This is a genomic window from Iodobacter sp. BJB302 (assembly GCF_002735645.1).
Taxonomy (GTDB): Bacteria; Pseudomonadota; Gammaproteobacteria; order Burkholderiales; family Chitinibacteraceae; genus Iodobacter.
This window is the reverse complement of the sequence record NZ_PDZG01000014.1, coordinates 1-57,671: the sequence shown is the minus strand read 5'-3', so window position 1 is coordinate 57,671 and position 57,671 is coordinate 1. Positions and strand designations below refer to the sequence as shown.

The following is a 57,671-nucleotide window of genomic DNA, read 5'->3' as shown; positions in this document are numbered from 1 at the left end:
AATTCCTGATCAATCCCTGCCTTGATTTTCATTTCTACTTTGACTTTGTTGCCGGATACTTTTTGTACATCGCCGCTTTCCAGACGTTTACTGCTGTCAGCTTCTTTTTTTTCTAGGGCAGGAAATAAAATGTCTTTTATCTGATCGAGTTGAGCATTTGAATCGCCATGCAAAGTGATGGTTTCATCTTTTTCGTTTAAATCGACTTTGGCGCTGGTGCCTTTAAAATCAAAGCGATTATTGATGACGCGTTCAACGGCATCAATCGCGTTTTTAAGGGCAACCATATCGAGTTCGGAGCTGATATCGAAAGAAGGCATGGGCTTCTCCTTTATAGTAAGTAGTGAATTAAAGCTATTTGGGTCGTTTGCTGTTTAAGCAAAATGGCAAACATAGTGCAGTGTTTCTATGGTTTCAATGTCAAAACTGGAATTAGCCGGTACATTGAAGCTTTGGCCTGCAGTATAGGGGGTGGCTTCAGATTCACCGGCCAGTTTTACATGGCACAGGCCATCAATGATTTCCATGATCTCTGCAGCGCCTGTGTTGAAAGTTAAAGCAGATGGCAAAATAACGCCGACGGTTTTCTTTTCGCCGCTTGCTAAAATGAGGGTGTGCGATACACAGCGTCCGTCAAAATAGATATTGCCTTTTTTTAACACGGATACATTATCGAATTGCGACATGATTTACTCTTTATTTTTGAATGATTTCGGTCAGTACGGTTTTAACAATAAAGCCAAATACACCGAAGCCTAAGGTGAAAAATAGGACGAGTGAGCCATAGCGGCCGGCTTTAGAGTCAGCCGCTAAGCGATAAATAATAAAACCCATATAAATGATGAGGCCGGTGCAGAGAATCGATACCGATAAGGTGGTAAATGTTTCCTCTGAAATATTTTTAAACGCCTCAAACATGGTATTTCCTTTGATTCTGTTGACGAACAAAGCCGGCAGTAAGCCGGCTTTGTTTTAATCTGATCTAAACTTACTTGCGTAATTTAGCGGCAATTCTCATACGCAATGCATTCAGTTTGATAAAGCCTGCAGCATCAGCCTGATTATAAGCCCCGCCGTCGTCTTCAAAGGTAGCAATATTGGCATCAAACAAGGATTCTTTAGAATCACGCCCCACCACAATCACATTGCCTTTGTAGAGCTTCACACGTACCCAGCCATTTACATGGGCCTGGCTGGCGTCAATCATGCTTTGCAGCATCAGACGCTCTGGTGCCCACCAGTAGCCGTTATAAATCAGGCTGGCATATTTTGGCATCAGCTCGTCTTTCAGGTGAGCCACTTCACGGTCAAGACAGATGGATTCAATGGCGCGGTGCGCTTTAAGCATAATCGTGCCGCCTGGGGTTTCGTAGCAGCCGCGGCTCTTCATGCCCACAAAGCGGTTTTCAACCAGATCAAGGCGGCCAATGCCGTGCTTGCCACCCAGCTGATTGAGTGTAGCCAAGACGGTAGCCGGGCTCATTTTTACGCCGTTGATGCCGGTGATATCGCCTTGCTCGTACTCAAGCTCTACATATTCTGCAGCATCCGGTGCTTTTTCCGGGCTGACAGACCATAGCCACATATCTTCTTCCGGCTCATCGGCAGGGTTTTCTAATACCTGGCCTTCGTAAGAGATATGCAGCAGGTTGGCATCCATAGAATAAGGGCTGCCGCCATTCTTTTTCTTGGCGATATCTATGCCGTGCTTTTCGGCGTAATCCAGCAGTTTTTCACGGCTGTTTAAATCCCATTCACGCCATGGCGCAATCACTTTGATGTCCGGGCGCAGGGCGTAATAGCCCAGCTCGAAGCGAACCTGATCATTACCCTTGCCTGTAGCACCGTGGCTGACGGCATCTGCCCCGGTCAGGTTAGCGATTTCAATCTGACGCTTGGCGATCAGCGGGCGGGCAATGGATGTGCCCAGCAGGTATTCGCCTTCGTAAACGGTGTTGGCGCGAAACATGGGGAAGACAAAGTCACGAACAAATTCTTCGCGTAAATCATCAATAAAAATATTTTCTGGCTTAATGCCAAAATTCACTGCTTTTTGGCGGGCAGGCTCCAGCTCTTCACCCTGGCCCAGGTCTGCGGTAAAAGTCACCACTTCGCATTGATATGTATCTTGCAACCACTTCAGAATTACCGAGGTATCGAGGCCACCAGAGTAGGCAAGAACCGCTTTTTTTACGTCAGACATGAGAACTCCAAGAGGGGGAGAAAGGCAAGGATTAGTGAAAGAGAGCAAGCCGCGCACCAAAACTGATGAAAAGTACACCGGTCAGGCGAGCCAGCCAACGGCCCAACCACTGTTTGCCTGCTAGTCGCCTGGAAAGGCCAGCACCAGCAAAAATTAAAAAGGTCAGATAAGCCAGACTTACGGCTTGTACGATCATGCCAAGTACTACAAAAGTGAGCGGAATCCGGTCATAAGTCGGGTCCACAAACTGGGGGAAGAATGCCATAAAAAACAAAATTGCTTTCACATTTACAAGCGAAATAGACAGTGCCTGCTTGTAAATATGGCCAGACGGTATTTCAACAGCTGCATGATGGCCTGCCTGAGGTTTTGGCAGCAGCATTTTAATACCCATCCATGCTAAATAGGCGGCTCCGGCGTAGCGAACCATATCAAATGCTGCAGGATGAGTACGCATCAAAGATGCAACACCCACACTGGCGAGTAACATCAGGATTAAATCGCCGGTCACAATGCCAGCGGCGGCAGCATAACCTGCACGTACGCCTTGTTTGGCTGCAACAGACAAAGCGAAAATCGAGTTTGGCCCCGGCAATAAAATGATAAATATAGTGCCGAGCAAATAACTGCTTAAATCGGTAATGCCAAACATGAAGTGCGATCCTGTATTACTGGGCTATTAGGCGCTGAAAATGCGCCATTTTTTAAATCTTGGTGCTCTAAACGATGGTAAATGAGCAGTTTTGCTCATTTTTGAGCGTTTAGCCCTCTACTTTACCCAGTAATAGATATTCAATCACTGCTTTTTGCGTATGCATGCGATTTTCTGCTTCATCCCACACTACAGATTGCGGGCCATCGATCACTTCAGGATCAACTTCTTCACCGCGATGAGCTGGCAGGCAATGCATAAACATGGCGTTGGCCTTGGCTTGCAGCATCACTTTTTCGCTGACCTTGTAGTGCAAAAAGTCTTTTCTGCGCTGCAGTGTTTCGCGCTCAAAGCCCATTGAAGTGCAAACGTCGGTGGTGACGATGTCGGCATCTCTGGCGGCCTGATAAGGATCGTAAAAGGTTTCAAAATGCTCAGCGCCGTATTTTTGTCCATCCAGGATGGTCATTTCATAGCCACGCGGGCAGGCCTGATTGAGCTTAAAGTTAAAAATTTTGGCAGCTTGCAGCCAGGTGCGGGAGATATTATTGCTGTCGCCGATCCAGGCCACGGTTTTGCCTTCGATCGAGCCATTTTTTTCGATATAGGTAAAAATATCGGCCAGAATCTGGCATGGATGATATTCATTAGTCAGCCCGTTAATCACAGGGACTAAAGAATTATCGGCAAAGCGCTCAACAATGCTTTGCTCAAAAGTGCGGACCATCACGATATTGGTCATGCGGCTAATCACTTTTGCCACATCTTCGATCGGCTCGCCACGGCCCAGCTGGGTGTCTTTGGATTGCAAAAACATCGCATGACCACCGAATTGCGCCATGCCGGCTTCAAAAGAAACACGGGTGCGGGTCGATGATTTTTCAAAGATCATGGCTAAAACTTTGCCAATCAGCGGCTGGTAAAGCTCGCCTGCGGCTAGTTTTGCTTTAAGAATGGCGGCGCGTTTGAACAGGTAATCGTATTCTTCGCGGGTGAAATCAGTAAATTGCAGATAATGGCGCATAGGGAACAGTCCGAATGGGCTGCCGCTTCAAAAAAGGATTAACCGTGGTGTGCCCGAAGCTGTGATCTGCTGTGCTGTGCACAATTTCTTACAGGTTTTCAAGGCGATGCCAAGGTTATTCATGCAGACCATGCGGCCTTCATTTTTGAAACGGTGTGAGCCACTTTGAGAAAAAAACAACCATTATTCAACCGTTTGCAGGCGACTGGCAAGCTTTGTCAGCCGCTTTTTTTATTATTTGCAAGATATGCTCAGTAAGCGTTTGAGAATTTCTAAGGCAGCAGTTTGGCCTGCGATGGTATAATCTGGTAGATATTCCACCATTAAATACGCTGTTGTTAAAATGATCTGCAATCCATACGAAATCATTATTCAGGGCATTACCAGTAATGGGCGTGAATTTCGGCCCAGTGACTGGGCTGATCGCTTGTCTGGCATCCTCAGTACTTTTGGCGTTGATCAGAAACTTTCTTATGCTCCTTTTGTTCGCCCGATGGTGCACGACAATGTGCGTTGTGTGGCGGTTGATAAGCAGCTTGAGAAAATCGACCCCCGTGTCTTTGAGTTCCTTATGACCTTTGCCCGCGACAATGATTTACGCATTGTTGATTGCCGCTCCTTGCTGAGCGAGCATTACGCGGATAAGCCTGCAGAATAAACATTCTGCTTATCGCTGGCCGGACGATGTCTGGCGGCGAATCATCTTTTTTTCCCTCTCTTCATCCCGGTTTGCTGTGCATTCTGATGCAGGTACGGGCTTGTTTGATACATTCACAAGATGTGTGAATCTTTTGATTCTTGCGATTATTGGCTTGTTGCGTTGCACCAAGTACGTCTATGCTGGAATTAATTGCTTGATTGCTGTTGATATGCTGGCTTATGAGTCAGTGGGCTGGCGTAATCAGCACATTTCGGGCGTGGCCATTTTCAATTGATATGAAAGGTGTGTTATGAGACTTAAAGATAAAGTTGCGATTATCACAGGTTCCGCCAGCGGAATTGGTCAGGCCACAGCGGTTAAGTTTGCAGCAGAAGGTGCTAAAGTCGTGGTTTGCGATGTAAATCAGAGTGGGATTGATGTGGTTGTTTCCAGTCTGGTACAAAGCGGCGCGGTGGCAGTAGGCTATGTGGTGGATGTGACTAATAAAACCCAGATTGCCGAAATGGTGGCAGCGGTTAAGGCTCAGTTTGGCCGTATCGATGTGCTGGTAAATAATGCTGGTATTGTGCAGGATGCACAGCTGATCAAAATGACCGAAGATCAGTTTGATCGTGTGATCGATATCAATCTGAAAGGTGTTTACAACTGTGCCCGCGCGGTGGTCGATACTATGGTAGAGCAGGGCAGTGGCGTAATTTTGAATGCCTCATCAGTGGTAGGCGTGTACGGTAATTTTGGCCAGACCAATTATGCAGCGGCTAAATTTGGGGTGATTGGCTTTGTCAAAACATGGGCTAAAGAGCTGGGCAAAAAAGGCATTCGCGCCAACGCAGTTTGCCCCGGCTTTGTAGCCACACCCATTCTGAAAGCCATGCCAGAAAAAGTCATCCAGGCGATGGAGGATCGTGTGCCGATGAAACGCATGGCTCAACCCGAAGAAATCGCCAATGTGTATGCGTTTTTAGCCAGCGATGAAGCCAGCTATATCAACGGCGCAGCGATTGAAGTGACGGGTGGATTGACGTTGTAAGATTGGATGTAACGCAGGGTGGGTTAGGCCGCATTTGATCGCTGCACAGGTCGATGATGTTTTTCGGCCGTAACCCACCATGGCCCTAAGCTGCGGCGGGTTACGGCCAAAATGCGGTGGCGCTCATATTCAGTGCATCGTTTGGCCTAACCCGCCTACCAGTTTTACCCCAGCGTTTTCCCGCTGAGCTTTTTAACTACCATCATCAGCTCATCAATCGCGGCATCTCCCTCTCCATCTTGAATCGCCTTTGCTACACAGCCATGAGCATGGTTTTCTAAAAGCTGCATGGCGACTGAATCCATGGCTGATTTAATGGCCGAGATTTGCGTCAGCACATCCACGCAGTATCTATCCTCATCGACCATTTTAATCACACCACGAACTTGGCCTTCGATGCGATTGAGCCGGGAGAGCAGTTTTTGTTTGCCCGGTTGCACTACCTTTGGCCCTTCATCTGCGGGGCAGCAATCAGACAAGCTCAAAGCCCGCTCCTTCAATCGCTTCGCCCAAAGCATCAAGCGAAGTCATCGCCGCGTTGTGATCGACTTTAGCGATGCCGCTTTCCAGATCAATCGCCACATGGTTCACGCCGGGCAGGGCACTTAACACGCTGGTTAGAGTACGTACACAACCCATACAAGTCATGCCTTCGATTTTAAGTGTGCTGTGTTCCATTTTTTGCTCCTTTAAATGTTTCATGATCTGAATTTTTACTCTGAAATCCCCAAACTTCTCCACCGCCTCAGCAGCAGAGAATTACTCACTACCGAAACCGAACTCAGCGCCATGGCCGCTCCTGCCAGTACCGGATTAAGCAAGCCGATGGCCGCCAGCGGTATACCCAGCGTGTTATAGAAAAACGCGAAGAATAGATTCTGGCGGATTTTTTTAATGGTGGCGCGGGATAGGGCAATCGCATCGCTCACCGCCAGTAAATCGTTGTGCAGCAGGGTGATATCGGCCGCTTCAATCGCTACATCGCTGCCTGTGCCCATGGCAAAGCTGACCCCGGCTGCGGCGAGTGCGGGGGCGTCGTTTACGCCGTCACCGACCATGGCGACGACTTTAGTTTGCTGCTGGATAAACGCCGCTTTGTCTTGCGGGCGCATTAAGGCTTGGTGTTGGCGTATGCCACTGTCCTTGGTAATGGCGGCGGCTGTGGCAGGCTGATCGCCAGTCAGCATCACCACTTCAATGCCCATTTCGTGCAAACGATTAACTGCTTCTACCGAGCTGGCTCTGAGTGTATCGGCCAGCGCTAATTGTCCTAGCAAGATGCCATTTTTGGTGATGCTCACCAAGGTATACGGCTGAGTGTTTTTCTCAGGCATTTCGCCTGCCCAGCTTGGGATGCCGACTTTGATTTCACTGCCGTCGCTAAGTTTGCCCATTACGCCTTGCCCCGGTACAGCGACAAAGTCACTGATAGGCAAGAGTGGCAGGGTGTTGGCAGTCAAAATGGCGTGGGCTAGCGGGTGTTCTGAGCCTTGCTCTAGACTGGCAGCTAACTGAAGCAAGCCCTCTTTAGATAGCTCGCTCTGTAAGCTGATAATCTCTACCACCTTGGCCTGCCCTGTGGTCAGTGTGCCGGTTTTATCGACCACCAGCATTTCAATTTTGCCTGCATGCTCTAGCGCTGTGGCATTCCTGAATAAAATACCCTGCTGCGCCGCGCGTCCTATGCCGACTGATATTGCAGTTGGCGTGGCCAGCCCCAGTGCGCAAGGGCAGGCGATGACTAAGACGGCAACCGCGTGGATCAGCGCGGTAACGGCGCTATCCCAATACCAAAAACTCCCCCAAAAGGTCAGTACGGCAATCGCCGCTACGATAGGGACGAACACGCCGGAAATTTGGTCGGCAAGGCGCTGGATCGGTGCTTTCGAGCCTTGAGCATGGGCCACCAGCCGCACAATTTCTGCCAGCTGTGTTTTGCTGCCGACGCTGTTGGCCTTGATTTTGAGCATGCCGCTGCTGTTTTTAGTGGCGGCAAAAACCTTGCTGTCGATATTTTTTTCAACCGGCAAGCTCTCTCCTGTCAACATGCTTTCATCAACCGCAGCCTGACCTTCAATCACCACACCATCAACGGGAATCACTTCACCGTGACGCACAATCACGATATCGCCGGGCTTGAGCTGGCCGATGGCTACGTCAATGAGTCCATCTGCCGTTTCTACCCTGGCTGTTTTAGGTTGCAGCTTCAACAGCTCGCTAATCGCCCCCGATGTTTTCTTTTTGGCGCGGCTTTCTAGCCATTTGCCTGCTAATACCAGCGTAATAATCACCGCGCTGGCCTCGAAATATACGTGCTGCTCGTGCATGCCCATCAGGGTAACGGCGGCGGACAGGCCATAAGCCATGGTGGTGCCCAGCGCCACCAGCACATCCATATTCGCCCCACCACTTTTCAGCGCAAAAAACGCGCCGCGATAAAAGCGCCAGCCCAAAATAAACTGCACCGGTGTAGCCAGTAGCATTTGCAGCCAGCGCGGCAATAGCTCGGCGTGATCCGGGCTAAACATGCTGGCCATCAGTGGCAGGCTAAGCAGGGCGGCAATCAGCAGGGGCCAGCGCTCGTCCTTTTCGGCCGCAGCTGGCGTGCTGGCCAGCTCGGCGGTAAATCCTGCGCGGCTGATGGTGGCGATCAGTGCATCGGCGGTAATCGTTGGATCGCTACGGTTGATATGCGCGGTTTCGGTTGCAAAATTAACCTCTGCTGCCACGCCTGCCTGGCGATTAAGGATTTTCTCAATCCGCGCCGCACACGCTGCGCAGGTCATACCACCAAGACGAAGTTGGATTTCTGCAGTCATTTTGCCCTCCTGTTGGAGACTATAATATACCCGCTTAGGGTATATTGAAAGGGGTTTTTGGGGCGAGGACAAAATAGTGCGTTCTGTGAGTGCTTACTTAAAAGAAGCTTCGTGAATGATGGAGTGGCCAAGTATTTTTAGGTACCAAGATCTGTTTTTTTGCTGCCATTTATTGCTTGTAAATCATCGGTAGCAAATTACTCCAAGCTGAGTGCAATCTCATGCAGCCCCCTTACTTTCGACCTAATCAGTCATTTGTATCGGATTTGACCAGTATACTTTGTGGCCTGATCGGCAGAGACCGACCCGCCGTGGCCGGTCAGCAGCAGCAATGTCGTGGTCTGGTCTCGGAGTGATTTCAATTGCGAGCAGCCTGTCGGACTTAGTATCAGCAGCCCGCCCTAAGTCAATTTTCGATCCGCAAAGGGGGCCGTTTTCAATCAGCGCCAACAGTATTGCAGGAGTCAGAGACATGAAAGCTTACACACTCAATGCATTTGCAAAAACCAGCCAAGGTGGCAATCCAGCCGGAGTCGTCTTCGATGCGGACGCTTTGACCGAATCGCAAATGCTTGAAATTGCCAGAATCATTGGCTTCAGCGAAACAGCCTTCGTGATGAAATCCAGTGTCGCGGACTTCAAAGTGCGTTTTTTTACGCCAACAGATGAAGTGGATCTTTGTGGGCATGCCACGATAGCAACGTTCTATGCTCTGGCGAAGTTGGGATTCGTGCGGCCCGGCCAGTACATACAGGAAACCAAAGCCGGGTTGATGAAAGTCGTTGTAGCCGATGATTTGGCTATCCTGATGGATCAGCAAGCCCCAAGTTTTTTTGACGTTTTAGAACCTGCTGATATTGCAGCTTCTCTGAATCTGAATGTGAATGAACTTATGCCTAGTATGCCAGTACAAATAGTGAGCACCGGCATCCGGGATATCATGGTTCCGGTCAAGTCCTTGAAAATCCTTCACGAAATGAAGCCCGACTTTGACCGGGTTGCCGACATCAGCAGGCAGTGGAACGTCGTAGGCTTTCACATATTTACCCTGGAGACTATGAACGGAGGGATGGCCCACTGCAGAAACTTAGCTCCACTTTATGGCATCCCAGAGGAATCCGCGACGGGGACATCTAACGGTGCTCTTGCTTCGTATCTGTTTCAGCAGGGGCTGGTTAACGCTTTACAAGCAAAAAAAATCGTCATTGAGCAGGGCTATTCGATGGAAATGCCTTCAGAAATCGTGGTGTCTTTAACAGCTGAAGGAAATTCCATTTTGCAGGTTAAGGTTGGAGGCAAGGCTTTGAATTTGACTGAGCGGGAGATTGAATTGTCCTGCTCCAAACAAAAGATAAACTGAAAACGATAGCCGACGTTAGATGTACAGGCTGCTAGGGTCTGTTGACGTTTCATTCACTGCGTTATGCTCCTCGACAATAAGCAGTTATTGCCTTCGTCACATGCCTTGTGCCTGGCCGTTTTCCGGCTCAGCGCAATTGTGTATGAAACGTCAACAGACCCTAGGTCGACAGCAAAATAGCTGCGGGAATGCAAGTGCTTGAGTGACGTCCAGCACCGTATTCACTCAGCGGAGCGTTGAACAAGATTCGTAATAAGATAGATGGCCGTCGCCATCAGTAGACTTCCCATTGCTCTATTAAAGAGTCGTATTCGACTCCTGCTATTAAGAAAAATTGCAACACGATCACCGAGTAGCGCCCATAGGGAAAGAGAGGCGTAGCAGATTAAAAAATAAATCAGGATAAAAATAATAAGTGGCTTAGAGCTATGAGCATTGGAAAATAATGTGACCCCGGAGACACAGGCCATCCATGCTTTAGGATTAAACCATTGCAGCAAAAAACCTTGTAAAAATGTGGGTCTGTTTGCTTTATGAAGTGAAATTTCTGGCTTGGAAAAAGCAATTTTATAAGCCATATAGCTGATAAAAGCGGATCCAACCCAGCTAAGTGAAGTCAAAAAAATGGTATAAGCACTTATTAGTTGAAAAAATCCAAAGCCTACAAATATAAGCAATAAAGTAAAGCCAAAACTAGCGCCAGAAACAAAGGGAAGTGTCTGTTTAAATCCGTGGCTGGCTCCGGAGGAAACAATCACCATATTGGCGGGACCAGGGGAAATAGACACAGCGAGTGAAAACAAAATCATAGAAATGATTAAGTGCATTGATGGCTCTCTTTTATTCGAATGAATGTTTTGTTGATCGATTTAATGATTGAGCTGATTACATGGTTATGCTGTCTAGGTAGGAGGGGCAAATCAGGCTTTTAGCACCGCAGCTGCCTTTTTGGATATGGACGCTATTTTTCATGGCTGCGCGTTCACCATAAAAATGCAGCTGCCCATGGCCCTCAATGAGGATTTTTCCCTTTGGTAGAGCAAGCCGCGTGCCCTGCTTGAATTCAAAATCCTCGCTTAAGCGATCGTGGGTTAGCCACAGCTCGCCTGACTCACAGCTCATGTGGGCCGCATGGGCTAAATCGACCACAAATAATTCACCTGCTTGCAAATTAATTCTTAGATAGGTGAACATATCTTTCATATCCTTGGCATAATCAATTCACTATATCTAAGAATATCAAGTGTGTTGCTGATCAATTCTCAGTCTTTATGTGAGCAAAACTAACATGAACCCATTGCCACCCCTTGGGGCTTTACGTGCTTTTGAAGCGGTTGCGCGCTTGGGGAGTGTGGTTAAAGCCGCAGAGTCCTTGCATGTCACGCATAGCGCGATTAGCCATCAATTACGCACATTGGAAGGCTTCTTAGGTTTGTCGTTGTTTTTGCGCGAAGGAAAAAAGCTACTGCTGACAGAAGAAGGGCGGATTTACGCACTGCGGGTGCGGGGTGCTTTGGGCGATATGGCGGAGGCGACCCAAAGGCTGCAAAGTTGCCCCAAGCCGCATGACATCACTATTGGCGTGGTGCCTTCATTTGCCTTGCACTGGTTGCTGCCGCGCCTGCCTGATTTTAAGGCGAAATATCCGCAATACACCGTCAACTTGCGTGCGGGCTTAGGTTTTGAGGATATGAGTAATGGCTTGCTCGATTTGGCGATTCGTATGGGGACGGGCAATTGGGAGGGTTTACAACAGCAGCATTTAATGGACGAGACCGTGCTTTTGGTCGCAGCGGCCCATTTTATGCCGCGCCCACAAACGCTAGCGGAGGTGCAAACTGCGGTGGTTATTGCGAATCCAGCCATCCAATGGACCAGTTGGTGCCAAGCTGCGGGGCTTGCAGATTGGCGGCCTAAGCCTGCTTACACGTATAACGACAGCAATTTAGAAGTTGAAGCGGTTCGTTTAGGACATGGAATTGCACTGAGCCGCCTATCTCTGGTCAGTGCCGCCATAGAGGCGGGCAGTTTGGTGAAAATTACTGAGATAGAAGTCCCCTATCAATACCCATATTGGCTGATTTGGCCAGAAAAAAGCAGCGCCAGCCGCAAATTAGCTGATTTCTCTGCTTGGATTATTGGGCAGGCTAATGACTTTGTGAATGGGCGTAACTCGTGAGGAAAAGTCTAGTTTCTAAGCGGTCGTATCCGCCAGCGAGGCCTAAAGATGTTGTTCCGCATAGGCTCGCCAGGGCCGCCATGCTTCGGCTCTGGTGCTGAGTTTGCACAGGCCTTATACATTGGGTGATGGCTTTGATTAGGGCAACATGGCTGGCGGGGAAGGCGTCAGGTTCGCGCAATTGGCGCATTGTGATGTGTGGTCCAGTCGCCGATGCCCGTGATGGCAATTCCGGCTGAGTTTTATTTTCTAACAGCGCTTATTCGATGCATACCTAAAACTAAACAATAATAAAGGATTCAAATGAACGGAATAACGTGGGGATTGCTTGGCCCTGATATGGTTAGTTCTATGAGAAGAGCGAGAACATTAGGATTAGGATTTACCGTCCGGTTTTTTAATGAACAAGCCGTTCCTGGGATTGGTGGGGTCTGGTATGGCAAGCAACTTTGGTATGCCTTATTAGGCGTCGCATTAGCTAACAAATTAAAAATTAATGGTCAAAAAAATACAAATATTCAATGTGCAAATGCAATTGAAGCTTTATCTTGCTGGCTTGCGCTTGATCATAATGGCTGGAAATCCGACCCTCGCTTGCGCGGCGCAAACAAGCTTAAAAACAAGAAAGAATTAACATTTGAAAAAGCATCTAAATCTAGTTTTTACGTAACACAGCCGATGCGCATGGCAACGGTGAAGGCTTTACCTGCACTGGGTTTAGTGCAATCTGATGCCACACGTTTTAACCAGTACCAGCTTAGCGAACAGTGTTTACTTCGATTTGGCTTAGGCACCAATTCAAATGGCATCTATGGTCGCGAACTTTTCGAAAATATCTACCAATGGAGCCAAGGTAAGTGTGACGTTGACAAGGGACGCTATAAAAAATTGCTCTATGCATCCTTATCACCTCTTGAACCAATGGATGAAACATTTCGGAGACTATTGACCGATGTATTGCATTGCGGCAGCAAAACTGAGCCGCATGCCAGCAAGCAACGCCGGCGCAATGCCCTGCAATGGGTTGAAGGGCTGCGTCAGCAACCAGAGCAAGTGCCCAGTTGGGATAGCCGCCCAACGATGCTCGATGCTGAGCATTGGCACGATCTACAAACCGGCGCTGCTTTTTTTGCGCTGCGCGATCAGAGTTTAGAGGTGCTTGATGCACTGGAGTTGCATCTCGGAGCCTTGCAGGATGGCCGATCTTTTGACTTGAGCAAATCGACGTTTCCGAAGCCGGTGCTGTTGGCACTCGCTAAGCTGCGTCAACGGGCTTCTGAGTACTTGGTGTTGGGCCATAGCGAGCCTACTGCCTTCCAATTTAGTCGTGAGTGCCGCGCTGAATCGGATGCGGCAATTGTTCGGCATTTGGTCGAGCGTGACGGGCGTGTGTTGCGCCTGATGGGCTCCGTTGTATTGCCTGGCCCCGCATTTGAGGGTAGCCCTAGTTCTAATCATGCTGAGACTGAAGCTTTGGATGAAGAGGCTGATCAACGGCGCTTGAAATGGCCAACAGGCATGTCGAGTCGCATGAGTAATCTGTTCTATTTGAACGCTGACCTGCATGGCGATCTGGATACATGGCTCAGCGCAGCCCCATTCACGAATAGCGAAGAATCATAATGACCACGCCATCTCTGCTGCATCATTTTGAAGCGCCCGATCACTATTTAGGTAGCTTTGGTTGGTTGTGTGGTTATTCTGCCGATTGCAATTTCCTTGATCAGGCTGCTGAGCGTTTTACCCGGCAAACAACGGCGCAGCGCGCCTATCAGGGGCAGCTTGCGCTGGTAATGATGCTTGACCCCGCGCATGCGGCCATTGCCTTGACGGATGCCCCAGGGGTCGCACATCTGATCTTCAAGTCGGAACAAAAAAAGCCTTTTGCTTTGCTGCATGCCAAAGTGGCTGTGCTGGGCTTTCGCCATGAAAAAGAGCCGCATCGCTGGCTAGTGCGTTTGATCGTATCCACAGGTAATTGGACTGTACAAACAGTTACTGAATCACTCGATCTGGTTTCGTGTATCGAGTGCAGTAGTGAACATGTACAGCAACAGCCAGCTTGGCTTGGACAAAACTGCGCGGACATCAGTGCTGCCTGGCAGATGCTGGAGTGGCTTAGCGGTTATTTTGATACACGAATTCTGCATGCCAAATCCAGTCACCAGTCAGCCTCTTTAACCGCGCAGTCCATGCAGTGGCTAAGCGATTGGTTAAAAGTTGTGGCAGGACACAGCACGGCCAATGCATCTCCGCGTTATTTTGATAACCGCAAGCAGTCTTTGCTGAGGCAACTGGTGCCGTTGATCAAGCAGCATGCCTCCGACGTTAAGCGTAATTATCTCGGCATGGGCTCGGGGTTTTTCGAGGGCGTTAATGGAGAAGGGCAGCTACCCTCGGTGCTGAGTAAAATCACTAAGACGCTGCAAGAAGCGGGTCTATTAACTGCACGTCCTGAAGTTGACGTTTTCGTTAACCCTAGTGCATGCCAAGCCGTTGCTGAGGGATTAAGTGCGATGCAGGCCGCTGGCTACAGCATTCGTGCTGCTGATCAGAATGCTGAGGTGTTTGGGTCGGCGATGCCGCGTTCACTGCATGCGAAGTTTATTTTCTCCGCCAACTACCGAGAGGGCAGCGCACGCTGCAGCAGTACTTGGGTTTACTTAGGCTCAGGCAACTTAACTGGCCCAGGGTTCGACAATCCGATGTCAACCGCTGGTGGCAATCTTGAAGCCGGTATGCTGCTTAGCCCTGAGGAGGTGTATTGGTGCGCTGAGGGGGATGTAAGCGCCGCACGGATTATTACCAATCTACTGCCCGTGCAGTGGGACTCTGCTATTTCAGCGTTTGAGCAATTGTCGGCTGGTGAGCCAATGCCCGAGCATGAGGGCGGCCCGCTTGCCGCGCCGCTGGCGTGGCTTAATTGGCAAGTGACTGAGGAGGGCAGTTCGCTGCGAGCCCCTGAGCAAACTGAAGTGCCAGTAACGCCGCTAGATGCCAACGGTGCCGCGTGCGCCAGCTCGCAACCAGGTGTGTGGCAATGGTTTGGCCAACCACCACGAGAGGTGACTATTCAGTGGTCAATAGCTGGTCAGGCCCATAGCGCTGTATTGCCCGTGTTGGATGAGTTGGGGCGCCTAGCCGCAACGGCTATGCCTGTGTTGGATCTGGATGAGGTCTGGTGGCAACTGGCTAATTTCCCGCAGTCCGCTGTGGATGAAGACAAAACGCTGGATGAGCTTGAAGAGAGTCCAGATAGTACGGGGCTGGCCTGTGCTGCTGCAGTCGTTGATGCTGGCTGCACCGGCTACCCGATCCGCCGGATGATGGTCTTGATTGAGCAGATAGCTGCCAAGCAGGTGGGTCTGCACCCGCTCGACTGGTCGGCCTGGTGCACGCGGCTTGAGCAGTCCTTGCTGCAAGTTGCAAAGGATCCGGTCATTAACGTATTCCGGGCTATGCGCCTAAACCCCCTAAGCTCGTTGCGCGAAGCGGCATTCTTGCCCATTTTTGCCGAGCAGGCGTCGAGTCCTGAGGGCGTGATTTACCGAGCCTTACTTGCCCGTATCGAGGCGTCTTGGGATGTAGCAAGCCTATGCCCGATTGGAGAGCAGCAATGAATCAGCAATTTCAAGGATGGCAGGTTGTTGCAGACAAGTTGCTTGAGCTCGACCAGCAGCAGGGCTTAGGTGCAAACCCTGGCCCCTGGCTGAATCAGGGGCAGTGCGCCAGTGTGCGTGCTTTGGCCAAACGGTTACCTGACAACGGGGTGATCGTGGCGGATGAAGTGGGTATGGGCAAAACCCGCATTGCCGTTGCGGTGATCCGCGCAGTGGTTGCCGCTGGCGGCCGAGTTGCAGTGCTTGTGCCGCCAGTGCTGGGTTATCAATGGCAGGAAGAATTAAGCCGTGGCGAGGTCAAAGCGGCACCGTTACTGCGCAGCCTATGGCAATACATCTCCGTCTGGGACTCTAAAGAGGTTGCAGCTCAGAAACCATGGTTTGCGGAGTCGGTAGTTATGGTCTCCCATGGCTTTTCTAACTGGCGGTTGGGGCAAGATTCAGCCCCGTGGCGTTGGGCATTATTGCCTGAGGTGTATGCCTGTTGGCGCAAGAAAACCCAAGGGCGTTTTCCGCGAGGTTACTTTCAGAATGAGGCTCTTGCTTACCAATCAGTCGAAAATGCGGCTACCAGCATCTGTAATGCCATACCTGAAGACACCCAGCATCCGCTGAATCAGCAAATGGACGCGCTAATAAGCCGTACACCATGGCCGGGCGCCTTGGAAGCAAGCGCATACAAGCGCTATGAACTTCTCCGCCCTTGTCTCGAAGAGGCGGTAGGCCTGGGCTTGGGGCACTTTGATCTGGTCGTGATCGACGAGGCGCACAAGAGCCGTAATGACGACAGCGGCCTATCTGGCTTGCTTGGCCGCTTGATCCAGTCATCGCCAGATGCCCGACGCTTTGCCATGACTGCGACACCCGTTGAGTTGGATGTTAGCCAGTGGCAGCAGATTCTGCGTCGTATTGGGCTCAAGCCAGAGCAATTGCAGGCCGTCGAAAATGCCGTAACAGGCTATGCCCTTGCGGTGCAGCAGGTCCGCGCCAGCCCTAGCGATGCCGCTGTCAGAGCTGCTTATGCCACAGCGGCGGCAAGCTTTCAGGCTGCGTTGTCACCTTTTGTTTTGCGCCGAGATAAGCGCGAAGACCAAGCCGTACAGCAGTTTGTAAAAGCGACCCAACTTTCCCATGACGCCTATCGGCAAGAGCGCGACATTGCTATTGATGTGGTAACGCTTGATCCCGCCTGGCAACAGGCAGTATGCGCGGCCGAAGCCTTGTCAGTGGTGACGGTTGGCCTGCGCGACAGCCAGAATGAACAGCTCAAACGTCTGCGTCTGACCATGGGTAATGGCCATGGACTCGCTGCCGTGATCGATAGCCCTAGCTATGTTGCCGAGCAAGACAGCGAAGCCGGTGAGCTGGCGGAAAATCAACCAGTAGCGGCAGGCAAAGCCTCACTAAGCTCCTCAGAGCTTAAACGCCTGCAGCGCGCACAATGGTGGGGCACGGTCATGCAGCAACCCTTCGTCGATAAAAATGGCGATGAGGTGCTGTTTAACCATCCTGCGACCTTAGCAGCAGTGGCTGTCATTGAAGAGGTCAGTGAGTGCGGTGAAAAGGCCCTGGTTTTTGGTCGTTTTACTCGACCGTTAACCTGTTTGGTGCAACTGCTGAATGCCAGAGCCATGTTGCGCGCTCTTGCTTCAGGCCTGTCCTGGCCTCAAGCCAAGGTGCATGGGGAAGTAGATGGAAGAGCCAATGAAAGCGACTGGCCAGCTGTGCGTGCGGCACATCAGCAATTGCAGTCAAATTTATGTTTAGACGTGCTGGATGCGAGATTGGCCGAGCAATACCGTGAGCTGCAAAAGCGTCGGCAAAGCCAGCGTAATGATCTGCCTAGGTTGCTCGAAGAGGGATTTCGCCAAGGGCAGTTTGAGCCTCGCATGCGCAGTCTCTATGGTGCATTTTGCACCGTGTTGGCCAATGCCAAAGAGGGCGAGGATGACGCTCACGCCCTTGCGCTGGTTAGCCGTGCACTAACCGAGCAATTGGGTGAGTCGGCCGAGATGCAAAGCCCTGAGCATTATGCCAAAGCCTTTGCTGATCTGATGCAGGCATTGTGCGAACGCAATGAAGGCGATGAGAACGGCGATGGCCAACTCGATGAGCAGGAAGCTGAACGCTTATGGCCACATTTACAGCAGCGCCTAAAAGATGAGTACGGCAGCAGTCAGGGCACGTTTGCCCGCTTGATGTACGGCGGCACCAGCCAGCACAGTCGACGCATGATGCAGCTGGCATTTAATCGTCCGCACAGTTCGATTAAGGTGTTGGTGGCGCAATCAATGGTTGGCCGAGAGGGGCTGAATCTGCACGAAGCCTGCAAAACTGTGATTTTGCTTCACCCAGAGTGGAATCCTGGCGTGGTTGAACAACAAATTGGTCGCGTTGATCGGGTTGGTAGTTTTTGGCAAAAAGAGCTTGAGCAAGTGATTAAGCGTGATGGTGAACCTGCCGATATTCCAAGAATCGATATACGGCCAGTCATTTTTCAAGGCACCTACGATGAACATAATTGGCAAGTATTACGCACACGCTGGGCAGACTTACGCGCTCAACTACACGGCATTGTGCTTAATATGAGCAATGAAAAAGATCCAGAAATGCGTGCTTACCTAGATGAAATTGCGGATGCCGCACCAAACTTTTCACCAAGCACATAAAACTGAGCACTAGAGTGGATCCAATAAAACAGACAGTAGTTTAAATATGGTTTCTGCTATGAAAAGATAGGCAGAAATGAGTGAGAAAAACCGTAAAATTTTGACGGGGCTGTTCACTCCGATTGAAATTTTACCCTCCCCGACGATCGAATTTTGACCTAGGGCTGGGCGTTGCTTTTCGATTGTTTCGACCACAGAAGGCTGGCTCTATTTGGCTGGAATCAAGGATGTATTTGGTTGCGAAACCATCGGTTATGCGATGGGTAGTCGAATGACAAAAGAGTGGGTGAGTGCGGCATTGACGTTGGCCTTGGTACAAAAATGCCCCAAAGAAGGTTTAATAAAGTTTATCAAATAAGCGTGTCTACGGATTTCAGGTTACCTCAGTCCAAAGATACTGAGCAGCATAGGCTCGCCAGGGCTGCCATGCTTCGGCTCTGGCGCTGAGCTTGCAAGGCCCTTCTAATTGGGTGATAGCTTTGATCAGGGCAACGTCGCTGGCGGGAAAGGCGTCAGGCTCCCGCAATTGGCGCATGGCAATATATTGGGTGGTCCAGTCGCCAATGCCTGTGATGGCGAGTAGTTTGGTGCAGGTCTCGGCAATATTGCTGCCACTGCTTAATAAATCAGGGTCGGCCTCAAAAGCTGTGGCCAGCGCCGATAGAGTGTTGGCGCGGCTTTGCGGCATGCCGGTGAAATTCGCCTTGCTCAAGATGGCGGGCGAGGGGAAAACATGGCTTAAAGAGGGGTATTGCGCATCACGTGTGCCTAATGGATGGCCATATTGCGCCACTATTTTACCTGCGAGTTTAATGGCGGCGGCGACGGTAATTTGCTGGCCGAGGATGGCACGAATCGCCAGCTCGAAACCATCCCAAGCGCCTGGTACGCGCAGACCAGGCCGTTTGGCGGTGAGCTTTGCCATCAACGGATCGCTGGCTAATTGCTGATTAATCATGTCTGGGTCAGCGGCTAAATCAAACATGGCCCTGAGGCGGGCGATAATTTGTGGCAAGGCGGCGAGGTTGGGGAAACGAATGGTGGCTGTCAGCGCATGACTATTTGCCTGTTGCACCGATACCATGCCCTGCACACCATGGATACTAATGGTTCGCGTGTAAATCCCGTCTTTTACGAGCTCCAGCCCAGTAATGGCGCGGGCCGATAAATAGGCCAGCATGGCTTGCCAATCGTAAGGTGGGTGATAGCGCAGCAGCAGGGTGACGCCGGTCGATGATCCGGCCTGCTTATCACGGCGCAAATCACTGGGTGGGCGCTGGTACAGCTGCTGAAAGACTTCATTAAAGCGGCGCACACTGCCAAAGCCAGCGGCAAAAGCGATATCAGTAATCGGCATGGCTGTTTCGTGGATTAGCTGCTTGGCCAGCAACACCCGTCGCGTTTGTGCCACGCCCTGTGGCGATGCGCCCACATATTGCTCAAACAGGCGCCGCAACTGGCGCTCGCCTACGCCCAATTTATCGGCAAGTGAGGCCAGCGAGCCTTCGTCCAAAGCCCCCATCTCAATCAACCTGAGCGCACGGCTTACCGTGTTGGAAAATCCAGAGTTAGATACGCCACGCCAGGCGCCAGAATGGGGAGCGGCTTCTGGCCGGCAGCGTAAGCAGGGGCGAAAGCCAAGCTCTTGCGCCTCGGCCGCGGTATGAAAAAATAAAATATTCTCTTGCCTCGCCGTGCGGGCAGGGCAGATGGGCCGGCAATAGATACGGGTGGTTTTGACGGCAATAAAAAATCGCCCATCAAAGCGCGCATCGCGGCTGGCCAGTGCCCTATAGCAAATATCGTGATCGAGTTTCATAGGCGAAATCATGACAGGCAAATTTAAAGTGGGCTAGCGGTTTTCGGACGTGGCGGGCATGTAAAACCTAAATCTTAAAACACTGAGGACACAGAGAACACGGAGTTTCACGGAGAAGCCCCATCTGTGTTTTCCTTCGTGGCCTTCTGTGTTCTCCTTTTACTCCGTGGTTCAATATTTGGTTTTGTGTCTGCAGAACTTTTTAGCCACAGCCATGGCCGTGTCCGAAAAGCGCCAGCCTTGCCTTTGCTATCACGGCAAGATGCGATTTTTTCGGGAGACACACTATGCAGCTTGCTCAACAATTTCGCACATTAAACGAACAGGGCCAATTTCTACTCGCTAATGCCTGGGATGCAGGCAGCGCGCGGGTTTTTGCCGCAGCGGGCTTTGCTGCCCTTGGTACAACGAGCGGCGGAATCGCTTACTCGCGCGGGTTTAAAGACGGCGAGCAAATTGATCCACCGCTGATGTTTAGCGAGCTGGCCGCCATCTGCCGCTCGGTAGACGTGCCGGTGACTGCCGATATTGAAGCGGGCTATGGCAGATCCCCGGAGGCGGTGGCAGAAACCATCAAAGCGGTTATTGCGGCGGGGGCGGTGGGCGTAAATTTAGAAGACAGGCAGCATGGCGCAGCGGGGTTATTTGATTTAAGCGCTCAAGCGGCCCGAATAAGTGCAGCCCGCAGCGCGGCAGGAGATTTACTCTGGATTAATGCCCGTACCGACACCTATTTGCTGGGCCTGGGCGAGAATGAGGTAGAGCGTTTAAGTATCACGGCAGGGCGGGCCAATGCTTATTTAGCCGCAGGTGCGGATATGGTGTTTGTGCCAGGCCTCGTTGATTTGCCCACACTGACGCGTCTTTGTACGTTGGTCAACGGCCCTGTCAGCGTGATGGCCATGCCCGGCGCACCATCTGCTGCGGCCCTGTTTGCTACTGGCGTTCGTCGCGTCAGCCTCGGTGTTTGCCCGATGTTGGCGGTAATGGGCGTCTTGCGTGATATTGCCCATGAGGCGCGTGAAGCAGGCACTTGGCAGCTGATGGGTGAGCGCTTTTATGGCTTTGCAGAGGCAGAATCGCTAGGGCGCTCAGCAGCGGGCAGGGCCTGATGTTTTTTCCATCTGCGCAGTTTTGAGCACGCACTTTGCCAGGGGGCAATCGTGTTGACTTGTATCCATTTTACGATCGGCCATTTGTCCCCGGCCCATTTTCTTTGGCCCTGCTCAAACAGCGTGCTTTCTTCATTGTCCAGAATAAATTGCCGGATTTTTCCGGCTAATTCGGCAAATTCTGCATTTAATTGGCTGAATGATGAATTGCAATGATAGGTGTAAAAGCTTCGGGCGAGCAGCCCAAGCTGATTCCATTTAAAACCCGGCGCAGGCATTTGTGCGGGCTTCCCTTGTAACTCGTCTTTATCCCATTGCAACAAAAGCTGCCCCCAGCCTATTTGATAGGCAAGCAAATCGCACGCCGATATTTCACCTTCTATTCCTGGCAATCTTGTATCTTGTGGCGCTATGGTGGCTAGCTCTTTTATGAGCCTGGAATAAGTGCTGTCGAAGTTCAGAAGCAGCTCTGCTTTATTGCATGGTAGTGGCATGTCATAAGCTCTGTTATCTATTGGATGGCATAAATAGATTTTACTTAATATATGTAAATAATCTGGGTATCTGCTCTGGCGTATTCAGGTTAATTTAAGCATCCTCCACCCCCATGCAGAGTTATTATGCTAAGCCGGTTTCTCAGTTTTACGCTGGTTTTATCTGTTATGAGTTCGTCGGCTTTTGCTGCCGCGCCGACTCTGCAGCACTTTATTTACATCAATCACCGCGAGGCCGGTGGTGAAAATATTAAGGCAGATAAAGGTCTGCTTGATCCGCGCTTTAGTGGCGCGCAAATTGTTTATAAATGGCGGGATCTTGAGCCAACTAAAGATCATTATGATTTTAGCGCTATTAAAGCGGATATCGCCTATTTAAATTCGATGAATAAAAAGCTGTGGATTCAGCTGCAGGAAAAGTCTTTTTCACCCCGCCCCAATGTGCCTGACTATCTTTTGCAAGACCCTGTTTATAAGGGCGGAGCGATTAAGCAAAGTATGCTGAGTGCGCCAGAGCGGGACCCTAATAAGCCGGTTACGGATGATGAATATGGCTGGTCGCCTAAAATGTGGGAGCCACCCGTTCGGGAACGTTATCAAAAACTTATCCGGCAATTGGGCCGTGAATTTGATGGCAAGATTGCGGGGATAAATTTTAGCGAAAGCTCGATTGATGTTGGCACTGAAAATGCAGATGGCACGACCACTTTCCCTCAGGATTTCAATCCTAAAGCCTATGTGGATGCGATTGGCGACAATATGCGCATATTGGCGGGGTCGTTTAAAAAATCCACTGCCATGGTTTATTTAAATTTCCTGCCGGATGAATGGCTGCCAGGCGATGATAAGGGTTATATGAGCGGGCTGTTTGCCCTGGCTAAATCGCTGAAAATGGGAATTGGCGGGCCAGATTTAATGCCCTACCGCAAAAGCCATATGGCGCAAACCTATGGGTTTTTTAAAGACTATCCTAATAAACTGGTCAAAGGTATGGCGGTGCAGGATGGTAATCTTCGTCAAATCAACCCTAAAACCGGCAAGAAAAATACGGTGGATGATATTCTGAAATTTGGTCAGAATTACCTGGGTTTGGACTATATATTCTGGGTAGAAGACGAGCCCTATTTTACGAATGAAGTATTAAAACGGCTGCCTGCGGCAAGGCATTAAAACCTGAATAAAACAGGTTTGCAAAGGCCGCAATGGTATTGCGGCCTTTTTGCTGCGGATGATATTTTTTTATGCGTTTTTGCTTACATTGTGGACGCATGCACCGAGACCGGATAAGCGCCTGAACGGGATGAAACTAAACAGATCAGAGTCACGGTCGCGGCCCGGGTCACAAAACCTAGCTAAGATCACTTCGGCCCGGGTGGTTTGTGATTTCCCCTAAATATCTGTAAACCCGTAAAATATACTTATTCGCTCAGTTTTTATGCACTGTTGATTTTTTATTAAATTGGATACGCTGTGGAATTATTAAATATTAATTGCCTCGGAAAATCGCTCAGGCTTGAGGGCACGCCAGCGGGCTGGCAGCAGCTATTTTGGGGCAATACCTTAGTTGCTGAAAAAAATGCCTCGGCTGAGCGCGAAGGCTTAAGTGTTTTGCAATTTGAGCTTTCGGCAGTCAGCCCAGATGGCACTGCGGCAACGACGCGTGTTCATCTTGAAACAGATTTGCAATGGCAGCCTTTTATTCTCAATTATCGCTTATTGATTGATGAAAAAGAGGCGCTTAAAGGCGTGCGTAATACGCAGGATATTGAACGGCAAACGCCGGTCAATCAAAATATAAAGCCAAATAAACTCAGTATTTTGGGCTTGGGCGCGCTGGCGCTGAAACTGCTTAAAAGTGCCAAACTGGTTAAGGTGGCCCTGGCCGGGGCCAGTGTTGCCGCCTATTCATGGTTGTTTTCTTTCCAATTTGCAATTGCGCTGATTGCCTGTTTGGTTTTTCATGAATATGGGCATATTAGGGCGATGAAATACTTTGGTTTAAAAACCAAAGGTATTTATTTAATCCCCTTTATGGGCGGGCTGGCCTTGTCAGATGAGAAAATTAATACCCGCTGGCAGGATGTGGTGATTTCCATTATGGGGCCAAGCTTTGGCTTGTTGTTATCAATTGCCTGCCTGATTATCTATTGGCTGACGGGCTCGATGCTGTTTGCGGGTTTGGCTACCTTTAATGCATTGCTTAATCTGTTTAATCTATTACCTATTCTGCCACTCGATGGCGGGCATATTTTAAAAAGTATTAGCTTTTCAATGAATAGCAAACTAGGGCTCATCGCCTGCGTGGTTGGTGCTGCGCTGGGCGTGTTTATCAGCTATTCACTGGGTCTGGCATTACTTGGGTTTTTATTATTGATTGGCAGTGTAGAAATTATTTTTGAATGGCGCGGCCGTCATCAAAGCCATCTGTTGCCGCTGGATCGCTATGGGCAAATCTTCTCTACGGTTTGGTATTTAATCACCGTTGGCGCATTGATTGGCATCATCTGGTATTTTGCCAGCCATGGCGACGAAATGCTGCGTATGCCTTTGCAGGTTTTAAAAAGTTAAGGTGCTGCATAGTTTATAAATTTAAAAAGCCAGATTGGATGATCTGGCTTTTTTATGGGGTAAAGGTTGATAAATGTTTAAAACAATAGATTTGTTATGCTTTTGTAGTTGCTGAATATGATGGACAGGATTAAATCCAGTGACAATAGTGCAAGTAATAATGAAATAGCCGCTAGTAATAGCATAAGTTTTGCATATGTGTGTTTTTGCTCTTCTGCATTCTTTTTGTGTAGTCTTAGAGAGATGCTTACAGCCAAAAGTAAAGGAGCTAAAAGTATGGCGGAGCACATAGTGGCAGGAAAAAGGCTACCCCAGCCACCCGGCCCTCCACTACCGCTATTGCCAAAAGTATATGCTGTCAGTATTGATAGTGGAACACAAGCAAAGCTGCTGATAAGAAAAAAACGAATTAAATTGCTATGCATTTTGATCGCCTAAGATACACTTTTTATTGCATTTAAAATAGAGAAAGGCTAGTTGCTAAGTGATGGCTTTATTTTCTCTTGATTTATCTCTGTAAGCTGTTTAAGAAGGCCGTTATACCCTTCTGTGCGAATTGTTTTGCCAAACTTATTGCGATATCTCTCTTCAAGCGAATCGTTTCCAGAGATGATATCGGCGATCTGCCAATGATCCCAGCCCCTGAGAAGAAAAAAATCGACACGTTTTGATTTTTTATTAGCTAATTTTACTGATGTGACTACATAGCTAACCGTAAAATCGACATTGCTTTTTTGTGTTTTTAAATTTGTTGCTGAGCAGAATGATTTAATGGCACTTAAATTATCCTGAATGATATATTTTTTAAATTCTGTATTTAGCTGGTTTTTAAAATCATCTGGCAATCCGGAAAGAGACTCTTCTGTTTGCTTAAATCCAATATTGTGCAGTAAATTTTGCGTGCTTAAGAATGTATCGAATTTTGTCAGTAAATAATCTTTAATTGCCCATTCGTTGCAGCTTTTTAGCTGCTCGTTGGCCGATAAATCATGAAGAAACTCTTGATAAATATGCTGGATATGTTTTTCGGGGTTCTCAAAGTCATCAGCAAAAGCCATGTTTGATATGGAAATCAATAAGAGCAAGTTTGCGCAGGTAAAGTGTTTCATAAATCGGGAAAGCGTGTTGTGTGTGTGCATAAGGCTGCTCTGCTTGTATTCACAGGGAGGTTTGAAGGATACAAAATAGTAGAAAGTGTGCTTCGTTGCTTGAAATTTGTCAGTTCAGTGTTTTGCTTACGGCTCTTTTTCTTGATGGCTGCACTGGCTTTTCTGAAGGGGGTGATTTTATACAGGCACAGCAGGCGAGGCATAACCTTGAATGTATTCCCTGTATTTGATCGCCTTCAGTATCCTTTAGACCGTAAAATACCCCCCTTTGCCTCAGCCAGATGTCTGCCATGTCGATTATTCTTTCTACTCTCAATGCCCGCTACACCCATGCTTCCCTTGGGCTGCGCTATTTGCTGGCCAATATGGGCGATTTACAGGGCGAGACGCAGCTGGCGGAGTTTGTGATTGGCACCAAAACCACGGAGATCGTCGAGCGCTTGCTGGCTAAGAAGCCCAATATCATTGGCTTTGGTGTGTATATCTGGAATGTGGAGGAAACCGAGCGGGTGGTGGCGATGCTTAAACGCGTTGCGCCGCAGATCAAGATTATCCTTGGCGGGCCCGAGGTGTCTTATGAAAGCGCCGAGCAAAGTATTGTTAAGCAGGCGGATTATTTAATTACCGGCTGGGGCGAGGTGACACTGCCGCAGCTTTGTAAGCAAATTTTGCAAGGCCCGCAGCCTTTGATGAAAACCCATGTGGGGGTGCAGCCGCCACTCAATGACTTAGTGCTGCCGTATTCCCTCTATACCGATGAAGATATCGCCCACCGCACCCTGTATGTGGAGGCTTCCCGAGGCTGCCCGTTTAAGTGTGAATTCTGTTTGTCGGCGTTGGATAAAACAGCCTGGCCCTTTGATCTGGATGTGTTTCTGGCCGAGATGGAAATGCTGTATCAGCGCGGCGCGCGCTTGTTTAAATTTGTGGACCGCACTTTTAATCTGAATATCAAATCCAGTTTAAAGATTATGCAGTTCTTTCTGGATAAAATTGCCGCCCATCCGGATGACCCGGTGTTCGCGCATTTTGAAGTGGTGCCCGATCATTTGCCCGAGGCCTTAAAGGCGGGCATTAGTCAGTTTCCTGCCGGAGCTTTGCAATTTGAGATTGGCATTCAAAGCTTTAATCCTGAAGTGCAAGCGCTGGTTAGCCGTAAGCAAAATAATGAAAAAGCGGCGGATAATATTTCCTGGCTGATCAATCATTCGCACGCGCATTTACATGTGGATTTAATTGCGGGCTTGCCGGGGGAAGATATGGCGAGCTTTGGCCGTGGCTTTGATCAGCTCTATGCCCTGCGCCCGCATGAAATTCAATTTGGTATTTTAAAACGCCTGCGCGGCACGCCGATTATTCGCCATACCGGGGATTTTGGCATGGTGTATGACAGCTTCCCGCCGTACACCATTCTTGCAAATAATGTGATCGATTTTGCCACTATGCAGCGCCTGGTGCGCTTTTCACGTTATTGGGATTTAGTGGCTAATTCAGGCCGCTTTGCCCATACCCTGCCGGTATTACTTGGCGATTCGCCATTTAATCGCTTTATGGCCTTTAGCGACTGGCTGTATCAAAACACTGATGCCACGCACCGGATTGCATTAGACAGGCTGGCGAAAATGGTGGTGCAGTATTTGGTGCAAGAGCAGGGCCTTACCCAGGATGCCGCGCATAGCCTGATCGCAAGTGATTACGCGGGCAAGCAGGCTAAGGGGAAAACGACTGCGGCACCGCAAAGGCAGGCGGTGCATCTGGCCGCTTAGTCCGCTGTGATCATGCGTTTGATTGTTTTTTTATAGGCAATACTTTACGCAGGTAAAGTTTGCCTTCTAATTCTGGCCCATAAAAATCGGGTACCAGCCCTACGGGCATAAAGCCATTCTTTCCATAAAAAGCGATCACATCATAATCAGCCGGGTAGGTGTGCAAATACAGGCAATAAACAGCATCTAACTGCCCTTGAATATATTGCAGTAATTGCGTGCCATAGCCCTTGTGTTTTAAATCGGCGCGAACACCGATTTGCATGATTTCGGCGCTGTGCCAGTTATTACATACGCCCGGCGGGCGCAGGTCTATTCGCACGGATGCAATACCGGCTGCTGTTTTATCCACTGTATAAATCCCAAAAAAACGGGTTTTACAATAGAGTAACTGATCAGTTTTTTGTTGCAACCAATCATGGTGTTCTGGAATTTTCTCATTGAATAATTCGAACTCTGCATTGCCCAGAATCGCAAAAAATGGCGCAATATCATCTTGATTGAATAGCTCTTTAATCATAAAGTTCCCCGGCGAATGGAGCAGATCAAATCATAAATACAGCCTTCTACTGTAATAATCTGCACAGATTGGCACTTTGCTGTGGATCAATACGATTGCATGTTTCAGTTTATGGGTAATGCCGGGTTTTTATCATTATTTGCCGGTATAAAAATCAGGCTGCCATGATTCTTTTCCCCTCTTTTTAAATGGATTCCTTAGCCGCTGTGCCTTGTATCAAATATGTGCGGATTTGATTTTTTGGGGGCCATTATTTTTGTGCTCAATACTGGGGGACTGTTTTGAATTGATGGGGTTTGCAGAAGTATTATTTAATGCGATGAGGGCATGGGCTTGCCGGGTGTTTAGTTTTGATTTTATTAAGCAAAAAAATACCTCCGTTATTGCCGGAGGTATTTCGTTGTGGCAGGGGCTGTAAAAAACGTCTGCTGATTAGCTTAAAGCTTTGTTCACAATCTCAGCCAGATCACTGGACAGCTCGCTTTGCTGGGCAATGCGTTGCAGCTCGGCTTGCATCATTTGCTTGCGTTGCGGCTCCATTTTTTTCCAGCGGTTAAAGCTGGAAGCCAGGCGGGCAGCGACTTGCGGGTTGATTTTGTCGAGTTCGATAATCCGGTCTGCGGCAAAAGCGTAGCCATAGCCATCTGCAGCATGGAAATGCACTGCATTTTGCAGGCAGAAACCCATGACCAGCGAGCGCACTTTATTCGGGTTTTTAATCGAAAACGCCGGATGATCCATCAGTGCCTGCACACGGCTGAGTGCGCCGGGGCGGCGGCTGGTGGATTGCAGGGCAAACCATTTATCCATTACCAGCGCATCGTCGTGCCATTGCACCGCAAAATCAGCCAGCTGTGCTTCGCCGCCGTCGCGGTTGACCAGTGCTTTAAGCGCGGCAAGGCGATCTGTCATATTGTCGGAAAGACGATATTGTTTAGTAAGCAGCTCGGTGACTAAGGGCTCATCCAGCTCGGCCAGGTAATCCAGGCAGATGTTTTTCAGGCTGCGTTTACCGGCGTTTTCATACTGGTAGGCGCTGCCATCATTGAGCTTATTGTAAGTTGCAATCAGCTCAGCACGTAATTCGCGGGCGATCTGCGCTTTAATACTGCGATGCACCAGGTGCAGGCGGGCCGGGTTGACTTCATCCAGTTGCTCCAGCAGATAGTTTTCGCGTGGCAGCTCCAGCATCAGGGCAATCAGCGAAGGGTCAAGCTTTTCACTTAATACTTTACGCAATGCATTGATAAAGCTTGCAGGGGCCAAAGGCTGCTCTTCATTGCTGGCGTAAAGTGCCAGCAGCAGATTTTTGGCGAAGGTATTGGCCGCTTCCCAGCGATTAAAGGCATCGCTGTCGTTGGCCATCAGAAACACCAGCTCTTCATCGCTGTAAGCGTAGTTGAGCTTCACAGGGGCCGAGAAATCACGCAGCAAGGATGGCGTTGGCGCTTCGTCAATATTGATAAAGCTAAAGCTGTGGCTGGTAGCTGTCAGCTCCAGTACACGGGTTGTGCCCTGTGCAACCGCTTCGCCTGCTAATTGCAGTGGTAAATCTTTGCCATGCTTATCCAAAAGGCCCAGTGCCAGTGGGATATGGAAGGGGCGCTTTTCGGCCTGGCCCGGTGTGGCCGGGCAGCTTTGCTTGATATTCAGGGTGTAAGTTTTTGCATCGGCATCGTATTGGCTGCTGATGGCCAGTTCCGGCGTGCCTGCTTGCTTATACCATTCTTCAAACTGAGTAAGATCTACGCCGTTGGCGTCAGACATTGCTGCGCGGAAATCATCACAGGTCACGGCCTGGCCATCGTGGCGCTTAAAGTAGAGATCCATCCCCTTACGGAAACCTTCACGGCCCAGTAGGGTGGCATACATGCGCACCACTTCCGAGCCTTTCTCGTAAATGGTCATGGTGTAGAAATTATTAATTTCTGAGTAAGCCTCAGGGCGAACCGAGTGCGCTTGCGGGCCTGCATCTTCGGCAAATTGCATTTCGCGCAGGGCTTTCACATTATTAATACGCTCAACCGAGCGGCTGCCGATATCGCTGGAGAATTCCTGATCGCGATATACAGTCAGCCCTTCTTTAAGGCTGAGCTGGAACCAGTCGCGGCAGGTCACACGATTGCCGGTCCAGTTATGAAAGTATTCGTGTGCAACCACGGCATCAATGCCGTCAAAATCGACGTCGGTAGCCGTTTCAGGCTTGGCCAGCACATATTTGGTGTTGAAAATATTCAGGCCTTTGTTTTCCATCGCGCCCATATTGAAGTCGCTGGTGGCAACGATCATATAGGTGTCCAGATCGTATTCCAAGCCAAAGCGCTCTTCATCCCAGCGCATGGCTTTTTTAATGGCGGCCATGGCGTGGTGGCATTTATCCAGATTGCCCGGCTCTACAAAAATCTCCAGCGCCACCTGGCGGCCACTTGGCGTGGTGTGCTGATCGGCCAGCATGACTAATTTACCGGCAACCAGTGCAAACAGATAAGCCGGTTTTTTAAACGGATCAACCCATTTTACCCAGTGGCGGTTTTTATCCATCTGGCCGCTGTCTACGCGATTGCCGTTAGAAAGCAGCACAGGGTAGCGGGTTTTATCGGCAATGATGGTGGTGGTGAACTTAGCCATCACATCAGGACGATCTAAATAATAAGTAATCTTGCGAAAGCCTTCGGCTTCGCACTGGGTAATAAAATTACCGCTAGAAACATACAGCCCGTTTAAGCTGGTGTTGGTGAGCGGGTTGATAATCGTGACGATTTCTAGAATGGCTTCATCGGGCATGGCCTCGATGACTAGGCCTTTGGCCGTAACTGTATAAGCATCGCTCTTCAGTGGCGCGCCGTCTAACTTGATCGATTCAAGTGTCAGCTCTTCGCCTGCCAGCTCCAGCGGTAACAGGGGGGCGGCCTCGGGGTTACGCTTGAGCACCAGGCGGGATTTCACCCGGGTCTGGCTCTCATCCAGCTCAAAAGTAAGATCCACCCGGTCGATCAAAAAGGCTGGCGGGGTGTAATCGAGGCGATTAATTGGGGTGCTTTGGAGTGTCATGCTGTGGATTCAAAGTTCGGTTGAAATGCGAGGATACTCTTCGTGCAAGAGCCGTGTAAATAAAACACCGTTGTGGATATCCCATATGATTGGTCTGCGCCAGAAAAGAGCAAGGTAAATACTTAACTTTCCCCCGTTTTTTTTGTAAACCGCAGGGTTGTTGGCTGTGCTTACTGTGCTTTGTGTCTTAAGTATTTGTCTGGTCCGGGGCTTATCTCTTTGCAAGACCTTAGTTTATATGCCGATTGCAGCCTAACCTTATTCAAAAATAGTCATTTAGTTTGCAAAGTGCCGCTGGTATAGTCCTATGGATAAATTGGCTTTAAGCTAAGCACACTCGGGTAGACAATCTCTGCAGACAGTGAGATTTTCTGCCCTTTTTATTGCAGCTTTAATAGCAGCGAATAGCCCGATCTCTTTTTTGGATGATTCAGATGTATATCTACGACGACTACGACCAACGCATCGTAGACCAGCGTGTGGTTCAGTACCGTGATCAAACTCGCCGCTTTTTGGCTGGCGAGCTGAGTGATGAGGAGTTTCGCCCGCTACGTTTGCAAAACGGCCTGTATATCCAGCGCCATGCCCCTATGCTGCGCGTGGCTATTCCCTATGGCCATTTAAGCAGTACGCAATTGCGTAAACTGGCCGAAATTGCGCGTAAATATGATAAAGATTATGCGCACTTTACCACCCGCCAGAATGTGCAATATAACTGGCCCAAATTAGAAGATGTGCCTGATATTCTGGCTGAATTAGCTACGGTGCAAATGCACGCTATTCAGACATCGGGTAACTGTATTCGTAATACCACCTCGGATCAGTTTGCCGGTGTGGCGCATGATGAAATACTTGATCCGCGCCCATGGTGCGAAATTATTCGTCAGTGGTCTACTTTCCACCCGGAATTTGCTCATTTACCGCGTAAATTTAAAATTGCCGTCAATGGTGCAGTGGAAGATCGCGCGGCAATCTGGGTGCACGATATTGGTTTAAATGTTGTAAAAAATGAAGCAGGCGAAATTGGCTTTAAAGTGATTGTGGGTGGTGGCCTTGGCCGCACGCCGATTATTGGCAGCGTGATTCGTGAGTTTTTGCCCTGTGTTCATTTGCTGACTTATCTGGACGCGGTATTGCGTGTGTATAACCGCTATGGCCGGCGTGATAATAAATATAAGGCGCGAATTAAAATTCTGGTTAAAGCCATGACACCAGAAGCCTTTGCCAGCAAAGTTGAAACAGAATGGGCTTTTGTAAAAGATGGCCCGCAAACTTTAACGGCGGCTGAAATCGACAGAATGAAAGGCTTCTTTACTGTGCCGGATTACACTGCTTTTGCAGGGGACGACACAGGCTTTGTTCAACAGCAATTAGAGAACAAAGCCTTTGCCCGCTGGGCAGAGCGCAATGTGTTTAAGCATAAACAAGCGGGCTATGCCGCTGTAACGCTCAGCCTTAAAAAGCATGGCGTTGCGCCTGGCGATGCATCAGGTGATCAGTTGGCTGCTGTGGCTGATTTGGCCGACGCTTATTCTTTTGGCGAATTACGTGTTTCGCACGAGCAGAATTTAATTCTGGCCGATGTAAAACAAGCTGATTTATTCGAGCTTTGGGAAAAAGCCAAAGCAATTGGTTTTGCAACTCCAAATATCGGCTTAATGACCGATGTGATTTGCTGCCCTGGCGGCGATTTCTGCTCGCTTGCCAATGCCAAATCAATCCCGATTGCCATTGCCATTCAGGAGCGCTTTGATAATTTAGATTATCTGCATGATCTGGGCGAAATTGATTTAAATATGTCGGGCTGTATGAATGCCTGCGGCCATCACCATGTGGGCAATATCGGTATTTTAGGCGTCGATAAAAATGGCTCCGAATGGTATCAGGTGTCTTTAGGCGGGCGTCAGGGTAATGGCGCGGCATTGGCTAAAGTGGTCGGGCCTTCTTTTGCTCAGGAACAAATGCCGGAGGTGATCGAAAAAATCATCGCAGTATTTGTTGAAAATCGCTCAGGCGAAGAGCGCTTTATTGATGTATTTGACCGCATCGGTATGCAGCCCTTTAAGACCCGTGTTTATGCAAAGGAGATTGCATAATGACGCGCATGATTAAAGACGCTGAAATTATTAGCTGTGATGCGCAGCTTTTGCGCCTTGCGGAAGACGGCAGCTTTGCTGAGCTGCCAGCCAGTGGGCTGGTGATTGTGCCGCTGGCTCAGTATTTGGCGCAGAAATCAGCACTGACGAGTCGTGGTGATTTTGGGGTATGGTTTGCACCCGATGATGAGCCGGAAAGCCTAGGGACCGATGCTGCCAGCCTTGCGCTGATTGCTGTGGAGTTTCCTGCTTTTACCGATGGGCGCGGTTTTTCTATTGGCCGTTTATTGCGGGAGCGTTTTGGCTTTGTGGGTGAATTGCGCGCCTTTGGTGATGTATTTAAAGACACAATGGGTTATTTAAAGCGCTGTGGTTTTAATGCTTTTGTGGTGAATAGTGATAAAAACTTGGAAGATGCCCTCTTGGGTTTAAATGATTTTCCAGAGGCCTATCAAACAGGTCTTGATCAGCAGCAGCCATTATTCAGACGCCGCACTTAAATCTCACTGATATCTGTTTTTAAAACCCCTTTTTGATAAAGGGGTTTTTTTACGCCAAAAATAGGGCTGGGGAACTACTTTTTATGAATAGCGTCCAATCGTTATTATTCTATTAATGCCTGTTTTACAGGCGGGCTTGGAGATCTGGATGAGTGCATTGCCCCCCATTACTGTGTCGGTTTTAGATAGTGATCGTCTTTATGCTTTGCTGGATAAATTGCCTGCAGATGCTTTTCCTGATGCGGATGCATTAGAGGCCGAGCTGGGCCGTGCCACGGTACTGGAGCAATCCGATATGCCGGATGATGTGGTGACGATGCACTCTACCGCGCGCTTTTTAATGACGCCGGGCAATAAAGAGTTTGAGCTGACTTTATGTTTCCCACATGAAATTGATGGTACTGCGGGCAAGGTATCCGTGACGGCGCCGGTAGGGAGCGCTTTATTGGGTTTATCTGTGGGCCAAAGTATTGACTGGCCTGCACCGGGTGGTAATGAAGTAAAAGTAAAAATATTAAGTGTTAGCAGGTAATATGAGGTAAACAAAATAACACCGGCATATTTATATATGTGCGGTGTTTTTTTTGCTCAGCCTAATTCATTGGCCCAGCTCATGGCGCTGAGCAGGGTATCAAAATCGCAGGGTATTTCATTATTGATCTGAGGATTGTTATCTTCAGCAAGTAATGCCTGATTGAGTAATTCCCCCAATGCATTGTTTCTGCTTGTGAGCGCATCCCGCACATCATCATTTAAATTAAGGGGTTCAATCAGCTCCTGAAGCGGCGCATTAAAAAGCACATCGATTAAAGAAAACATCCCAACCATAAAGGCCTGATCTGCAAAGCTCTGATCGCGTGGTTTTTTCTTTAATGCGAGCAGCTCCATAAATTTGCCGCGAATTGCCGCGGTTTGAACCAGCGGATTGCTGCCTATGTTTTTTCCGGATTGCTGCACATAGGCCAAAAGATGAATCCAGCGGCCCAGCTGGCGGCGGCCTAATACAGTAATCGCGGCAGCCAAGCTGTCTATTTTCTTGGGTGTGCCCGAGCCGACTGAATTAACGAGCTTAAGTAAATTAATAGTCAGATCAGGGGAATGCTTAAATGATAATTCAATATCGTGATTATCTGCATTGCTATTGATCAGGCCTAATAAACGCAATAAAGCCATTTGTGAGGGCTGGGGTTTGCTGCCCGATAATATGGTTGGTTTGGCAAAGTAATAGCCTTGGAATAAATCAAACCCTAGCTTCATGCAAAGCTGGTGCTGATCGGGGTTATCTACTTTTTCTGCCAGAATTTGCAAAGGATAGGGGCGAAGCTCTTTGATCAGGGCGCTCATTTGCGCGGCCTGCATATCCATGACTTCCAGTTTTGCAAAGCTTAAATGTGGCAGGAGTGATTTTTGTCTTTCATCCAGATGAATGATGTCATCAAGGGCAAGCTTAAAGCCTTTCTTTTTGAGCGCAAGGCAGCGCTCAATAATGGTTGGCGTGATGTCTACGGTTTCCAGAATTTCTAAAACAACTTGTTGTGGCGGGAGTAATTCTAAAACGTCAGACATGAGTAAATCTGCGCTGACATTTATAAAGCCCAGCTTGTCACCCAGCACACTGCTTGCCCCTAATGTGCTGAAAGCATGCTGAATGACGTCCAGAGTGGCCAGAAAATCATCGGGAACGATGGCCTCATTGCGATGGCTGCTGTTTCTGAAGAGTAATTCATAAGCCACCAGCTCTTGCTGGCGGTTAAGAATGGGCTGTCGTCCCAGATGATATGAGTTTTGCATGGCAGTCTGAGCAGAGAGAGGTGAGTACTGCAGTCTAGTTGCTAATTTTTAAGACTGGAGAGATCACTTTTACTTTGTTGCTGCCCAACAAGATAATCGGTTTAAGGCAAGGGCTTGCTGAGCGTGGCTTTCAGCCTGAGCAGGTCATGCCATGCGCGGGATTTATCCGGTAAGTTGCGAAGCAGGTAGCTTGGGTTGTAGCTAACAACCAGCGGAATCTGCTTGTAGTGTTGGAGTTTTTCTCTTAAGACGCTGACCGGCTCGTCGCTTTCCAGCAAAGTTTTAAGCGCAAAGCGGCCAACAACAAATAATGATTTGGGCTGAAGCAGCTCGATCTGGCGTTTTAAAAATGGGGCGCATTGCTCCGCTTCGGCGGCCTGCGGGTTGCGTTTGCCGGGGGTGCGGCATTTTAGAATATTGGCTTTGTAAACCAGCGGGCCTTCGCCAATGGCGGCCAGCATATTGTCCAGCAGCCTGCCTGCCTCAGCCGGAAACGGGGTGAGCTGTGCTTCGTCGTCGTGATCGGGGGCTTCACCCAGTACCATAATATTGGGCTGCATCGGCCCGGTGCCAAATACGGGCTGCTCATTGTTTTTCTGACGGCTCTGGCACAGCGGGCAGGCGGTGCAGCTGCTGACTGCACTCTGCAGCTCATCCCAATTCATTATGGCAATGCGTTTTGAGCGCTCGTCTTCTGGCTTATCGTTAGCAGGAGCGGTGGCTGGCGGGGGTGTGAACTTGGGTGTGCTCACCAGCGGGGCAAGGGCCTGATGTGCTGCGACGGCGACAGGAGACAAGCCTTGCGGGCGTACGGTAGCAACTGGCGCTGCAGCTGGCGCGGCGGGGGCTGCAGCTGCGCGTATTTGCAGCTCAGGCAGGATGGCTGTGCGTACCCATACCGGGTTCAGGCCCAGCTCTTCCAGTATCAGCGCCCGGCGGCTCATCAGGCTTTACTCATCATCATTGCAAAAATCAGGGCGTCTTCCCGGCCCGCACCACTGGCGGCAGGGTAGTAGGCAGGGCGAATGCCAGTTTCGGCAAAGCCTGCTGATTCATAAAAACGCCGGGCTTTGCGGTTGGATTCGCGGACTTCTAAAAACAGGCTTTGAGCACCGTTTTTTGCCAGCTTTTGAGTGAGGGTGTTAAAGATGATTTGCCCAAGGCCTTTTCCTTGCAGTTTGGGCTGCACCGCGATGAGCAGTAATTCGGCCTCATCAACCATTTTCATGGCGACGGCAAAGGCTGCAAGCTCGGTGTTGCCATCAATGCCAAGGCAAACATCGGCTTTTAATGAGTGCTGCCAGTGGCTGATATCCCACGGGTGCGAATTGGTCGCGGCATCCAGCGCCATCAGTTGTGGAATATCGCTGGCATTTAAATCACGCACTTTCATTTTTTAATCCGCTCGTGAGTCTTAAGGGCTACTTTATTGCGCAGGTAGACCAGCTCTGCATCTTGTGCGGCAAGTCCTTTTCCGGCTGAAAGATCGGCCAGAGCCAGTTTCAGAATGTCTTTGGCGTGCGGGAAGCGTTCTGCATTGGCACCGTTGAGCTGAGCGCCAAGGCGCTGCCTGAGCGTTTCGCCATAAGCCGCAAACCCGCTGCCAGCGCCCAGCCAGTTGCTGCCATCTGGCAGCGGTATGCTGTCCGGATCGCTAAGACAAGGCTCGATGATGGTTTGCCAGACGTCTGCTTTCTTGCGGTAAGCCGCGCAATAGACTTGATTCATGCGGGCATCAAGACACACATACACCTGATCGGCATGGCAGCCTTCGGCCAGTGCCGCTAAGGTGGAAACGCCCAGTACCGGCACATTACGTGCAAAGGCGAGGCCCTGGGTAATGCCTGCTGCGATGCGCAGGCCGGTAAATGAGCCGGGGCCATTACCAAAGGCCACGCCTTCGATGTCTTCCATGCTGAGCTGGCATTCTTGCAGCAGGGAGGCAAGCGCAGGAAGAATCATTTCCGCGTGTTTTTGCCCCGCAGGCCAGTCACGGGCAACGATGCCCTCTGCGGTACTGATGGCGAGGGAAAGATATTCGGTCGAGGTGTCGAGTGCTAGATAGGGCATGGGAGGGCAGAAAAACAGATAAGGCCTGATTCTACCATGTGCGCTGGTATTGCAGGCTTTGTGAATAGCGTGCTTAAGGTTAAAAGCACCACTTTGTGTTATTCGGGCTGTTTGCAGCGCCAATGTAAAAAGCCCACGTTGTCGTGGGCTTTTGAATGAACTGCTTAGCTTAGATTACAGAATTAGTGAAATTGCACTTGAATCTGTTGTTTGGCTAAAGCTGCTGCGCTGTTTAAAACGCTGTGCAACTTATTGTCGTGTGCTTGGGGTGCCGCTTGCCAGTCTGTGACTGGTTTTTTTTGCTTGCCGTGACAAACGACGATTTGGTACCAACCTTCCATGCCGGTGTGGCGTGTGGAGGGACGTGCTTCTACGATAAAATCAAATTGTGCCATGATGGCTCCTAGTAAATGGCCATCCAGACATTGGATGGCAAAGCACCAAAAGAAGAGCACCTGGTTCGGGGAGAACTTGCAGAAAAGCTGAGAAGGCTTGCTGGATAGTACTGCTACAAACACATTGCGAATGAAGATATTCGCTTTACAAGGTTATGCTCAATCAAATTAGTGAGGTGATTGTTGCTGTCTTCTTGTGCCTTGTCAATGGTTTTTTCGTTTTTTTGATAAAAAAGTGCAAATTGCAGGGTTTTCTATGTCTTTATTCTGTAATAATTTGTTTTTAAAGCATAAATTATACGGGCTGCATGTTCGTGCAAAGTGTGGCTGGCATGAGAAAACCTGCAAAACAGTTTTTTACTTTCAATTGCTTTTTCTATTTTGACAGGTTTTGATGGTATGCCTGAAGATTGATGTTAATTTTCTGTCAGAACTTCGTCCATGATGCGGTGTCGCTCTTCATGGTAGGCCTCTTCGCTGTGCTGATATTTCCAGTAGGGCACGGCGTAGCAATTGCTTACGCTTAGCTTTTTATTAATACGCAAATATTTACGTATTTGCACCACGGCTTCTGTTTCACCCGCAACAGTCGCGGAGACTGATCCTTGCGGCCAGGGCAGATCAAATACCGCTTGTGGCAGCAGGGCGCCAGGCGTGCTGCTGACCAGCCATACAATATTTACCCCCGCAGGATGGCGCAGAGTGTGCTGATCTGCCTCGCTGGGGATCTCTATAAAAGCAGTGCCAGCGGCATTTTCAGGCAGGGCTTCAAGCACGGTGCTGATTGCAGGCAGGGCAGATAAGTCACCTGCTAATAAGAAATAATCTGCATTCGGATTAAAGCGTGCCGGGCCACTGGGGCCCGCTAATCCAACATCATCGCCTGTTTGAGCATGCTGCGCCCAGTATGAGGCCGGGCCATATTCATCATGAATTACAAAATCAACGGTCAGCGTTTGTTGCACGGCGTCAAAATGGCGAACTGTATAAGTACGTACCACGGGCCGGTTTTGTGCCGGAGGCCAGATTAATCCTTTTGGTCCCGCCGTGGGCAGCGTCAGTGCCTGGCCTCGCTGGGGTAAAAGCAGTTTGATATGTGCGCCAGCACAGTGGCTGGGAAAGCCGTTCAGTTCCGGGCCGCCCAGTGTGAGCCGTTGCAGGTGGGGCGTAAGCCGCAGGCTTTGCATTACTTGCAGTTTACGCGGTGCTTGTTTGGGCGAGGATTCCTGACTCATGGCAGCTCACTTTTTCTACGGATTCTTGAAAAGGCTACATTATCATTAATGATAATTATTATCAATTGCTCGGCAAGAGCTAGTTTTGATTAAAACGACCACCCCGAGTGGGGGTGGTCATATGCTTTTTATAGCGCCGGGGCGCTTAAGTGGCGGGCGATATCGTCTTGCGATATTTCACCTTGGTAATTATTGTCATTATCCACAATCGGCATCCATACGAGGTTGTGCTCGTAAAGTTTAGAAAGAATCACCCGCAAATTATCGCTGGCCTGAGCTGTTACTTCAAAAGGGTGAAGTTTATCGAGGCAAATACCGCTGGCGTTGCGGATTTCCTTGCGGGAGACATAGCCCAGTGGCGTGGCCTTATCGTCAACAATGGTTAGAAAACGCTGCTCGTTGTCGTCCATTAAGCTAAATGCTTCTTTTAAGTCCGTAGAAGGCTGCGCGGTTAAAGTGATTTGACCATCGCAAACTTGGCCAGCATTAATGAGAAGCAGGCGTTTTAAGGTGCGGTCCTGGCCGACAAAAGAGCCTACGAAGTCATTGGCAGGGGAGGCAAGCAGCTGATCTGGCGTGGCATGCTGCACAATCTGCCCCTGGCGGAAGATGGCGATGTTATCGCCCAGCTTAATAGCTTCGTCGATATCGTGGCTGACCATCAGCACGGTTTTATTGAGCTTGCGTTGCATCAGCAAAAACTCATTCTGAATGGATTCGCGGTTGATTGGATCGACCGCACCAAATGGCTCGTCCATCAGGAGCACGGGTGCATCCGCTGCCAGTGCACGGATCACACCGATACGTTGCTGTTGCCCACCCGACATTTCGCGTGGGTAGCGGCTCAGAAAACGATTAGGGTCGAGTGCCACCATATCCATCAGCTCTCTGGCCCGCTCGCGGCTTTTCTTTTTATCCCAGCCCAAAAGGCGCGGCACGATGCAGATGTTTTCTTCGATGGTCATATTTGGGAACAGGCCAATCTGCTGAATCACATAGCCAATCTGGCGGCGCAGGGCTACCACATCCATTTCTTGCGTATCTTGGCCATTAATTAAAATGCGGCCTGAAGTAGGATTAATCAGGCGGTTCACCATTTTAAGCGTGGTGGTTTTACCGCAGCCTGATGGGCCAAGAAAAACGCAAATTTTGCCTTCTTCAACTTGTAAATTAACGTTGTTAACTGCGGTAACGGCTTGGCCATTTTTTTGGGTAAATGTTTTACTTAGATTTTCTAGCTTAATCATGAGCTGGACCCTTGTGAGGTAGTGCTGAATGAGCGAATGGGTGTGCATTGCATCGCCGTAGGGCTGATTGCACTCACGTCGATGGCACGAAATTAGGAGCGGATACCTTTAGGTGTGAGGTAGTGCTGGATACGATTGAGGATCAGGTCCATCACAATGGCGAGCAGGCTAATCATCACAGCGCCAACGATGAGCTGGCGGATGTCGCTCTGGCTAATGCCATGCAAAATCAAGAGGCCAAGGCCGCCTGCGCCAATGGTGCTGGCAATCGCCATCACACCAATATTCATCACCACGGCGGTACGGATACCACCAAAGATAAGTGGTACGGCGAGAGGCAGCTCTACCCAGCACAGGCGCTGAAAAAAGCTCATGCCAAGGCCGCGGCATGATTCGCGAATGCCCGGATCAATTTGCTGCAATGCGGTGTGGGTATTGCGGATAATCGGCAGCAGTGAATATAAAAACACCGCCGAAATTGCCGGTACATAACCGATGCCTTGATTGATCATCGAAAACAGCGGAATCATCAGGCCAAACAGCGCTATGGATGGCGTGGTAAGAATCACCGTGGCAAGGCCTAGCACCCAGGGCGCCAGCGAGGGGAGCCGAACAATCAGCACGCCGATCGGTACGCCTAGCAAAATGGCAAAACCAACGGCAATGGAGACCAGCATCATATGTTCACGGGTTAGTCCCAGAATAATGCTGCTGTTTTCCCAAAAGTAATGAATGATTTCCATCTTAATCTCCTTGTAGTAAGCCCTGATCTTTTAGAAATTGGGCGGCTACTTTTTCAATGCGCTGATGCTCAATATCTACTTTGGCGTTGAGCGTAGAGATGGTGTTGTTGTCGAGCAGGGCAGAGAGCGTATTGAGGGCTTCTTCGAGGCCGGGGTTGGCTGCCAGCACGCTTTTTTCAACCACAGGAGTGGCGGCGTAGCTGGGGAAGAAGTGCAGATCGTCTTCCATAATGATTAAATCAAAGCCTTTGACCCTGCCATCTGTTGCGTAAACCAGCCCCGCTTCAACAAAGCCATCCCGGATGGCGTTGTAAACCAAGCCGGAATTCATTTGCTTCATTTGTGGGCGATCAAGGGTGAGCTGATATTTTTCCTGCATGGGCTTTAGTCCATCGGGGCGGCCCGCAAACTCAATATCCAGTCCCAGTTTCCAATCCTTGTACTGGTTAAATACCCTCGCCATATCGCTCATGCTGCTAATACCTAATTCCTCGGCACGCTTACGCTGCATGGCAAAGGCATAGGTATTGTTCATGGCGGCGGGTTTAAGCCAGACCAGGCCATTAGGGATATCCAACTCCTTTACTTTGTCATAGCTTTGCTCGGGGCTGATCTCGGTGAGTTTGTGGTAAATAATCAGCGCGGTGCCGGTGTAATCCCAGACCATATCGAGCTGTTTATTAATCAGTGCATCACGCATGATGACGCTGGGCAAATCGGTGGTGGTGCTGACTTCAAAGCCTTTACTGATCAGATATTGCTTAGTCATTGCTGAGAGCAAATGTTGCTCGGTAAAGTCTTTGCTGCCCAGCCGAATGGGCGCTGCGCTGGCCAGACTGGCGATCAGCATCAGGCTGACAGAGAGTAAAAATCGTTGCATGACTCGCTCCTTTTAGTTTGATGCACGTATGGCAAAAATCTGGCCAAGGTGGGCAAGGGCTTGATCAAGTATCAGCGCCACAATGGCCGTTGCACCTGCGCCCACTAAGAGCTGGGTTTGGTTATTTAAAAAGATGCCTGGGAAAATCAGCTCACCATAGCTGCTGGCGCCGATCAGGAAGGTTAGCGGTACTGTACCCACATTGATCACCAGGGCCAGACGGACCCCCACCAGAATAACGGGAGCGGCATTGGGCAGCTCCACATACCAAAGGCTTTGTTTGGGCGTCATGCCAAGGCCTTTTGCGGCTTCAAGCAGGGCGGGGGACACACCGCGCAGGCCGCTGTAGGTATTACGAACAATGGGTAGAAGAGAGGCTAAAAAGAGGGCGATAACGGCGGGTTGATCGCCAATTCCGACCAGGACCATGGCTAGAGCCAGTACGGCGAGCGGGGGCAGGGTGTTAGCAATATTAAAAATCTGCAATATGGGCTCGGCGAAGCGTCTGGCTCTGCTCCGGCTGAGCAAAATGCCCGCAGGCAGGCCAACAATCAAGGCTAAGAACATCGAATAGCCAGCAAGGCGAAGATGCTGCTGGCCAAGGTAGATAAGATCGCTTTGGTAGGTTTTTAGCCACATAGGTTGCGACTGAATCAGGGCGAAGATCGCTGCCAAAAAGGCAATGAACAGGCCGCGTTTAAGGTGCACAGACATGTGCTGACTCCTTTCTTGTAGAGCGTAAAAATCCGCTCGCAATGATGAGAGTGACAACTTAAATGTTGAGGGTTGCCTTGCTGAGGGTGTTTGAAGCTTGTTTCACGCTGCAGCAGAAACAAGCGTCATCTCTGCGATTTTGCAAAATCGCAGAGTGAATGCACGGTATGAGGCTGCGATGATGTTGCGCAGTCCTGTGCTTTAACGAGAGTCTTTTAGACCCTGATCACCGCTTTCTGAAGGGTGATTTTTAATAGAGGAGGTGTGTTTTTAGCATGATGCCAAGCAAATTAGCAACGTAAATGTAAGGGAATGTAATTAATTGTTACATTTGTTTTTTGTCGAAATTTCATTCTGATTTGTATTTATTAGCTGCATTGCTGCTGCATTAAAAATCAAACGACATGCATGTAGTACCTTGTTTTTTAGTTATTTTTCATGATGAAAATGGCGGTGGCGCCCGCAATGAGCCCCCAAAATGCCGCGCCAATGCCTAGTAGTGAAACACCTGATAGGGTGACTAAAAATGTGACAAGGGCAGGCTCGCGAATTTTCTCATCGCTCATCGCTGCGCTCAGCCCGTTGGCAATGGTGCCCAGCAGGGCAAGGCCGGCAATCGCCAACACCAGGGCCTTTGGAAACGCGGTAAAGAGCGCCCCGATGGTTGCGCCAAAAACACCCAGTAATAAATAAAAACAACCAGCGGCAATGCTGGCTTTATAGCGCTGAGCGGGGTCTTCATGCGCCTCTTTGCCCATACAAATGGCTGCGGTAATGGCGGCCAAATTGAGCGAGAAGCAGCCAAAGGGCGCAAGGATTAAAGTGGTGATGCCCGTCCAGCTGATTAAAGGTGAAATCGGCGTGTTGTAACCATTGGCCCGAATCACCGCTACTCCTGGCATATTTTGGGATGCCATCGTCACTACAAATAAGGGAACGCCGATGCTGAGCATGGTTTGCCAGTTAAAAACCGGCATCATTAATTCTGGCCTGGCAAAGGCGATCTCTACATCTTTTATGTGTAATAAGTCCTGCCGCGCAGCAATTGCAATGCCCAGCAGTAACACCAGCATGATGGCGTAGCGCGGCCAAAATCTTTTACAGGTTAAATAAGCAATGAACATGGCAAAGACAAGGGCGAACTGGTTTTGCATTTCGGTGAAGATATTTATGCCAAAACGCGCTAAAACCCCTGCCAGCATGGCGGCAGCAATCGGCAGCGGAATTCGCCCCATGATGCGTTCAAACCAGCCTGTGATGCCGCTCAGGGTAATCAGCGCGGCACAAAACATAAATGCCGCAATCGCTTCCCCCATAGGAATGCCCTGCAAACTGCCCGCCAGCAGCGCCGCACCCGGTGTGGACCATGCGGTAACGACTGGGTTTTTATAACGTAGCGATAAACCAATACAGCTGAGCCCCATTCCCATCCCAAGCGCCCACATCCAGGAGGCAAGCTGCCCAGGTGTTGCTCCCGCAGCCGTGGCTGCCTGAAAAACAATCGCGGCGGAGCTGGTAAAACCCACTAAAACCGTGACAAAACCGGCGGTTAAAAGCGGCAGGGGGCTGGAGGTTTGTCGCATGGCTTTCACTCAAAAAGAGGGAGAGCATGGATCATGCCGCCGGGCGGGGTGTTTGACCAGAAAAGATGGGGGGAAACGCTGGTGTTGCAAATTTTAGACTGAAATTTGAAAAAATTGCACCTCGCATATGATAGTTGGCTAATATGCGGCTCCGCTCGATTTGGGTAGCGGAAAATCATCACAATTAATGAGTATTTTATGACTTCCCCATTACGGCAATTCTCTGCCGCCTTGCTGTGTTTTGCTCTTTTTTTTCTGCCCGTGAAAGCTTGGGCCATGCAAATTTTTGTAAAGACGCTGACAAGTAAAACCATCACGCTTGATGTTGAAGCCAGTGATTCAATCGAAAATGTAAAAGCCAAAATTCAGGATAAAGAGGGCATTCCGCCCGATCAGCAAATTTTGAAATTTGCCGGTCTGGAGCTGGAAGAAGGCCGCACTTTATCTGATTACAATATTCAGAAAGAATCGACGCTTATTTTATCTTTGCCTCCAGCGCCAGCGCCAGCGGCAACAGGCTCGCTGACTTTTGCGCTTTCGGGCAAGGTCAGCGTGGTCGTGGGAAACACCTTTAATAACGCCGCTGTACCTTCATTAAGCGGGGGCGGCTATGGCGCTGTGATCTACAGTAGTGATAATCCGGCGCTTGCATCGGTTGATGCTGCAGGGCAAGTGACCGCGCATCGTGAGGGCCAGGTGGTGATTACGGCCAGCCAGATGGCTGTTGCGGGGATCAATACGGCAGTCAGCCAGTCTTATACATTAGATGTTCAGCCGCTGCCGGTGCCCGCCCTGACCTTTGCTGTTACCGATAAGGCCAGCGTATTGGCGGGCCGCCTGTTTCATAATGCAGCGATTTCCAGCTTAAGCGGCGGCCGCTACGGGATGATTTCTTATCAGAGCGCAAACACTGATATTGCCACGGTGGATGCCAGCAGCGGTGCCGTGACTGCGCTTCGTGCCGGAAACACCGTCATCACCGCAAGCCAGGCCGCGGTGGCCGGAGTCAATGCACAGGCGGTGCAGTCTTATGTACTGACTGTTGCTCCCCTGCCTGTTGCCACATTGACCTTCGCCATACCGGGCGCGGCCTCAGTCGTGCAGGGCCAGACTCTGCTGAACAGGGCCACTTCAAACGGCGAAGGCGTGATCAGCTATCAGAGTGCCAATCCTGACATCGCAACAGTGAACGCCAGCACGGGAGAGGTGAATGCGCTGGCTGCGGGCGTTGTGGTGATTACTGCAAGCCAAGCGGCGGTGCCGGGGGTGAGTGCAGCAACCGCACAAAGTTACACCCTGACTGTGACGCTGCGCCCGGTTTTGACCTTTGCTAGCCCGGATGCCGCCACTGTGGTGCTGGGTGGCACGTTTAAAAATGTGGCTAGGTCATCGGCCGCTGCCGCTGAGATTTCATACCGCAGTGCTCGCCCTGATATCGCAACGGTTGATCCTGTGAGTGGAGAGGTCGCCCCCGTTCGTGCCGGAACCGTTGTGATTACGGCGGCCCAGGCGGCTGTGCCGGGTGTCAGTGCCGCCGCCGAGCAGAGTTACCTTCTGACGGTTAAGCCGATTCCTGAAGTATCTAAAGTAGTTCAGGCGGTGGTGCAAAGTAATAGCAGCCAGAACACCATTGCTCTTGTGAGTGGTGTGGGTGTGGTTCGCAGTATTGAGCTGCTGAGCCAGCCACAGCATGGTGTGTTAACGATCAGCAGGGGCGCGGGCAGCGCAGAAGGCGGCATTGTTCCCACCCTTCGTTATACCCCGCATGCCGCTTATGCGGGTGCCGATCAGTTTACTTATTTGCTCAGTGATTTTCAGGGCGGCGTCACCGTGGTGTCTGTTGCCTTGCAAGTGAATCCGCCACCGCCGGTTTTAAAAAACCTTGTGGCAAGCAGTACTTCGGGAACGCCCGTTTTAGTGGATGCAGGGGCTGAGGCCAGTGGCGGGCCGTTTACTTCACTGACTTTACAGTCGCAGCCTGCGCACTGCCGTGTTGAGGTGCAGGGCACCCGCTTGCTGATTACACCTGATGCGCAATTCACGGGTGTGTTGTTAGTTGATTATCTGCTGAGCAATGGTTATGGCTCCTCGCCCGGGCAGCTGACAGTGAATGTGGCGGCACGGATTGACCCGGCAAAAGATCAGGAAGTATTGGGCTTGCTGGCCGCGCAGGCGGATGCGGTTCGCCGTATGGCAAGCACTCAGCTGGGCCATTTTAACCGCCGCCTTGAGCGCTTACACAATCAGACGGGAAATGAGTTTGATGTGGCCATCAGGCATAAGTCGCTGAATGTTACGCCTTACTTAAAAGCGGCTGCAGATACCTGCGCTTTAAGCGTGGCTCAGGAAGACGGTAAAGAGGCTTGTGCAGAGCAATCTTCTGCCAGAGAGCAAACCGCATTCTGGCTGGCTGGTTCAGTGGGGTTTGGGCAGCAAAATGAGGCGGATATTCGCTTTCAGAGCGACAGCATCAGCATGGGGGCCGATTTTCAGCTGAATGAGCAGTTAACCGCGGGGCTGGGTGCTGGTTTTAATGTGGAGCGCAGTGAGCCTGGCCGTCAGGGTAGCCTGAGTAAGCATCGTGGCCGGGTATTGGCTGTGTATGGCTCTTTACGCCCCGGCAGCAATATATTTATTGATGGCGTTGCTGCATATGGTCAGCTGGATTTCGAGCTGAATCGCTATATCACGGCAACAGGCAGTATGGCCAATGGTCAGCGTGATGGTGAGCAGGCTTTTGGCTCGCTTTCGGCAGGCTATGAATACCGGGATGAGGCGCTGATGATCTCGCCTTATGGCCGGCTGGAGCTGATGTCGTCTAAATTGGCCGCATATAACGAGTCCGCTGCGGGCCGCCAGGGTTTAAGTTTTGATGCGCAAACCATCCGCATGTTTACCGCTAAAGCAGGCGTGCAGGGTGAGCGGCGCTTTCAGTGGGGCACAGCTAAGCTGCTGCCGCGTTTTAAGCTTGAATATCAGCGCCGTTTTGAAGCGGCTGATGAGGCCGGGATTCGTTATGGCGATTTAGGCCAGGCCGGCCAGCGCTATGCCGCCGCATTGGGCTCAGCCAGCCAGCATCAGGGCCTGATTGAGCTTGGAAACCGTTTTGTGCTCACAAAAAATATGGATTTAAATTTTTCTTATGGCCGTTTGCTGAATCGCCAGCAGGGGGATGAGCAAACACTAAGCCTTGATGCTGTATTCAGGTTTTAGTTGCCTGTCAGAGGCATTCTGAGGGGCCGGATTGATTGCACAGGCAATTAATCCGGCCCCTTGGTGTTTGGATTGACCAAACGCGGCTAAATTCCAGCGTTTCCTGATTGGCTGGGCCTGCTTTATGAAGGGCTTCATTTTTAATTAATTAAATAGCAAGTATGTTGGCGTAAGTAGCTATTTATTCCATTAAGAAAGCTGATCTGAATCAATATCTGCAGGGTTGTTAGGGATTTCCAAGGTATGAAACCCTGTGGCTGCGCGGGACGCAGCTAAATGAGGACTGTTACAATTTAACTTTATTTGCCGGAGTCACGGCCTTGCTTGCTGAATTTTGTCTGCCTGTTGATTTTGCCCAGTTGCGTAAACGCTTTAAGGCAGATGGCGTGGTGCTGTTACGTGGCTTTGTCTCTGGCGCGCGTGTTAATAAAATTCGTACAGTGGCCATGGCCGCAGTAGAGCAGCGCCTGCCTCCGTTTGAGCTGGAGGCCGAGCTGGGCTACCCCGGTGCGCCTGCCTCGGCAGGGGGTGAAGGCGGCGGCACAATAAGGCGTTTAAGAAATATGGCCGGGCGGGACCCTGTGTTTGCAGAGTGGGCAGGGGATGCTCAGCTGCTTTCGCTGATGAGTGCTTTGCTGGATACACCTCACATCACTCTCACTCAGGCGCATCACAATAGTTTAATGAGTAAGCAGCCCAGCTTTAGCAGCGATACACGCTGGCACCGCGATGTGCGCTACTGGCGCTTTGAGCTGCCAGAGTTAGTTTCTGCATGGTTGTCTTTAGGTAAAGAAACCACTGAAAACGGAGGCTTGGGCTTTATTGCCGGATCGCATCGGGTTGATTTTCCTGAGGATGCTTATGACGAGCGTGAGTTCTTAATGGCTGATCACCCTGAAGCCGCGCCTTGGGTGGATCTTGCCGTGTTCCCGGATCTGGAAGCGGGTGATGTTGTGTTGTTTGATGCGCGCACTTTTCATGCCGCCAGCAGAAATCGTACGGCTGATACTAAATACTCTTTGGTGTACAGCTATCACGCCAGCAACAATCTGCCTCAGGCTGGTTCGCGTTCTGCAAGCCTGCCAGGGCTTGCTTTTCATGTGGCAGAGCAGCAATTTGAGGCCGTAAATTTGTAAGAAAGAGTGGTTTTTCTGCAGAAAATCCGGAGTGTGGAAATATTTCAGACCAGTAATCGCCTGATTTATATGAATTATTTCCTAATGCGTCGGAACTTAGTCGCGAAATTCACTTCGCGTGGTACAATCGCGCACTTTTTTAAAATCTGCAGCCCAGACAATGACAACCCGCGCCATTCGTAATATTGCAATTATTGCCCACGTTGACCACGGTAAGACTACCCTCGTTGACAAACTCCTCCGCCAATCCGGCACCTTCCGCGACAACCAGCAAGTTGCTGAGCGCGTGATGGACAGTAATGATATCGAAAAAGAGCGCGGTATCACGATTCTGGCTAAAAACACCGCCCTTGAATACGAAGGCTACCATATCAATGTGGTTGACACTCCAGGCCACGCCGATTTCGGTGGTGAAGTGGAGCGTGTTCTGGGTATGGTTGACGGCGTATTGTTGCTCGTTGATGCCGTTGATGGCCCGATGCCACAAACACGCTTCGTAACTAAAAAAGCTTTGGCACTTGGTCTGAAGCCTATTGTAGTTATCAATAAAGTTGACCGTCCTGGCGCACGTCCGGACTGGGTTGTAGACCAGACTTTCGATTTGTTCGATAAGCTCGGCGCAACTGATGAACAACTTGATTTCCCGGTTATCTACGCATCTGCACTGAATGGCTACGCTAAGCTCGAGCTCGAAACCGAGACCGATAATATGCGTGCGCTGTTTGATACCGTACTGAGCCATGTTCATGCTCCTGCTGGCGATCCTGAAGCGCCATTGCAACTGCAAATTTCTGCGCTGGATTACTCCACATACACCGGTCGTCTTGGGATTGGCCGTGTATTGAACGGTCGTATCAAGCCAGGTCAAGCTGTTGTTGTAATGAACCACGAAAACCAAGTGGGTCAGGGCCGTATCAACCAAGTATTGGGTTTCCAAGGTCTGGAACGCATCCAAGTTGAAGAAGCTCAGGCTGGCGACATCATTATTATTTCTGGTCTAGATGAGATCGGTATTGGTGTAACCATCTGTGATAAAGAGCAGCCAGTAGGCATGCCTATGCTGACGATTGATGAGCCAACACTGACCATGGACTTTATGGTGAACACTTCACCATTAGCCGGTACTGAAGGTAAATTCGTTACCAGCCGTCAAATTCGTGACCGCCTGACTAAAGAATTGCTGACTAACGTGGCTCTGAAAGTTGAAGAAACTGAAGATGCTGATATCTTCCGCGTGTCTGGCCGTGGTGAATTGCACCTGACTATTCTGCTGGAAAACATGCGTCGTGAAGGGTTTGAAATGGCCGTGGCTAAACCACGTGTTGTTTACAAAGACATTGATGGCGTTAAATGCGAGCCTTATGAAAATCTGTCTATCGACCTTGAAGATGAACACCAAGGTGCGGTAATGGAAGAAATTGGTCGCCGCCGTGGTGAGTTGACCAATATGGAATCCGATGGCAATGGCCGTACCCGTCTGGAATACCATATTCCAGCGCGTGGCCTGATTGGCTTCCAAGGCGATTTCATGACCATGACTCGCGGTACCGGCCTGATTGGCCACGTGTTTGATGACTACGCACCGGCTAAAGCCGACATGCCAGGCCGTCATAACGGTGTATTGGTTTCACAAGAAAATGGTGAAGCTGTTGCCTACGCATTGTGGAAGCTGGAAGACCGTGGTCGTATGTTTGTAGCCCCAGGCGACAAATTGTACGAAGGCATGGTAATCGGTATTCACACACGTGATAACGATCTGGTCGTTAACCCGGTTAAGGGTAAGCAACTGACTAACGTTCGCGCTTCCGGTACTGATGAAGCGGTTCGTTTGACTACAGCGATCAAAATGACGCTGGAATCAGCTGTTGAGTTTATTGATGACGATGAATTGGTTGAAATCACACCAACAAGCATCCGTATTCGTAAGCGTTACTTAAACGAAACAGAACGTCGTCGTCACTTTAAAGCTAAAACACACTAAGCTTTTATTCCGGTTTTCGGGATACACAACACCCCGCTGATGCGGGGTGTTTTTGTTTCAGGAGCATCAAATGGATAGCGGTGTTCGTATCGATAAATGGCTGTGGGCTGCCCGTTTTTTTAAGACGCGCTCTCTCGCCAGTGCAGCAATTGACGCTGGCCATGTGCATTTAAATCAGCAAAGAGTTAAACCTGCCCGACTGCTTAAAGTGGGCGATACTTTGCGTGTGCGTACAGAGCAGGGCGAGTATGAAATCGCTGTGCTTACACTCTCTGAGCAGCGCGGCCCCGCACCGGCGGCACGTATGCTTTATCAGGAAAACGCAGAAAGTATGCTGAAGCGTGAACGGGATAAAGAGGCTCGTCAGCTTGCTCCAAGGTTTGAGCATCCGGCGGGGGAAGGGCGGCCAAGTAAAAAATGGCGGCGGCAATTACATCAGTTTGAACAAAAAAATAGTATGGGTGAATAGAGCGCTCTGACAAATAGCTGAAGACTGATATTCTGAAGGCTATGTTTTTGCCCCGCTGCAGCTAAAAGCCCGCGAGATGCTGTTTTTGCGCTTATATTTGCAGAGGACTGATTTTAATAAACACCAGGCTGTCGATATGAATTCGGATCAAAAAAAACCAATTGTGTATTTATCTGCCCAGCAGATTCAGGGAAGTGCCGAATTAGCAAAACAGCTGACTTTTTTTGGTTTTGAATGCCGCTCTTATATGAAGCAGAGTGCCTTGCTGGCGGCCATGCATACAGAGCCGCCATTTGCAGTATTGCTTGGAGAGGAAGGGCTGGAAGATGGCTCTGCAGAGCAAATATTGCCCCGCCTGCAGAAGCTGTCCCGCGGGCCGGTTTTATTTCTGACTTCTGAGCTCACCGTCGTAGAGCAAATTCATTATGTGAAATTGGGCGTTACTGATTTTGTTTATATTCCGCTTGATATTCAAAAGCTTATTGACCGTCTTGATGTTTTGCTGGAAAAAACACAAAACACCCCTTACCGTGTGCTGATCGTGGATGATTCCGAAGCAATGGGTAAAGCAAGTGGCAATATTCTGCAGCAGGCCGATATGCAGGTTCAGCAGATTAAAAATCCATTGGATGTATTTGTCTCGCTTGAGCGGTTTATGCCCGACATTGTGCTGATGGATGTATATATGCCTCAGTGCTCTGGCGATGAAATGGCAAAAGTTATCCGCCAGCAAACTCAGTTTGATAGTGTTCCCATCGTTTTTTTATCTACAGAAACAAATAGAAATAAGCAATTAATGGCGCGCAGTATGGGCGGCGATGATTTTTGGGTGAAGAATATGCCGGCTGAAGAGCTGGTGGCGTCAGTAGCGATGACCTGTGCGCGCTATCGCTCATTACGGCGCTGGATGAGTTGTGATAGTCTTACGGCATTGTTAAACCATACGCATATTATTGAATGGCTGGAGCGGGAAGTAAAACGTTCGCAAAAAGAAGCGCTTTCTTTGTCTTTTGCCATGGTTGATATTGATCATTTTAAAAAAATTAATGATAGTTACGGCCATGCTGCCGGTGATAAAGTGATTAAAATTCTGGCGCGTTTATTACGGCAGTCCATTAATGGCGAAGGGGCTGTAGGTCGATATGGCGGCGAAGAGTTTTCGGTGGTTTTTTCAGAAACCAGTATGATTCGTGCAGCGCAAAAAATTGATAATTGGCGGCTTCGTTTTACTGAGCTGATTCAATTATCAGGCGATATTCAATTTCCAGTCACATTCAGCGCGGGCGTTGCCATTTTAAAAAATGGCATGGATGCGCAGCAATTAATTGATGCCGCTGATAAGGCGCTTTATCAGGCCAAGCATGCAGGGCGTAATCAGGTTGGTTTATATCAGGGCTGATTTTCTATCTATCATCAGTGCTTAAAATAATGTATTCACTGCCTTTGTTCTATCCCTATCATCTTTCTGGAGAGGCTTATGGGTGCATTTATGCCGGGGTGCTGCATCGCCAGGTTTGTTTAAAGGCGTAAATGGCACAGTGTAATTGCTGTTTTTATCGACTTTTGCTCAAAGATAATCCATGACAATATCTTATAAAATTTCACCTGCGTATTTGCACGCACATCTTTTTCATGTTTCTGTTTCTATTAAAAATCCAGATCCGGCAGGGCAGTGTGTCTATTTGCCTGCCTGGATTCCTGGTAGTTATTTAATTCGGGAATTTGCCAGAAATATTGTTGAAATCAGGGCTGAATCAGCAGGTAAAACGCTGGCGCTGACTAAAAGCGATAAGCATAGCTGGCAGGCGGAGCCTGTGAATGGCCCATTAGAAATTCACTACAGTGTATATGCATGGGATTTATCGGTCAGAGGGGCGTATTTAGATCAGACACGGGGCTTTTTTAATGGCACTAGTGTTTTTCTGGCGGTGAAAGGGCAGGAAAAAAACAGCTGCAATGTAGAAATCATTGCCCCGGAAGGAAAAGAATATAAAAACTGGAAAATAGCCACGACGCTGCCCGCGCATGGCGCTAAACAGGGGCAGTTTGGCCGCTATCAGGCGGCAGATTACGATGAACTGATTGATCATCCGGTAGAAATGGGTGAATTCAGCCAAATCAGTTTTAAAGCCTGCGGCATTCCCCACGATATTGTGATTGCCGGGCGGCATAATGCTGATTTAAAGCGTTTGAAAAAAGATTTAAAACAAATTTGCGAATACCAGATTCGTTTGTTTGGCGAGCCTGCGCCTTTTGACCGCTATTTGTTTATGACTATGGCGCTGGGTGATGGTTATGGTGGATTAGAGCATCGCTCATCCACCGCGCTGATGTGCAATCGCGATGATTTGCCATTTGTGCATGAAACACAAATTAAAACGGGCTATCGCCAGTTTCTGGGGCTGTGCAGTCATGAGTATTTTCACAGCTGGAATGTCAAAAGAATCAAACCGGCAGCCTATGCGCCCTATGATTTAAGTCAGGAAAATTACACACGTTTATTGTGGGCTTTTGAAGGGGTTACTTCTTATTACGATGATTTAACGCTGGTGCGCACAGGTTTAATCAGCCCGCAGGAGTATTTGGATTTATTGGCACAAACCGTGACCGGTGTGCAAAGAAGTCACGGCCGGACCAAACAAACTTTGGCCGAATCCAGCTTTGATACTTGGGTGAAATTTTATCGCCAGGATGAAAACAGCCCCAATAGTCTGGTCAGCTATTACGCCAAGGGCGCATTAACAGCACTTTGCCTTGATTTACTGATTCGCCAGCAAACATCGGGGCAGAAATCGCTTGATGATGTGATGCGGGCGCTCTGGCTGCGTTATGGCAAAGATTTTGCCACTCACGGCGAAGGTGTGGCAGAGGAGGCGTGGGAAGCGCTGGCCAGTGAAGTGAGTGGGCTGGATTTAAAACCTTTTTTTGATCTGGCGATACGCTCAACAGACGAGCTGCCTCTGCAGGCTTTACTGGCCGATTTTGGTGTGGACTGGCAATTGCGTGCGGCCGTGGGAGCTGCGGACAAAGGCGGCTGGCTGGATAAAGAATTGCAAGCGGTAAACAGCCTTGGCGTGCGTACCAGTATTGAAGGGAGCTTTGTAAAGTTAAGTCATGTGCTGGATGGTGGTGCGGCGCAACAGTCGGGCTTGTCGGCAGGCGATTTATTGATTGCAATGAATCACTTACGTGTGACCAGCGGTAATTTGGATGGCTTGCTGGCCAGCCAGCCGACTAATGGCAAAGTAGAAGTTTTAGCCTTTCGCCGCGATGAATTGATGCAGTTTAATGTGCATTTGCAGCATGCTGAAGCAAATACTTGTGGCCTGAGGCTTAAACCACTAGAGGGTAACTTAAGTATTACACGAAACGCATGGCTGAAAGGGTAATATTCTGATATTGCCTTGCTAAGATCTGACTGCTATCACGTTGGAATGACAAGGATTATAAATATGTCGTTTCATATGATGGCTCAATCGATTCTGCGTTGGTTTCGTCAGCTAAGCAGTGCCCGGATTAAAATTTTACTGGTGCTGCTGGTGCTCAACCTGCTGCTTATGGTGGTCTTTACATTACTCATGCAATGGGTGATGTGTAATGGGGTGCGCCGCGATGCAGATACACGCTTGTCTGCTGCGGTGCGTACCCTCCCTATGCTTTTGCCTGCTGATTATCTTCCCCGTGCCCTGTCGGGTGCCGTAATTACTCAGGATGAATATCTGAGCCATGTGGCCAGCCTGAATCGTTATTGTCAGGTTGCGGGCTTGCGCTATCTTTACGCATTCAAGCGTGAGGGTGACAAAGTCTCGTATTTGGTGGATAGCGCTTCGCCTGCTGAGCTTGTAAAGGGCAGTTACGGGTCTTATCAGACTTTCTACGCTGATCCCGGCGGAAATGCCTTAGCCGCTTTAAAAGATGGTTTACCACGCACGGTTACTTTGCATGATGCCTGGGGTGAATTCCGCACCTTCTTGCTGCCGGTTCAGTTTGCCGATGGCTCTTATTACTTACTGGCCGCAGATATTGATAATCAGCTCTTTAATGAAGCGCTCGCCCAGGCCCGCTGGCAGGCGCTCTGGATGGGGCTTGTTTTGTTTGCTGTGGCGTGTGCCGTATGTTTTGTGGTTGCACATCATTTTTCTGCGCCACTTGCGACTTTATCAAGGGCGGTGCGCAGAATGGCCTCAGGTGATTTTGGCGTACGGATTCATGCGGGCAGGCAGGATGAGCTGGGCAGCCTTGCGCGGGCATTTAATGCTTTGGGTGAGCTGGTTTTAGCCAGAGATAAGTCCTTGCGTGAGCTGGCTTTTGTGGATTCATTGTCTGGCCTTGCCAATCGGGCAGGGTTTTTATTGTATGTGGAGGAGCATTTGCGCCCCGGAAGTGGTGCTTATGCCTTGGTTGTTCTGAATGTAAATAATTTTCACTTTATTAATGAATATCTCGGATATCAGGATGGGGATACGGCGCTGCGCTTTGTTGCGGGGCGTCTGAATCTTTTTCAGCGTCCCGTTACAAAGGTGGCCCGCTTGGGAGGGAATACCTTTGCTTTGTTGCTGGAACGGGTTTTGCACGACGATGTGCTCAAAGTGCTGGAGCGGGTTGATATCTGCATGGCGGAGCCGCTGCTGATCGGCAAAGAGCGCCTGGATATCAGCGCAACCTCGGGGGTGGCCTTGTTTCCCGAGCATGGATTCAGCGCCGACAGCCTGCTGCGCAATGCGGAAGTGGCGCTGTGTGATGCAAAAAGAGCCAGGCGTAGCTTTGCATTTTATGATCCCGAGCAAGAGGCCTATTCGCGTAATCAGCTTACCTTAATGGGGGATTTGCGCGAGGCACTGGCAGAGGGGCATTTACTGGTTTATTACCAGCCCAAAGTAAAAATGGTTGATGGCGTGGTCCATGAGGCCGAGGCCCTTGTGCGCTGGCAGCATCCGGAGCGCGGGTTTATTTCGCCCGGCGTATTTATTCCTTTTGCAGAGCAAACGGGCAAATTGCGGGCGATTACAGAATGGGTTGTTCATGATGTGCTTAACCAGGCCGCGGCGTGGCTGAATGAAGGGCTGGCGCTTTGTATTTCGGTTAATGTGGGTGTCAGTGATGTGGAAGACGCAAGTTTTGTGTCTTTTTTGGAAGGGGAGCTGGCCGGTAGCCAGGTGCCGCCACAGAGTTTATGCCTGGAAATTACCGAAACGGGCGTGATGCGTAACCCCAAGGAGTTAATGCGTAATTTAGAATATTTACGTGCCATGGGCGTTAAATTGTCGATTGATGACTTTGGTACGGGCTATTCCTCTTTTGCCTACTTAGCCAAAATGCCGGTTCATGAATTAAAAATTGATCAGAGTTTTGTGATGTCGATGAATGAGCGCTTCGAAAATGTCTCTATTGTGCGATCGATTATTGAGCTGGGGCATATTCTGGGTTTGTCTGTGATTGCTGAAGGGGTGGAAACTGAAGCCGTATGGCAGGCGCTGGCCGTTATGGGCTGCGATGAGGCTCAGGGCTATCTGATTGCGGCCCCTATGCCTGCCAAAGCGTTTTCGCTCTGGTGCCGGTCTGATTCAAGGCTGCATTTGCCGATTCCATTACCCAATATGGCTGAGGGTAATTATACGGCCCGTCATTTCTCCTGATAGCTTTTGATCAATGCTTCACTTGCCCTGATGATTTGTTCGTTACTCAATGAGGCGTAGCCCATCAGCCAGCCTTCAATTTTTGCCTCTTCCTGATAAAAGGCCGATAAAGGTCTGAGTGCTAAACCTGCTGTTGTTCCGCTTGCCGTCCACGGCTTTTCTAAGCCATTGGGAAGTTGCAATGCAAATTGCAAACCCGCTGCCGTGTTGATGGGGTGGATGACATCAGATATGGGCTGCAGTTTTTCCAGCAGCAAATCCCGGCGGCTGCGGTAAAGCAGGCGCATATGACGTAAATGGGTGGCAAAGTGGCCCTGCGATATAAAGTCTGCCGTAACAGCCTGCAAAAATTGCGCGCTATGCCCGTCAAATGCAATTCTTGCGGTAGTAAACGCATGGACTAAGGCGGGGGGCAAGACGATATAGGCGAGGCGCAGGGAGGGGAACAAGACCTTGCTGAAGGTGCCCACATAAATCACTCGCCCCTGCTGATCCAGCCCCTGTAGCGCAGGCAGCGGGCGCTGATCGTAATAAAATTCACTATCGTAATCATCCTCAATAATCCACGCCTGATGCGCCGCAGCTTGAGCAATCAGCGCCATTCGCCTGGGCAAGCTCATGGCGATGCCGAGCGGATATTGATGCGATGGGGTGGTGTAAATCAGCCGGGGCGCGGCCAGTGTCTGGCTGATATCGGTGTTAAAACCTTCCTGATCAACCGGCACCGGCACAATTTGCGCGCCCGCCGCCAACATGGCGTTTCTGGCGCCTAAATACTGTGTAATTGCAAGTATAGAAAAATGGACAAGCCAATTTACTTGCTAATATTGAAAATTTATCTTTGCTGTCTGTCCATCGTTGTTCAGTAAAAAAAGGACAACCTGCAGCCTAAACAACTGGTTTTGTCCATTTTAAATATTGATGTTTGCCTCTCACCTAGCACCCAATAATTACAATATTGGCAGTTGCAGCACGTTGAGCTGATGTTCTTCAAGCAAGGCTTCGTGGCAACCTGGACTAATAATTACAACATGCCACGTAACTGTCTGGGTTCAACGGCTCGCCCCTTACTTGCGAATGAGTGGTTCGCAGTTCGGCTGTACATGGAAAATCCACATACGAAGAAACTCACCTTTATACAAATCGTTAAAGGCGGGAGCCATCTCGCTTGGGGTGAGTTGGGGTGTGAGGCGAACGATACCCCCCTGTGTCAGGATAGTTGAGATACTCCCTTTTCAGGGATTCTAACTTACTCAGGGGGCTGGTTACTTATCATGTCGCGTATTCCCAAGGCTCGTAAAGATGCCATTTTAAGCAAAATGCTTG

49 protein-coding genes and 2 pseudogenes (1 of these 51 running past the window's edge) are annotated in these 57,671 nt (G+C 49.7%); 22 read left to right on the top strand and 29 right to left on the bottom strand.

Features of this window, described 5'->3' with window-relative positions; translation table 11 throughout:
- The 6 genes from CSQ88_RS06825 to argF form a co-directional block, all read right to left on the bottom strand.
- Window positions 1-320: the 5' portion of a YajQ family cyclic di-GMP-binding protein gene (locus CSQ88_RS06825; RefSeq protein WP_099397353.1), read on the bottom strand. Its footprint begins 175 nt before the window's first position; only the first 320 of its 495 coding nucleotides appear in the window; its start codon is at window positions 318-320; the stop codon falls past the left edge of the window.
- Window positions 321-374: 54 nt separating this feature from the next.
- Window positions 375-686, bottom strand: a complete 312-nt coding sequence (locus CSQ88_RS06820; protein ID WP_099397352.1) for a pyrimidine/purine nucleoside phosphorylase — start codon at window positions 684-686, stop codon at window positions 375-377.
- Between the two features lie 10 nt (window positions 687-696).
- A complete protein-coding gene (locus CSQ88_RS06815; protein WP_099397351.1) occupies window positions 697-918 on the bottom strand; it encodes a DUF2788 domain-containing protein in 222 nt (73 codons plus the stop codon).
- Window positions 919-988: 70 nt separating this feature from the next.
- On the bottom strand, window positions 989-2,203 hold the full coding sequence (locus CSQ88_RS06810) for an argininosuccinate synthase (RefSeq protein WP_099397350.1): 1,215 nt from the start codon (window positions 2,201-2,203) through the stop codon (window positions 989-991).
- A gap of 31 nt (window positions 2,204-2,234) precedes the next feature.
- Window positions 2,235-2,855, bottom strand: a complete 621-nt coding sequence (leuE, locus tag CSQ88_RS06805; RefSeq protein WP_099397349.1) for a leucine efflux protein LeuE — start codon at window positions 2,853-2,855, stop codon at window positions 2,235-2,237.
- Window positions 2,856-2,964: 109 nt separating this feature from the next.
- Entirely contained in the window at window positions 2,965-3,879 is a 915-nt protein-coding gene (gene argF, locus CSQ88_RS06800; RefSeq protein WP_180273564.1) for an ornithine carbamoyltransferase, read from the bottom strand.
- Between the two features lie 343 nt (window positions 3,880-4,222).
- Here argF and CSQ88_RS06795 point away from each other — a divergent pair.
- Window positions 4,223-4,510, top strand: a pseudogene (locus CSQ88_RS06795) (DUF3579 domain-containing protein); the annotation flags it as partial.
- 319 nt (window positions 4,511-4,829) lie between these two features.
- Window positions 4,830-5,570 (top strand): 3-oxoacyl-ACP reductase FabG, encoded by a 741-nt coding sequence (gene fabG, locus CSQ88_RS06790; RefSeq protein ID WP_099397347.1) that lies wholly within the window; start codon window positions 4,830-4,832, stop codon window positions 5,568-5,570.
- A gap of 164 nt (window positions 5,571-5,734) precedes the next feature.
- On the opposite strand, the gene CSQ88_RS06785 is transcribed toward fabG, so the two are convergent.
- From CSQ88_RS06785 to CSQ88_RS06775, 3 genes are read right to left on the bottom strand one after another with little or no spacing between them, the layout of a single operon-like run.
- Window positions 5,735-6,055, bottom strand: coding sequence for a metal-sensitive transcriptional regulator (locus CSQ88_RS06785; protein ID WP_374700457.1), 321 nt, complete (start codon window positions 6,053-6,055; stop codon window positions 5,735-5,737).
- Window positions 6,042-6,248, bottom strand: coding sequence for a heavy-metal-associated domain-containing protein (locus tag CSQ88_RS06780; protein ID WP_099397345.1), 207 nt, complete (start codon window positions 6,246-6,248; stop codon window positions 6,042-6,044). The genes CSQ88_RS06785 and CSQ88_RS06780 overlap by 14 nt, the downstream gene beginning before the upstream one ends.
- Before the next feature lie 35 nt (window positions 6,249-6,283).
- Complete coding sequence (locus CSQ88_RS06775; protein WP_099397344.1) at window positions 6,284-8,389, bottom strand: cation-translocating P-type ATPase; 2,106 nt, start codon at window positions 8,387-8,389, stop codon at window positions 6,284-6,286.
- Between the two features lie 331 nt (window positions 8,390-8,720).
- Here CSQ88_RS06775 and CSQ88_RS06770 point away from each other — a divergent pair, with 331 nt between their 5' ends.
- Complete coding sequence (locus CSQ88_RS06770) at window positions 8,721-9,749, top strand: PhzF family phenazine biosynthesis protein (RefSeq protein ID WP_218963023.1); 1,029 nt, start codon at window positions 8,721-8,723, stop codon at window positions 9,747-9,749.
- 221 nt (window positions 9,750-9,970) lie between these two features.
- On the opposite strand, the gene CSQ88_RS06765 is transcribed toward CSQ88_RS06770, so the two are convergent.
- Both CSQ88_RS06765 and CSQ88_RS06760 read right to left on the bottom strand, forming a co-directional pair.
- Window positions 9,971-10,576: a LysE family translocator gene (locus tag CSQ88_RS06765; protein ID WP_099397342.1), complete on the bottom strand. Its 606-nt coding sequence runs from the start codon at window positions 10,574-10,576 to the stop codon at window positions 9,971-9,973.
- Window positions 10,577-10,634: 58 nt separating this feature from the next.
- Window positions 10,635-10,943, bottom strand: a complete 309-nt coding sequence (locus tag CSQ88_RS06760; RefSeq protein ID WP_180273563.1) for a DUF2917 domain-containing protein — start codon at window positions 10,941-10,943, stop codon at window positions 10,635-10,637.
- 94 nt (window positions 10,944-11,037) lie between these two features.
- Between CSQ88_RS06760 and CSQ88_RS06755 the strand changes: the two genes are divergently transcribed.
- The 5 genes and pseudogenes from CSQ88_RS06755 to CSQ88_RS23340 all read left to right on the top strand — a co-directional run.
- On the top strand, window positions 11,038-11,928 hold the full coding sequence (locus CSQ88_RS06755; protein WP_099397340.1) for a LysR substrate-binding domain-containing protein: 891 nt from the start codon (window positions 11,038-11,040) through the stop codon (window positions 11,926-11,928).
- A gap of 303 nt (window positions 11,929-12,231) precedes the next feature.
- Window positions 12,232-13,551, top strand: a complete 1,320-nt coding sequence (locus tag CSQ88_RS06750) for a hypothetical protein (protein ID WP_143449440.1) — start codon at window positions 12,232-12,234, stop codon at window positions 13,549-13,551.
- Complete coding sequence (locus CSQ88_RS06745) at window positions 13,551-15,548, top strand: hypothetical protein (RefSeq protein ID WP_099397338.1); 1,998 nt, start codon at window positions 13,551-13,553, stop codon at window positions 15,546-15,548. Before CSQ88_RS06750 ends, CSQ88_RS06745 begins: the two co-directional genes overlap by 1 nt.
- Entirely contained in the window at window positions 15,545-18,217 is a 2,673-nt protein-coding gene (locus CSQ88_RS06740; protein ID WP_180273562.1) for a DEAD/DEAH box helicase, read from the top strand. The genes CSQ88_RS06745 and CSQ88_RS06740 overlap by 4 nt, the downstream gene beginning before the upstream one ends.
- A gap of 184 nt (window positions 18,218-18,401) precedes the next feature.
- Window positions 18,402-18,560, top strand: a pseudogene (locus CSQ88_RS23340) (IS3 family transposase); the annotation flags it as partial.
- Window positions 18,561-18,590: 30 nt separating this feature from the next.
- Here the strand turns inward: CSQ88_RS23340 and CSQ88_RS06735 are convergent.
- A complete protein-coding gene (locus CSQ88_RS06735) occupies window positions 18,591-20,036 on the bottom strand; it encodes a DNA-3-methyladenine glycosylase 2 family protein (RefSeq protein WP_099397336.1) in 1,446 nt (481 codons plus the stop codon).
- Window positions 20,037-20,323: 287 nt separating this feature from the next.
- On the opposite strand from CSQ88_RS06735, the gene CSQ88_RS06730 reads away from it, so the two are divergent.
- Window positions 20,324-21,148 carry an isocitrate lyase/phosphoenolpyruvate mutase family protein gene (locus tag CSQ88_RS06730; protein ID WP_099397335.1) on the top strand — a complete coding sequence of 275 codons (825 nt, stop codon included), beginning with the start codon at window positions 20,324-20,326 and terminating at the stop codon, window positions 21,146-21,148.
- On the opposite strand, the gene CSQ88_RS06725 is transcribed toward CSQ88_RS06730, so the two are convergent.
- Window positions 21,094-21,642: a ClbS/DfsB family four-helix bundle protein gene (locus tag CSQ88_RS06725; RefSeq protein WP_099397334.1), complete on the bottom strand. Its 549-nt coding sequence runs from the start codon at window positions 21,640-21,642 to the stop codon at window positions 21,094-21,096. The genes CSQ88_RS06730 and CSQ88_RS06725 overlap by 55 nt on opposite strands.
- Window positions 21,643-21,810: 168 nt before the next feature.
- On the opposite strand from CSQ88_RS06725, the gene CSQ88_RS06720 reads away from it, so the two are divergent.
- Together CSQ88_RS06720 and CSQ88_RS06715 are read left to right on the top strand one after the other, a co-directional pair.
- On the top strand, window positions 21,811-22,812 hold the full coding sequence (locus CSQ88_RS06720; protein WP_218963022.1) for a hypothetical protein: 1,002 nt from the start codon (window positions 21,811-21,813) through the stop codon (window positions 22,810-22,812).
- A gap of 300 nt (window positions 22,813-23,112) precedes the next feature.
- Window positions 23,113-24,210 (top strand): site-2 protease family protein, encoded by a 1,098-nt coding sequence (locus CSQ88_RS06715; protein ID WP_099397332.1) that lies wholly within the window; start codon window positions 23,113-23,115, stop codon window positions 24,208-24,210.
- Window positions 24,211-24,287: 77 nt separating this feature from the next.
- On the opposite strand, the gene CSQ88_RS22730 is transcribed toward CSQ88_RS06715, so the two are convergent.
- Together CSQ88_RS22730 and CSQ88_RS06710 are read right to left on the bottom strand one after the other, a co-directional pair.
- The gene (locus tag CSQ88_RS22730) at window positions 24,288-24,635 is read right to left on the bottom strand and encodes a hypothetical protein (protein ID WP_143449438.1); all 348 of its coding nucleotides are present in this window, start codon (window positions 24,633-24,635) and stop codon (window positions 24,288-24,290) included.
- A 48-nt stretch (window positions 24,636-24,683) separates the two neighbouring features.
- On the bottom strand, window positions 24,684-25,319 hold the full coding sequence (locus CSQ88_RS06710) for an ABC transporter substrate-binding protein (protein ID WP_180273561.1): 636 nt from the start codon (window positions 25,317-25,319) through the stop codon (window positions 24,684-24,686).
- Window positions 25,320-25,609: 290 nt separating this feature from the next.
- Here CSQ88_RS06710 and CSQ88_RS06705 point away from each other — a divergent pair, with 290 nt between their 5' ends.
- On the top strand, window positions 25,610-27,085 hold the full coding sequence (locus CSQ88_RS06705) for a B12-binding domain-containing radical SAM protein (protein WP_099397330.1): 1,476 nt from the start codon (window positions 25,610-25,612) through the stop codon (window positions 27,083-27,085).
- Window positions 27,086-27,095: 10 nt separating this feature from the next.
- Here CSQ88_RS06705 and CSQ88_RS06700 read toward each other — a convergent pair whose 3' ends face one another.
- Entirely contained in the window at window positions 27,096-27,605 is a 510-nt protein-coding gene (locus CSQ88_RS06700; protein WP_099397329.1) for a GNAT family N-acetyltransferase, read from the bottom strand.
- 432 nt (window positions 27,606-28,037) lie between these two features.
- Window positions 28,038-30,656, bottom strand: a complete 2,619-nt coding sequence (gene pepN / locus CSQ88_RS06695) for an aminopeptidase N (RefSeq protein WP_099397328.1) — start codon at window positions 30,654-30,656, stop codon at window positions 28,038-28,040.
- A gap of 434 nt (window positions 30,657-31,090) precedes the next feature.
- On the opposite strand from pepN, the gene CSQ88_RS06690 reads away from it, so the two are divergent.
- The 3 genes from CSQ88_RS06690 (at window position 31,091) to rnk (ending at window position 33,784) form a co-directional block, all read left to right on the top strand.
- The gene (locus tag CSQ88_RS06690) at window positions 31,091-32,752 is read left to right on the top strand and encodes a nitrite/sulfite reductase (protein ID WP_099397327.1); all 1,662 of its coding nucleotides are present in this window, start codon (window positions 31,091-31,093) and stop codon (window positions 32,750-32,752) included.
- Complete coding sequence (locus tag CSQ88_RS06685; protein ID WP_099397326.1) at window positions 32,752-33,252, top strand: DUF934 domain-containing protein; 501 nt, start codon at window positions 32,752-32,754, stop codon at window positions 33,250-33,252. The genes CSQ88_RS06690 and CSQ88_RS06685 overlap by 1 nt, the downstream gene beginning before the upstream one ends.
- Before the next feature lie 148 nt (window positions 33,253-33,400).
- On the top strand, window positions 33,401-33,784 hold the full coding sequence (rnk, locus tag CSQ88_RS06680) for a nucleoside diphosphate kinase regulator (RefSeq protein ID WP_099397371.1): 384 nt from the start codon (window positions 33,401-33,403) through the stop codon (window positions 33,782-33,784).
- A gap of 56 nt (window positions 33,785-33,840) precedes the next feature.
- Here rnk and CSQ88_RS06675 read toward each other — a convergent pair whose 3' ends face one another.
- From CSQ88_RS06675 to CSQ88_RS06620, 11 genes are all read right to left on the bottom strand, one after another.
- Window positions 33,841-35,043 carry an EAL and HDOD domain-containing protein gene (locus CSQ88_RS06675; protein WP_099397325.1) on the bottom strand — a complete coding sequence of 401 codons (1,203 nt, stop codon included), beginning with the start codon at window positions 35,041-35,043 and terminating at the stop codon, window positions 33,841-33,843.
- Window positions 35,044-35,144: 101 nt separating this feature from the next.
- A complete protein-coding gene (locus CSQ88_RS06670) occupies window positions 35,145-35,987 on the bottom strand; it encodes a uracil-DNA glycosylase family protein (RefSeq protein WP_099397324.1) in 843 nt (280 codons plus the stop codon).
- Window positions 35,987-36,436, bottom strand: coding sequence for a ribosomal protein S18-alanine N-acetyltransferase (rimI, locus tag CSQ88_RS06665; RefSeq protein ID WP_099397323.1), 450 nt, complete (start codon window positions 36,434-36,436; stop codon window positions 35,987-35,989). The genes CSQ88_RS06670 and rimI overlap by 1 nt, the downstream gene beginning before the upstream one ends.
- Complete coding sequence (gene tsaB / locus CSQ88_RS06660; RefSeq protein WP_099397322.1) at window positions 36,433-37,113, bottom strand: tRNA (adenosine(37)-N6)-threonylcarbamoyltransferase complex dimerization subunit type 1 TsaB; 681 nt, start codon at window positions 37,111-37,113, stop codon at window positions 36,433-36,435. Before tsaB ends, rimI begins: the two co-directional genes overlap by 4 nt.
- A 182-nt stretch (window positions 37,114-37,295) precedes the next feature.
- Complete coding sequence (locus tag CSQ88_RS06655; RefSeq protein WP_046351320.1) at window positions 37,296-37,508, bottom strand: hypothetical protein; 213 nt, start codon at window positions 37,506-37,508, stop codon at window positions 37,296-37,298.
- Between the two features lie 416 nt (window positions 37,509-37,924).
- A complete protein-coding gene (locus CSQ88_RS06645; protein WP_099397320.1) occupies window positions 37,925-38,743 on the bottom strand; it encodes a siderophore-interacting protein in 819 nt (272 codons plus the stop codon).
- A 128-nt stretch (window positions 38,744-38,871) separates the two neighbouring features.
- Complete coding sequence (locus CSQ88_RS06640) at window positions 38,872-39,990, bottom strand: ABC transporter ATP-binding protein (protein ID WP_099397319.1); 1,119 nt, start codon at window positions 39,988-39,990, stop codon at window positions 38,872-38,874.
- Between the two features lie 92 nt (window positions 39,991-40,082).
- Window positions 40,083-40,733 carry an ABC transporter permease gene (locus CSQ88_RS06635; protein WP_099397318.1) on the bottom strand — a complete coding sequence of 217 codons (651 nt, stop codon included), beginning with the start codon at window positions 40,731-40,733 and terminating at the stop codon, window positions 40,083-40,085.
- Between the two features lies 1 nt (window position 40,734).
- On the bottom strand, window positions 40,735-41,613 hold the full coding sequence (locus CSQ88_RS06630; protein ID WP_099397317.1) for a glycine betaine ABC transporter substrate-binding protein: 879 nt from the start codon (window positions 41,611-41,613) through the stop codon (window positions 40,735-40,737).
- Window positions 41,614-41,625: 12 nt separating this feature from the next.
- The gene (locus CSQ88_RS06625; protein ID WP_099397316.1) at window positions 41,626-42,327 is read right to left on the bottom strand and encodes an ABC transporter permease; all 702 of its coding nucleotides are present in this window, start codon (window positions 42,325-42,327) and stop codon (window positions 41,626-41,628) included.
- Between the two features lie 425 nt (window positions 42,328-42,752).
- The gene (locus CSQ88_RS06620; RefSeq protein ID WP_099397315.1) at window positions 42,753-43,910 is read right to left on the bottom strand and encodes a benzoate/H(+) symporter BenE family transporter; all 1,158 of its coding nucleotides are present in this window, start codon (window positions 43,908-43,910) and stop codon (window positions 42,753-42,755) included.
- Window positions 43,911-44,108: 198 nt separating this feature from the next.
- Here CSQ88_RS06620 and CSQ88_RS06615 point away from each other — a divergent pair, with 198 nt between their 5' ends.
- From CSQ88_RS06615 to CSQ88_RS06585, 7 genes are all read left to right on the top strand, one after another.
- The gene (locus tag CSQ88_RS06615) at window positions 44,109-47,123 is read left to right on the top strand and encodes an autotransporter domain-containing protein (protein ID WP_099397314.1); all 3,015 of its coding nucleotides are present in this window, start codon (window positions 44,109-44,111) and stop codon (window positions 47,121-47,123) included.
- 320 nt (window positions 47,124-47,443) lie between these two features.
- The gene (locus tag CSQ88_RS06610; RefSeq protein WP_180273560.1) at window positions 47,444-48,259 is read left to right on the top strand and encodes a phytanoyl-CoA dioxygenase family protein; all 816 of its coding nucleotides are present in this window, start codon (window positions 47,444-47,446) and stop codon (window positions 48,257-48,259) included.
- Window positions 48,260-48,419: 160 nt separating this feature from the next.
- Window positions 48,420-50,240, top strand: a complete 1,821-nt coding sequence (typA, locus tag CSQ88_RS06605) for a translational GTPase TypA (RefSeq protein ID WP_099397312.1) — start codon at window positions 48,420-48,422, stop codon at window positions 50,238-50,240.
- Window positions 50,241-50,310: 70 nt separating this feature from the next.
- On the top strand, window positions 50,311-50,709 hold the full coding sequence (locus CSQ88_RS06600; RefSeq protein WP_099397311.1) for an RNA-binding S4 domain-containing protein: 399 nt from the start codon (window positions 50,311-50,313) through the stop codon (window positions 50,707-50,709).
- Window positions 50,710-50,845: 136 nt separating this feature from the next.
- Window positions 50,846-52,108 carry a diguanylate cyclase gene (locus CSQ88_RS06595; RefSeq protein WP_180273559.1) on the top strand — a complete coding sequence of 421 codons (1,263 nt, stop codon included), beginning with the start codon at window positions 50,846-50,848 and terminating at the stop codon, window positions 52,106-52,108.
- 181 nt (window positions 52,109-52,289) lie between these two features.
- Complete coding sequence (locus tag CSQ88_RS06590) at window positions 52,290-54,098, top strand: M61 family metallopeptidase (RefSeq protein ID WP_099397309.1); 1,809 nt, start codon at window positions 52,290-52,292, stop codon at window positions 54,096-54,098.
- 63 nt (window positions 54,099-54,161) lie between these two features.
- The gene (locus tag CSQ88_RS06585) at window positions 54,162-56,345 is read left to right on the top strand and encodes a bifunctional diguanylate cyclase/phosphodiesterase (protein WP_180273558.1); all 2,184 of its coding nucleotides are present in this window, start codon (window positions 54,162-54,164) and stop codon (window positions 56,343-56,345) included.
- On the opposite strand, the gene CSQ88_RS06580 is transcribed toward CSQ88_RS06585, so the two are convergent.
- Window positions 56,333-57,100: a PLP-dependent aminotransferase family protein gene (locus CSQ88_RS06580; RefSeq protein ID WP_218963021.1), complete on the bottom strand. Its 768-nt coding sequence runs from the start codon at window positions 57,098-57,100 to the stop codon at window positions 56,333-56,335. The genes CSQ88_RS06585 and CSQ88_RS06580 overlap by 13 nt on opposite strands.
- Window positions 57,101-57,671: the final 571 nt, after the last annotated feature.

Excerpts from the sequence above, each read along its gene's own strand:
- CSQ88_RS06710 (WP_180273561.1), bottom strand. The coding sequence starts at position 25,319 with ATGAAACACTTTACCTGCGCAAACTTGCTCTTATTGATTTCCATATCA.
- leuE (WP_099397349.1), bottom strand. The coding sequence starts at position 2,855 with ATGTTTGGCATTACCGATTTAAGCAGTTATTTGCTCGGCACTATATTT.
- CSQ88_RS06675 (WP_099397325.1), bottom strand. The coding sequence starts at position 35,043 with ATGCAAAACTCATATCATCTGGGACGACAGCCCATTCTTAACCGCCAG.
- CSQ88_RS06645 (WP_099397320.1), bottom strand. The coding sequence starts at position 38,743 with ATGAGTCAGGAATCCTCGCCCAAACAAGCACCGCGTAAACTGCAAGTA.
- CSQ88_RS06705 (WP_099397330.1), top strand. The coding sequence starts at position 25,610 with ATGTCGATTATTCTTTCTACTCTCAATGCCCGCTACACCCATGCTTCC.
- CSQ88_RS06640 (WP_099397319.1), bottom strand. The coding sequence starts at position 39,990 with ATGATTAAGCTAGAAAATCTAAGTAAAACATTTACCCAAAAAAATGGC.
- rimI (WP_099397323.1), bottom strand. The coding sequence starts at position 36,436 with ATGAAAGTGCGTGATTTAAATGCCAGCGATATTCCACAACTGATGGCG.
- CSQ88_RS06685 (WP_099397326.1), top strand. The coding sequence starts at position 32,752 with ATGACGCGCATGATTAAAGACGCTGAAATTATTAGCTGTGATGCGCAG.
- CSQ88_RS06700 (WP_099397329.1), bottom strand. The coding sequence starts at position 27,605 with ATGATTAAAGAGCTATTCAATCAAGATGATATTGCGCCATTTTTTGCG.
- CSQ88_RS06720 (WP_218963022.1), top strand. The coding sequence starts at position 21,811 with ATGAGTTCGTCGGCTTTTGCTGCCGCGCCGACTCTGCAGCACTTTATT.
- CSQ88_RS06620 (WP_099397315.1), bottom strand. The coding sequence starts at position 43,910 with ATGCGACAAACCTCCAGCCCCCTGCCGCTTTTAACCGCCGGTTTTGTC.
- CSQ88_RS06745 (WP_099397338.1), top strand. The coding sequence starts at position 13,551 with ATGACCACGCCATCTCTGCTGCATCATTTTGAAGCGCCCGATCACTAT.
- argF (WP_180273564.1), bottom strand. The coding sequence starts at position 3,879 with ATGCGCCATTATCTGCAATTTACTGATTTCACCCGCGAAGAATACGAT.
- CSQ88_RS06730 (WP_099397335.1), top strand. The coding sequence starts at position 20,324 with ATGCAGCTTGCTCAACAATTTCGCACATTAAACGAACAGGGCCAATTT.
- fabG (WP_099397347.1), top strand. The coding sequence starts at position 4,830 with ATGAGACTTAAAGATAAAGTTGCGATTATCACAGGTTCCGCCAGCGGA.
- CSQ88_RS06635 (WP_099397318.1), bottom strand. The coding sequence starts at position 40,733 with ATGGAAATCATTCATTACTTTTGGGAAAACAGCAGCATTATTCTGGGA.
- tsaB (WP_099397322.1), bottom strand. The coding sequence starts at position 37,113 with ATGCCCTATCTAGCACTCGACACCTCGACCGAATATCTTTCCCTCGCC.
- CSQ88_RS06630 (WP_099397317.1), bottom strand. The coding sequence starts at position 41,613 with ATGCAACGATTTTTACTCTCTGTCAGCCTGATGCTGATCGCCAGTCTG.
- CSQ88_RS06580 (WP_218963021.1), bottom strand. The coding sequence starts at position 57,100 with ATGTTGGCGGCGGGCGCGCAAATTGTGCCGGTGCCGGTTGATCAGGAA.
- CSQ88_RS06775 (WP_099397344.1), bottom strand. The coding sequence starts at position 8,389 with ATGACTGCAGAAATCCAACTTCGTCTTGGTGGTATGACCTGCGCAGCG.
- CSQ88_RS06770 (WP_218963023.1), top strand. The coding sequence starts at position 8,721 with ATGTCGTGGTCTGGTCTCGGAGTGATTTCAATTGCGAGCAGCCTGTCG.
- CSQ88_RS06590 (WP_099397309.1), top strand. The coding sequence starts at position 52,290 with ATGACAATATCTTATAAAATTTCACCTGCGTATTTGCACGCACATCTT.
- rnk (WP_099397371.1), top strand. The coding sequence starts at position 33,401 with ATGAGTGCATTGCCCCCCATTACTGTGTCGGTTTTAGATAGTGATCGT.
- CSQ88_RS06655 (WP_046351320.1), bottom strand. The coding sequence starts at position 37,508 with ATGGCACAATTTGATTTTATCGTAGAAGCACGTCCCTCCACACGCCAC.
- CSQ88_RS06750 (WP_143449440.1), top strand. The coding sequence starts at position 12,232 with ATGAACGGAATAACGTGGGGATTGCTTGGCCCTGATATGGTTAGTTCT.
- CSQ88_RS06755 (WP_099397340.1), top strand. The coding sequence starts at position 11,038 with ATGAACCCATTGCCACCCCTTGGGGCTTTACGTGCTTTTGAAGCGGTT.
- CSQ88_RS22730 (WP_143449438.1), bottom strand. The coding sequence starts at position 24,635 with ATGCATAGCAATTTAATTCGTTTTTTTCTTATCAGCAGCTTTGCTTGT.
- CSQ88_RS06690 (WP_099397327.1), top strand. The coding sequence starts at position 31,091 with ATGTATATCTACGACGACTACGACCAACGCATCGTAGACCAGCGTGTG.
- CSQ88_RS06615 (WP_099397314.1), top strand. The coding sequence starts at position 44,109 with ATGACTTCCCCATTACGGCAATTCTCTGCCGCCTTGCTGTGTTTTGCT.
- CSQ88_RS06780 (WP_099397345.1), bottom strand. The coding sequence starts at position 6,248 with ATGGAACACAGCACACTTAAAATCGAAGGCATGACTTGTATGGGTTGT.
- CSQ88_RS06595 (WP_180273559.1), top strand. The coding sequence starts at position 50,846 with ATGAATTCGGATCAAAAAAAACCAATTGTGTATTTATCTGCCCAGCAG.
- CSQ88_RS06815 (WP_099397351.1), bottom strand. The coding sequence starts at position 918 with ATGTTTGAGGCGTTTAAAAATATTTCAGAGGAAACATTTACCACCTTA.
- CSQ88_RS06740 (WP_180273562.1), top strand. The coding sequence starts at position 15,545 with ATGAATCAGCAATTTCAAGGATGGCAGGTTGTTGCAGACAAGTTGCTT.
- CSQ88_RS06670 (WP_099397324.1), bottom strand. The coding sequence starts at position 35,987 with ATGAGCCGCCGGGCGCTGATACTGGAAGAGCTGGGCCTGAACCCGGTA.
- CSQ88_RS06820 (WP_099397352.1), bottom strand. The coding sequence starts at position 686 with ATGTCGCAATTCGATAATGTATCCGTGTTAAAAAAAGGCAATATCTAT.
- pepN (WP_099397328.1), bottom strand. The coding sequence starts at position 30,656 with ATGACACTCCAAAGCACCCCAATTAATCGCCTCGATTACACCCCGCCA.
- CSQ88_RS06625 (WP_099397316.1), bottom strand. The coding sequence starts at position 42,327 with ATGTCTGTGCACCTTAAACGCGGCCTGTTCATTGCCTTTTTGGCAGCG.
- CSQ88_RS06735 (WP_099397336.1), bottom strand. The coding sequence starts at position 20,036 with ATGAAACTCGATCACGATATTTGCTATAGGGCACTGGCCAGCCGCGAT.
- typA (WP_099397312.1), top strand. The coding sequence starts at position 48,420 with ATGACAACCCGCGCCATTCGTAATATTGCAATTATTGCCCACGTTGAC.
- CSQ88_RS06810 (WP_099397350.1), bottom strand. The coding sequence starts at position 2,203 with ATGTCTGACGTAAAAAAAGCGGTTCTTGCCTACTCTGGTGGCCTCGAT.
- CSQ88_RS06725 (WP_099397334.1), bottom strand. The coding sequence starts at position 21,642 with ATGCCACTACCATGCAATAAAGCAGAGCTGCTTCTGAACTTCGACAGC.
- CSQ88_RS06600 (WP_099397311.1), top strand. The coding sequence starts at position 50,311 with ATGGATAGCGGTGTTCGTATCGATAAATGGCTGTGGGCTGCCCGTTTT.
- CSQ88_RS06760 (WP_180273563.1), bottom strand. The coding sequence starts at position 10,943 with ATGTTCACCTATCTAAGAATTAATTTGCAAGCAGGTGAATTATTTGTG.
- CSQ88_RS06765 (WP_099397342.1), bottom strand. The coding sequence starts at position 10,576 with ATGCACTTAATCATTTCTATGATTTTGTTTTCACTCGCTGTGTCTATT.
- CSQ88_RS06585 (WP_180273558.1), top strand. The coding sequence starts at position 54,162 with ATGTCGTTTCATATGATGGCTCAATCGATTCTGCGTTGGTTTCGTCAG.